The organism is Bacillota bacterium, assembly GCA_030705925.1.
Classification (GTDB): Bacteria; Bacillota; Clostridia; order Oscillospirales; family Feifaniaceae; genus JAUZPM01.
The window spans coordinates 1-45,606 of the sequence record JAUZPM010000010.1; the positions used below are offsets into that span (position 1 = coordinate 1).

Sequence of the window (45,606 nt, forward strand, 5' to 3'; positions counted from 1 at the left end):
ATTGACAGCTTGTCCATGCCTGTTGTTGCAATCAAAAGAAGAGCAGCAGTCACTGTTAACAGACATTTGAACATTATTGACAAAAATGCAAACCAGCCTTTAGAAAAGCTGATTCCATAAAAAACAACCATTTGTTTATCTAAAATTGGGCTGAAGATGCCAATAAAAAAAATGAAGGGAAAAACGAATAATACACGATTTAAAACCGGGCGGATAGGTATATCTCCGAGCGAAAACAGCAAAATAGGATAAATAATAAACGGTACAAGTCTAGAAATCTCGTACTTGCCAAAAGAAACTACGATAATAAGGTATACCACTGTTGTTAATAGTTTCGACAGTGGATGGATGTCATGTATGAAAGTTTTTTTGCGAGACAAATCATCAAAAAGCCTTAGGCTATATAGCGAATCTGATACCTTAGACATGGCGCTCCTATAATGGCAGAATTAGTGCCCTAATGTGTTTTTTTGTTTTTAGATTTGCTTAGAACTATTCCAACACCCGCCGCTAGGGCAAGAGTGAGCCCGCCTCCTATAAGACCGGAAGCACTGGCACCAGCATTTGAGGAGGCTTCAGATTTATCAGATGTCTTAAAACCGTAATCAGGCAATAAAACGGTTTTTTTCTGTGCGTCTTCAAGCTTTTTGTGTACAGAATCGGTTGCCTGAATTTCTGTGGAACCTGTTATTTTCTTTATAGACCATTCAAGTCCGTCAGGATTTTTAGAGGCGAACCAAGAGAAAACTCCGCCTGTTATAACAACTAGTAAAGCAAAAGCTATCATTACATTTTTTATGCTTGTTTTTCCCATCAATTTTCCTGAAACCGAACTTTCTATAATCTCAGGTCTTGCTTTCCAAACGAATGAAACAACGGCGCCTGTAATAATACCTTCAATCGTTCCGATAATAAGGTGGACAGGCTGCATCAAGGCAACAAAGGTTCCAAAAGGAAGCTCAGTTTTCCCGGACAGCAAAGTTTCAAGAACAACGCTGAAAGCGCCAAGCTGAAGTCCGACTATACATGAAGCGATTGTAGCAGTAAATATTCGTTTTGTCGACATGCCCTTTTTAGTTATCCATTTATATATAAACGGATAGGCTATAAAGCATGCATAAAAACCCATATTTATAACATTGCATCCGTAAGACAGAAGTCCGCCGTCGGCAAAAAACAGCGCTTGTATAATCAAAACTGCTGATAAAGTCAAAAAGCCTGCATAAGGCCCGAGAAGCGCCGCAAGAAGGATGCCTCCTCCTATATGTCCGCTTGAGCCTGTCCCGGGAATAGTGAAATTGATCATTTGGGCAGCAAAAACAAAGGCCCCCACCACTCCCATCAAAGGAGCCTTTTTCTCGTCCATTTCTTTTTCTATTTTTTTTACGGAATATGCTATTACTCCCGCAGATGCGGCCCACATAACGCCGCCGACTGCCGGAGAAATCAATGAATCGGCCATATGCATGTTTAACATCCCCTAGATATAAACAAACTAAATTATCAGTCTCTCATTCTGATAATTATTACGTTTTATTTATCTTAAACAAAAATATAGCATAATGTATCATTTAAGTCAATCAAATTGAACAAATGTTAATAAACAAACATTATTACTATTCCGAATAATGGCGTACTCTTAAAATTGCGCCGCAGTTTTTGGCAACTGCTTTGCACTTTTCAATATTATCAGGGCTTATCACGTCAACAACGCTCATTATAACCTTTGGAACAAAACGAGTTGCCTTTTTTGTGAAATCGAGCATTTCATAGAATCCGTCTTCGCCATATATACATTTACATATATCATTATAGCTTTTGGCATCAGGCGCATTTAGACTTATGGATACTATGTCGACAAGTCCTTGCATTTCAGGGGTGACATCCCGCCCAGCGATACGGTTTGCATGGCCGTTTGTATTTATCCTTATCGGTATCTTGCTAATTTTACGAACTTCGCTGCAAATTTCCATGCAGTCTTCGAAGCGCATCATCGGCTCTCCGTAACCGCAGAATACAAGTTCATCATATTTATCAAGCCCGGCATTTGTTATCGCCGCCAGCATCTCTTTCACTGTCGGTTCGTGAGTAAGCCATAGGTCGACATCGCCGACCCCTGAGGGGGTATTGCGTATACAGAAAGTGCATCTGTTGGTACAGCGGTTGGTCACATTTACATATAATGAGCTGCCTAAAGGGTAGGCAATAGTAAAAGCAGACATGTTATTAATCCTTCTAATTTTTAATTAAAGCCTCAACGGCATTTACTGCATCCGGGAGTTTATCGCTGTCAAGTTTTTCGATTAAACCTCTGTCACAAAGGCTTGCAATTGCCGGGTCAATAGGCAATTTTCCTAAAACCTTGGTGTTAAGGCTTTTTGCAGTGTCTTCTATGTGGCTTTCGCCAAATATTTTTATTTCTTTGCCGCAGTCAGGACATTTGACATAGCTCATATTCTCAACTATGCCAAGAACAGGGATATGCATCTGTTCGGCCATGTTATATGCTTTTTTGACTATCATAGATACAAGTTCCTGCGGGGAGGTAACGATAACGATACCATCAAGCGGAATAGACTGGAATACTGTTAACGGAACATCTCCGGTTCCTGGCGGCATATCGATGAACATATAATCCACATCGCCCCATAGAACATCAGTCCAAAACTGCTTTACAGTATTTGCAATAATGGGGACTCGCCAAATCACAGGAATGTCCTGTTTAGGCAAAAGAAGATTTATTGACATAACGGATATGCCTGTTTCGGTGCGAGCCGGTAACAAACCAAGTTCGTTACCCTCTGCATTTTTTGTGATGCCGAACATTTTAGGCACAGACGGGCCTGTAATATCAGCATCAAGCACGGCGACGTTATAACCTTTTTGTCTTGTTAAAACGGCAAGCATCCCGGTGACAAGAGATTTTCCGACACCGCCTTTGCCGCTGACAACGCCTATTACTTTTTTAACAGTGCTGTAAGCGTTGACTTTTTCTATAAAACTTTCTGAATTTTTTTTGCAGTTTTCGCATGAGGATTTATCACAGCTGCCGCTGCCACATTTTCTTTCCTCCGGCATAAAAATCATCTCCTAATCAAAAATGCGCTTTGGCATTCCAAAGCGCATTGTATTTTAATATAACGGATGCTTTGCGCACAATATGCCGACTTCGTCTTTTATATATTGTTTCTTTTCAAAGAACTCGTCGGTTGCAGTAATTTTCATAAGCTCTGCAATCTTGATCATATCGTCTTCCTTAAAACCTCGTGATGTGACTGCCGGTGTTCCAATTCGAATGCCGCTTGTTACAAACGGGCTTTGCGGATCTGCAGGTATGGTGTTTTTGTTAACAGTTATATAAACCTCATCGAGCCTGTTAGCCATTTCTTTGCCTGTGATATTTAAACGCCTCAAGTCAGCCAGCATCAAATGGTTATCTGTTCCGCCACTTACAAGGTCAAAACCCTGGGTGAGAAGCGCATTTGCGAGTGTTGCTGCATTTGAAACGATCTGTTTTTGATATTCCTTGAATTCAGGCTTTAAAGCTTCGCCGAAAGCAACCGCTTTTGCGGCGATTATATGCATAAGCGGACCACCCTGTGTGCCTGGAAATACGCTTTTATCAATAGCTTTTGCATATTTTTCCTTGCACATTATCATGCCGCCGCGGGGGCCACGAAGAGTCTTATGTGTTGTGGTCGTTACAATATCAGCATATGGAACAGGGTTTTCATGAAGCCCCGCCGCAACAAGCCCGGCAATATGAGCCATATCAACCATAAGATAAGCGCCGACTTCACTTGCAATTCCAGACAGGCGTTTGAAGTCGATTGCTCTTGGATAAGCGCTTGCGCCGGCAACGATAAGTTTTGGTTTGCATTCTTTAGCGGTGCTGAGCAGCTTGTCATAGTCTATTCTATGAGTTACAGGGTCTACGCCGTAAGAAACAAAGTTGAAATAAAGCCCGGAAAAGTTGACAGGGGAGCCGTGTGTTAAATGCCCACCTTCTGACAAGGACATTCCCATTACAGTGTCACCAGGCTTTAAGAGTGCAACATATACTGCGCTGTTTGCCTGAGCTCCGCTGTGTGGCTGAACATTCACATGGTCTGCGCCGTAAAGAGCTTTAGCACGTTCGATAGCGACGTTCTCAACTTCATCAACATGTTCGCAGCCGTTATAATAACGCTTTCCGGGATAACCTTCCGCATATTTATTAGTAAGCGGTGATCCAGCGGCAGCCATTACCGCTTCGCTTACGAAGTTTTCACTTGCAATCAGTTCTATATTGCGCTGCTGTCTTTTCAGTTCACGCTCTAATATACTGCCTACTACGTCGTCATACTTTTTGACTGTATCAATACACTGCATTTTTCTACATCCCTTATATTTATTTTTTACTTATGGATAGTAAAAATTTTATCAAAATTATAATATCCGTATTCATAATAATTTGTGAGTGCCTTTACGTTATCAGCAATTTTTTTCGGCTCTCCGCCTTTAGTCGTCCAGATACTCAGACTCATATCTTTTGCCTGACGGGCAAACAGAACAGAGCCGTTTACAGGAACTGGCGCATAGTCGCTGAAATCGCTGTCCTGAGTGAATTTATCGGATTTTCCGCCGGCAGCAGGGACTTTATAAAGCCTTGTTCCCTTAAATTCGTTAGCTTTGGCAGAACCTTTTTGCATTGCGGAGTAATAAAATGTTTTTCCGTCGGCAGAGGTTGCAGGATATGCACTGACTAGATTAGTGTCAGATATTGGATTAAATGCTTTTTTCTCAGTATCATATATCCCGGCTTTCTTATCCTCGCCGATATTTTTGCCGAATCCGGCGGAAACTGCAACTTTAGTTGTGCTGTTTTCAATAATGCGGACGTTGCCGTCAAATGGCAATAAGGCAAAATCAGTTCTCGGTATGATGGTGGATTTAGAAGTCTTGACATCGACCCATCCTAGAGATACTCCGTCTGCCGCCATAGCTTAAAATTCAGGATAATCAAAGAAATATATACGTCTTCTATCGGCAGTAACGCCAATAATTTTCGGAGCGACTCCGGGATCGCTTGCAGTCGCTGCCTTGAATGGCACAAGTATCTTTTCATTTTTCTGCTTAAGATTATATCCGGAAATACTTGCCTCAGTAAGTTTTCCTGTTACATTATCCTTAATATATTTTTCTGCGCAAAGAAGATTGCCGGCAAAATGCATGTTCTGAACAATAAAACCGCTTGGCTTAATCTCTGTAACCGGTTTTTTATCCTTACCGATCCTTATAGAAAAAATACCTTGACCTTGATAAGGCGCATAATATACTGTACTGCCATTTTGGGACACTGTGAAGGAGCCGACAGTATCTACAAGTTTCACAGCTTTGGCTCCGCCTTTAGTCCGGAGAGCATAAAGAGTAAATCCGCTTTTATACACGACGTATCTTTTATTAGCTGTTATTACAGGAGAATCTGCATTGGTGTCTTTTGCCTTAACAATTACTTTGCCGCTTTTTGAGTTTGCAACTACCATCCCGTCGTTTGACGCATAGGCAAGCAGTTCGCCGCCGCCGGCAAACAGTGATATTATTGCAACAATCAAGATAACTGCAAGGGCCAGCGCTGCAATTTTTATTTGCATTTGCTTATCCATTTATTAACTTCCTTTCGATTAATATGCTTTTCCCCAATATACAAGCTTATCAGCGGGCTTCCCACAACAGACACAAGTATTGCCGATAGGCTTGCTGTCAAACGGGATACACCGCGAACTTACGCCCGCTTTTTCTTTAAGTGTTTCTTCGCATTCCTTATTTCCACACCACATTGCACGGATAAATCCGTTTTTAGTGTTGGCAATCTCAATCATCTCGTCTAATGTTGAAGCATCAAATGTGCGGTTTTTCCGGTTTTCAAGGGCGCTGTTATACAGTCTGTCACGGACACCTTTAAGCAGATCAGGTATAGCTGCTTCGAGAGTATCAAGTGAAACAAAATTCTTTTCGCGGTTGTCACGGCTGACAATGACGCAGCTGTTTTTCTCTATATCTTTCGGACCTATTTCAAGGCGCAATGGAACGCCCTTCATTTCGTATTCTGCAAACTTCCAGCCCGGAGAATTATCGCTTGCATCCATTTTAACGCGTATGCCGACTTTTTTCAGACGGTCTAACACTGCTGTTGCCGCCTCTAATACGCCGTCTTTATGCTGAGCGACCGGAATTATTATTACTTGAATAGGAGCGACGGCAGGGGGAAGAACAAGCCCGTTGTTATCTCCGTGAGTCATTATTATTCCGCCGATTATACGAGTAGACAATCCCCATGAAGTTTGGAATGGGTTTGTGAGTTTATTTTCACGGTCTGTAAATTTAATATCGAATGCCTTTGCAAATCCGTCGCCAAAATAGTGAGAAGTTCCACTTTGCAAAGCTTTTCCGTCATGCATAAGAGCTTCTATGGTATATGTTGCGACAGCGCCTGCAAATTTTTCTTTTTCGGTTTTTTGACCTTTAACTACAGGGATCGCAAGGTAATTTTCTGCAAAGTCTGCATACACGTTAAGCATTTGCTCTGTTTCATGTATTGCTTCTTTCGCCGTTTCATGCATCGTATGTCCTTCCTGCCAATGAAACTCAACAGAACGGAGGAATGGACGTGTGGTTTTCTCCCATCTTACGACAGAGCACCATTGGTTATAAAGTTTGGGAAGATCACGATATGAATGTATTATATTAGCATAATGCTCGCAAAATAGTGTTTCACTGGTTGGACGGACACATAAACGTTCTGTAAGCTTTTCGTTTCCGCCCATTGTAACCCATGCAACTTCCGGGGCAAAACCGGCAACATGGTCTTTTTCCTTCTCAAGAAGGCTTTCCGGAATAAACATAGGCATAGAGACGTTTTCATGTCCCAGCTCTTTAAATTTATCATCTAAGATTTTCTGAATGTTTTCCCATATTGCATAACCATAAGGTCGGATAATCATACATCCTCGGACAGATGAATATTCAATAAGCTCTGCTTTTTTAACTACATCTGTATACCATTTGGCGAAGTCTTCCTCCATTGAGGTAATCTCACTTACCATTTTTTCCTTTGCCAATGCAATTCCTCTTTTCAGCATTTTTATTAACTCATAATTAAAAATTATAATGTATGGACAGTATAAAAGTCAATTATTAGATTGCATCAAAATCCTCATAAATGCCCTTATAAAGCTGAGCATAAAGACCATTTAATTCTACAAGCTCATTTTGTGTTCCGCGCTCCACTATTTCACCATCGTTTAGGACTAAAATCATATCACAGTCTTTTATTGTTGAAAGTCTATGAGCAATAATAAAACAGGTTTTGCCCTGCATAAGGGTTTTCATGGCGCTTTGTATCTGAACTTCAGTTCTTGTATCTACGTTGGAAGTTGCTTCATCAAGGATTAACATTGGCGGATCGATCAAAAATGCCCGTGCAATGTTTATAAGCTGCTGCTGTCCCTGGCTTAACGTTGTACCGCTGCTTTGAAGGGGCGTATCATACCCGTTTGGAAGTTGGCGTATGAACCTGTCCGCATTTGCAAGCTGAGCGGCTTTTATGACTTCATCATCTGTAGCTTCAGGTTTACCGTAACGAATATTTTCTTTTATGCTCATTGAAAAAAGGTGCGTGTCCTGAAGAACTATGCCGAAATTTTCACGGAGGCTGTGCTTTTTGATTTTTTCCAGCGGGATTTCATCAACTGTAATCATACCAGATTCAGTATCGTAAAAACGCATAAGTATATTGGCAATTGTAGTTTTTCCCGCACCGGTAGGACCTACAATAGCGATTCTCTGACCGGCTTTTACGTTAATATCAATACCCTTTAGTATAGGTTTCCCATCAATATACGAAAAGTTGACATTTTTGAACATAATGTCGCCATTTATATTATTTATCGGGATGGCGGCTTCTTCATCTTCATATTCATTTGGAAGATCCATAGTTGCAAAGACACGCTCTGCTCCCGCAATTGCGCTTTGAAGTGAATTAAACTGATTTGCGATTTCGTTTATTGGATGACCGAACTGGCGGGCATATTTCATAAATGAGCCTATCCCACCGATGTCGATTTTTCCTGAAATAGCGAGAAGACCGCCCGCAAAAATCGTCAGTGCATAAAAAAATGTGTTTATTGTTCTTACAAACGGCATTATAAGACCGGCATATATCTGTGCCTTTGAGTTGCTTTTTCGAAGCTCTTCTATATAGTTTTCAAATGAGCCGATCATGCGATCTTCCTGAGTAAACATCTGAATAGCGTACTGACCGGATATCGTTTCCTCTGTAAAGCCGTTCACCTGCCCAAGCGCTGAAAGATAACTTCCGAATATTTTTCGTGTCTTTTTCGCGATTATTGACGTCACGAAGCTGATTAGTGGTATCGAGACAAATGAAATAAGCGCCAAAGGGGGACTTATGACCAGCATTAGTATTATGGTGCCTACAGTATTGAGGATACCTGATAAAAGCGCGGATATGCTCTGGTTCAGCGCTGAATTTACACCTTCAAGATCATTTGTAAAGCGGCTCATTATATCGCCGACAGAATTGTTGTCAAAGAATTTTACGCTCATAAGCTCTATCCTTGAAAATAAATCTTTGCGCATCTCATTTGTTGTGCGTTGAGAAATTCGAATGAGCATACGGTTTGAAATAAGAGTGCTAATTGATCCTATGACATAGACCCCTGCCATGACAAGGCACATGTTTGCAAGACCCTTTAAGTCGCCGGGTATGATGTAGTCATTTATAATCGGACGGATAAGATAGGAGCCTCCGAGCGATGTCGCTGACGCTACTACTACTAAAAATAGTGCTGTGAATAACGGAAGCTTTCTTTTGCTTAAATAGGTCATTATTCTATAGATCGTCTTCCAAGCGTTTTTAGGCTTTTCGACCGTGAGCCTTGGCGAATTAAGCCCGCCGCGACCGCCGCCTCGTCCGAAACCCTGACGCACGACTTTAGAAAAATCCTGTTGTCCTGAAGCACTGTTATATTTTTCAAATTTCTTCTCTACCATGATGCACCCCCTGACTTATCGTATTATAATTCCATCTCAAGCTGAGAACTGTATATTTCTTTATAAATTGAGCTGTTTTTCAAAAGCTCGTCATGCGAGCCTTCAGCGGCTAGCTTTCCGTTATCAAGGACAAAAATCCGGTCTGCATTTTTAGCAGAAAGTATACGCTGTGTTATTATAATACATGTAATATCTTTATAGTTTTTCTTAATGCCTGCTCTTATTTTTGCATCAGTTGTGGTGTCTACAGCGCTTAGCGCATCGTCAAATATAATAATCTTGGATTTTTTAACAAGTGCGCGGGCTATACACAGACGCTGCCGCTGACCTCCGGATAAGTTGCGTCCGCCGCGTTCGAGAAGAGTGTCTAGTCCTTCAGGAAGCTGATTTATAAATTCTTCTGCACAGGCGGTTTCACACGCCTTGAAAAGGTCTTCTTCAGTTGCGTTTTCATCACCTTTTAACAGGTTTTCTCTAATAGTATCTGTAAAAAGGATTATTGACTGCATAACCATTGATATGTTTTCACGCAAGTGCTTAATAGAATATTCTTTTATATCGTGACCTCCGACTTTTACTATGCCTTTTACGGGGTCATATAACCGTGGTATAAGATTAATAAGTGTTGATTTTCCGGCTCCTGTTCCGCCGAGTATTGCGACTGTTTCTCCGCTTTTGATATTTAAATTTATATCTGTTAAAACATCCTCGTTTGTTCCGGCGTTATAAGTGAAACTGACGTTTTCAAACTTTATTTCTCCGCTTTCGACTTTAGGCAGGTTAAATGATTGAAGAGAAGGGCCTTCAATAGATGGGTCTGTATCTAGTACTTCTATTACACGATTAACGGATACTTTGACCCTTGATATGTTAATAAGAATCATAGACAGCATCGTGAGTGCTGAAAGGATCTGAGTTATATATGTAATAAATGATATTATTGAGCCGGACATTATTAAATGGCTTTTAAATAGATACCCGCCGAACCATAAAACTGCAACGATGGTAATGTTCATAACCAAATTCATTACAGGGCCGATAAGCGCCATGATCTGGTTTGCATGTATATTTATATTTGCAAGTGAGTCAGCCTCATCCGCAAACCGGGCTGTTTCCTTATCTTCCTTGACATAGTTTTTAACAACACGTATGCCAAGCAGATTCTCACGGATTATATTATTTAATCCGTCAAGCTTGTTCTGGACCTGTTTAAAAAAAGGAAAACCTCGCATTATTGTTGAACGTATCACTAACACAAGAACAGGAACTGAAAACAGCAAAACAAGCGCCAACCTGTAATTGATGGTAACTGCCATGATAATTCCGCCTATAAAAAGCAGCGGAGCTCGTACCATCATTCTTAGCGCTTGCATTAATATATCCTGAAGTGCAACCACATCGTTCGTCATTCTGACAATCAATGAAGATGTTCCAATTTTATTTATACTTTTAAAGTCGAATGACTGAATCTTTTTAAATAGATCAAGCCTTAAATTATAAGAGAAATGGGTAGAGGCTAGGGTTGCCAGAATAACACAAACAAGTCCGCTCACCATTCCGGCGAGGGCTAGAAGAATAAGCAGAAGCCCCTTATCATAGACATATGCAATATCATGGTTTGCGACCCCGACATCTATTACACCTGCAAGAATCTTTGGCTGCATAAGGTCGCACAGCACTTCAATGACCATTACTAAAGGACAGAGTATGACAATAAGCCATACCCCTTTAAGGTATCGCAGTAATCTTTTCACGATTGTTCCCTCTCTTACACTAACATACATAAAAAATTATATTACAATTATATACTTAATGCAACGTTTCTAATTTTAAAAATAAAAAGCGCTGCCTCCGGGGCGGGGCAACGCTTTGCGAATATTTCTTATTAAACTTTGATTTTAAGTTTTTGCAAAACTTGTTTATCCATTTCATAAATAAGGAACACTTGTATTGGGAACATAATAGCGATTTTTACTATTCTCAAACCTAAAAATGCTGCAGCCGCTTTACCGGTAAGCATCGTAAGCCAGACGGTATTTAAATACAAATCAATCAGCAGTGTGATTATTAAAGTCACAAGTGTAACATTTAATACTGTTACTTTTCGTTTATAAAGAAAAAGGCCATAAAGAATTCCGCTGATAAAGGCACTGAGAGTAAATCCTGGGAAAAAAGCACCCTTTGAGAACAGAAAAACACCAACAAGATCTCCAATTGCAGCGGCAAAGGCACCAGGGATAGCCCCAAACATCATAGAGTATAATGCCACCGGCAAAAAGCCGAGGCTAAAACGCACAAACTGGTTTTCAAATGATAAAAAGCGTGTAAGTATCACATTCAATGCGATAAATAATGCCCCAAACACAAGCGATCTTGTGTTGGTAAGGTTTTTAAAAGAGTTTTTAAAATTGATCCAGACAGACATAAAAATACCTCCACATAAATTGTTACAAATTGACCCTGCAATTTGCTACATGTAGAGGTTAAATCCTCTTAATGCAGCAGCGGGATGCGAAATTTGCACCGCAAGCCATTAGGCTTTTCGTTCAGAAGGCAACTCCCCGTCCATCTGACACTTGACGCGCAAAATTCTACTCTGCTATCCCAAGAGATATAGCTATTCAATTTGCATATCTATTATATACCACATTAGGTAGTTCAATCAACATAATTCTTATTATTACTTTAATTGACAGAAAATTCATGGTGTGATAGCATAAAACTTAATATAAAATGGAGGGCATAAATGAGGCTTTTTATTGCAATAAATTTTAATGAACAGACTAAGGATTCTCTTTGCGGAATAATGGAACACCTAAAAGGTGAAAAAGTTTCCGGCAATTATACAACACGTGACAATCTTCATCTAACGCTTGTGTTCATCGGAGAGGTTCCTTCTTCGAAAATTATTGATATTGAAGAAGCAATAAATACTATTGATGCTCTCACGTTTGACATTAAAATCGGGGGCATAGGAACTTTCAAACAGAAAGACGGCGGTATTTTATGGACAGGCATAACGTTAAATGATAGCCTTATATCTGTATATAATAAATTAACTGGTGAACTTGAAAAAAGAGGGTTTGAAATAGAGAAAAGAGCTTATAAGCCGCATTTGACGCTTTGCCGCAGAGCGAAAATGCCACCTGAGTTTGATATAAAAAAATATTCAAATACAGCGCCGGAGCAAAACTTTTCAGTAGAAAAAATAAGTCTTATGAAGTCAGAACGGATTGGCGGGAAATTGATATATACGGAAATTTACTCTAAAATATTAAAATAATATCTCGTCACTTAATAAGGAGGCTTGCATGGCATATAGGAATATTCGTCATTTTATTAATGCCCTTGACAAGAAAGGGCTTTTAAAAAGAATATCTTGTGAAGTAGATCCTGAGCTTGAGATAACTGAAATTACTGATAGGGTATCGAAAGCTTTTGGACCTGCGCTTTTATTCGAGAAAGTAAAGGGCTCTGATTTTCCGGTTCTGATAAACACATTCGGCACTTTTGAACGGATGAGTATGGCGCTTGGAGTTCAAAAACTTGATGATGTCTCATCGAGGATTACCGAGCTTCTCGATATAAGCAATTATATTACGCTTGCAGATAAGATCAAATCAGTGCCGCAGCTTGCCTCTCTTATTTCCGTTTTCCCGATAAAGGTTTCGCATGGTGCGTGCCAGGAAGTTTCGGAAGAGCCGGATCTGTCAAAACTTCCGATTTTAAAATGCTGGCCTGAAGATGGGGGGCGTTTTATTACACTGCCACTGGTGTTTACAAAAGATCCGGAAACCGGAGCGCAGAACGTGGGGATGTATCGACTTCAAGTATATGACAATAAAACTACTGGCATGCACTGGCATCTTCATAAAGATGGCAGAGCAATATATGAAAAATACCGCAGGATAGGGGGCAGAATGCCTGTTTCTGTTGCAATTGGTTGTGACCCGGCGACTATATACGCCGCGACTGCTCCGCTTCCCTCGATGATAGACGAAATGATGTTTGCCGGATTTTTAAGAAAAGCGCCGGTGTTAATGACAAAGTGCCTTACGAACGATATTTTTGTGCCGGCACAAAGCGAGTTTGTGCTTGAGGGTTATGTCGATGCAAACGAATTAAAGGAAGAAGGGCCTTTCGGAGATCATACCGGCTATTATTCTGAAAAAGATATGTACCCGGTTTTCCATCTAACAAAGATAACACGAAAGAAAAACCCAATTTATATGGCTACGGTGGTAGGAAAGCCGCCAATGGAAGACTGTTATTTAGGTAAGGCGACTGAACGGATATTTTTGCCACTGCTTCGGCTGACGGCACCTGAAATAGTAGATATGAGCTTTCCGCTTGAAGGCGTATTCCACGGCTGTGTAATAGTTTCAATAGACAAGCGATATCCTGCTCACGCGAAAAAAATAATGAATACTCTCTGGGGCACGGGGCAAATGATGTATACAAAAATGATCATCGTTGTGGACAAGGATATAAATCCTCATGACTATTCTACTGTCGCTTGGAAAGTGTTCAATAATATAGACGCTAAAAGGGACATGGTTATATCAGAGGGACCTCTAGATGCTCTAGATCATGCATCACCTATGCGATTTGTAGGAAACCGGCTGGGCATTGACGCAACTAAGAAATGGCCTTCAGAAGGTTATATGCGGGATTGGCCTGATGATATTGAGATGAGTGAGGGGATAAAAAGACAGGTAGACAAAAGGTGGACAAGCTATGGTATTTAATAAATTAAAGGAATACGGCGGTCTCGTCATGTTTTCTCATACGGTGTTTTCACTTCCGTTCGGACTTATGGCAATGATTTGGGCGGCAAACGGCTTGCCTGAGCTCAGGGTGTTTTTTTGGATACTTATTGCGCTCATAGGCGCGCGTAACGGTGCAAACGCGTTTAACCGAATCGCAGACCGTGATATTGACAAAAAAAATGAACGAACAAAAGAAAGACACCTTCCTGCAGGAAAAGTCAAGCTATCAGAAGCTTATGGGGTCATGATCTTTTGTTTTGCAATTTTGGCGCTAGCGGCATATGAACTCAATATCCTATGTCTTATACTTTTACCTTTCGCAATTGCACTTTTTATTTTTTACTCATATACAAAACGCATAACATGGCTATGCCATTACATACTTGGCGCAGCCTGCGGAGGAGCACCCGTCGGCGCATGGATAGCTGTGACCGGAAAGATTACTTTCCCTTCTCTTCTACTAGGAGCAGCGGTATGCATGTGGGTTGCCGGATTCGATATTCTATACGCTACTCAGGATATTGATTTCGACAGACAAGAGGGACTCCATTCAATACCTGCTAAATTTGGGCTTAATGGTGCCCGCATTATTGCGGCATTATCTCATATTGCTGCTGTATTGTTGTTACTGATATTTTGTTTTGCACTAAAGCGCGGAGTTTTTTATATATTAGGTCTTGCGGTTGTTTCTATGCTGTTATTTATTGAACATAAAGGAGTCAAACCTGAAAACAGAAGCAGGATGAATTTTATCGCATACCATATAAACCAACTAGTGAGCATTATTTTCTTTATTTTTGCACTGACAGACTTTTTTGTTATGGGAGGACGTTTATGAAACGACTAATTTTGGGAATAACCGGTGCAAGCGGTGCTGTACTTGCAAAAAGATTCATTGAGTGTGCTAAGGAATACCGCGAACTGCATATCATTATTACAGATAACGGTTTGCGGGTATTTGAGTTTGAAACAGGGATCTCCTTTAAGGATTTTATAGAGTCTCAAAATGGAATTATAGTTCATGACAACCGAGACATGTTTGCATGTGTTGCAAGCGGTTCATTTGACACCGAAGGTATGGTGATTATTCCATGTTCGATGGCGTCAGCGGCGAAACTTGCAAATGGAATTGGGGATACACTGCTTTTGCACGCAGCAGATATTTGCTTAAAGGAAAAACGCAGGCTTGTTATTGTGCCGCGTGAAACACCGCTTCACGCAATACATTTGAAGAATTTGCAGACGCTTGCTGAAACAGGTGCTTATATCGTGCCGCCAATGCCGATGTTTTATTCAAAACCTGCTTCTGCTGACGATATTATCAACAGTCTTGTGGGCAGAATATTAAAATATGCAGGGGTTGACAACACATTATACATGAAATGGGGAGGGCAGAAATGAAGAGAAAAATATCATTGTTTCTTTTCGCAGTAATTATTATTGGTATATTAAGTGGATGTGAGGCACAAAAAAGCAAACAAACTTTAACTGTCGGGATAATGCCTGATTTTGATTCTATACCGATAATTGTTGCAAAAGAACAGGGCTTTTTTAATCAGAATGTGAAAATCGATATATATAAAAGCCCGGTTGACCGTGACAGTGCTCTTATAAGCGGAAATATGGATGGCTGCATATCGGATGTATTAGCCGTTTGCCTTGAACGTAACGGGGGCTTCGAAGCTTATATTACCTCAAAAACAAACGGCAAGTATGGACTTGTTGCTTCACAAGCTTCCGGCATAAAAACCGCTCAGGACCTTAAGGGAAAAGAAATAGGACTCAGCATCAATACGATAATTGAATATGTAACAGACAGCATTTTGACAAAAGAGGGGGTAGACCCTTATTTTGTGCAGAAAACTGCCGTTCCTAAAATCCCGTCCCGGCTTGAACTTTTGATGAATAACCAGATAGCTGCGGTTACTCTTCCGGAACCTTACGTCAGCTCGGCTGTCTCTGCGGGAGCCACATTAATTGGAACTTCATCAGATCTCGGTATCAACCCTGGTGTTATTCTTTTCACTAAAAACGCAATCGATAATAAAAGTGAAGATATAAGGGAGTTTTATAGAGCATATAACAAAGCGGTGGAGTATATCGCAAAAAACCCTAAAGAGAATTATATTAATAAAGTTATAAGTGAACTTGGACTTCCGGATTCAGTCGGAAATGCAGAACTTCCAAAATATGAAAAATCAAAGCTGCCGGAAAACCAGGAAGTTGAGAGAGCAATGCAATGGCTTTTTGATAAGAAGATGATTCAAAAACAGTATTCATACAAAGAACTTGAGAAAGAAATATAATGATTCATATAAATATAGATGAGGCATATTATTATCCGGATACGCCTGTTTTAAAGGATTTTAAACTCGATATAGAAAAGGGCGAAATAATAACGGTTATCGGACCTTCCGGCTGTGGAAAATCGACGCTGTTAAAAATTATTGCGGGATTGCATAATGGCGTAAAAGGAAGGGTCGATGTGGGGATAGGTGCACGGATTGGCTTTATACCTCAGAATAAATGTCTTTTACCATGGAAAACGGTATATGAGAACATTGTATTGTTAACTAGTGCCGATCGCAGACCAGTTGATAAAAATGCAGCACTAGAACTTATTAAACAGCTGGGTTTAGAAAGATATTCGGAGGTTTATCCCTTAAACCTTTCAGGCGGACAGTATCAAAGGGTTTTGCTTGGCCAGGTTTTCTTTTTCAATCCTGATATAATTTTGATGGACGAGCCGTTTTCCGCACTCGATACAGATACAAAGAATGAAATAATAGAGCTGTTTTTAAAGATGCAAAAGGATAAAAACATAACTACAGTATTAGTAACGCATAATCATGATGAAGCACGCGCAATAAATGGCAGGGTAATAAACCTTGCGGATAGAGGCGCTGTGTGAAAAAAACAATCGGTTGGGTTTTGATTATATTAGTATGGCAGGCTTGCGCGGCTTTGGTAAATAAATCGGTTTTCCCTGCACCTACATCGGTTTTTATGGCATTATTTAACGGCAGCAATTTTTTGTTTGAACACTGTGCTTTCAGCATATTAAGGATTTTTACCGGTGTTGCGATTTCTTTACTTATCGGCGTTCCAACAGGGATACTTATGGGGTACTTTAATAAGGTGGATAAAGCGTTATCACCGATCGCATATTTTGTAAGCCCAATTCCTAAAATCGCGCTGCTTCCTTTAATAATGCTTATTTTCGGGATTGGAGAGTTTTCTAAAATTTTTATTATTGTTATTATTATGATCTTTCAAGTAATAGTGACTGTTCGCGATTCCGTCAAGACTATTCCTGAAGAATATTTTATTCCCTTTTTTACAGTTAGGGCACCTAAGAGGCGGATAATATCAGATATTATACTGCCTGCATCTTTGCCGGAGATATTTACATCTATAAGAATTGGACTTGCAACAGCAATTTCGGTTTTGTTTTTTACCGAAACATTCGGAACCAGATATGGAATGGGATTTTTTATAATGGATATGTGGATGCGTCTGGATTACCCGCATATGTATCTTGGCATAATACTTCTTGCGTTTATTGGTTTTGTACTTACAGCTTTGCTTGATTATATGGAAAAGTTACTTTGTCCATGGAAGAAAACTAAATAGTAAAAGGTCTTCTGATGTTCTACAATTCATCAGAAGACCTTTTTATATGAGAGTATGTCTAACGCCGGATGTTATTGTTATCAAAAAACGGGGCCGATAAGCCTGTTCAGAGATTAATTGTAATCAATAGTAGATCTATCGGGTTTATATGCCGGATCAACTTTATATTTGCCGTCATCACCGGGAACAGGTGAGAACCCTAGTGATGCAAGCATGATGTCGTTATAATACCATGATCCTTCTACAAGATCCGGGAATGGAGACGACTGATTGGATATATCATAAAGCGCAGTTGTTCTGCCGATAAGCCTGTTTATCATCGTTACATATTCAGCTCTTGTCATATACTCTTCCGGCGCAACAGTTGTTGCTGTTCTACCATAGAAAACGCCCGAATCATATAGAGCTTTTATATAAATGTAGTTCGGGTTTGATGTATCTATATCGGTAAAAGGCATGGATACACCCATGTTAGGCTGTAACCCAAGGGTCAAAGAAACCATTTTTGCAATTTCGCCTCTTGTTATCGGCTGATACGGATTTACTTTTTTATTACTTCCGAAAACCCCCTGCGAGCCCATATATTCCATTGCGTTATATGACCACGTTCCAAGCCCAACATCGGAAAATGTCGGAACAGACGGAGGAACAAAATCGCCAAGCTGATCGTTTTGCTTTAATATTCTATATAATATAGCGGCGGCTTCTTCACGCTTGATTTCATCATTTGCGCCTACTTCACCATATGAATATCCGTAAAGATAAGCATAGTTAAACGAAAGAACTATATCCTTTTTAGGAATGGTTGGAAACTCGGGATCAGGTTCGTCTGGAGTTGCATTTGGGTCTTTGACTGATAAATTAAAATTAACTGTGCCAGCGGGAGCGCTTGCCTTGCGAACACTGGAACTACCCTGCATAGCAAGTGATGCTGCATACACTGAACCATATATTGTTGAACTGCCGCTCAGTACAACATTGGTATTAGGAAGGTATAGACTGCCGACAACGCATATATTAGAACCGATTGACGCCGGCTTATCTGAATAAATATCTCCAAAGATATGGATGCTCTGACCGTTATAACTTCCGATTGGGTTATTTCCATCTAAAGTAATGGAAGCATTAGGGGCATACAGAGTACCCTTCATTCCGAAATTATTAAGGCTTAATGCTGTTGACTGAGCAAAATATGCAAATAATTGACTGGGGTTGCCGCTTTTGTTGAATGATATTGTGCCTTTATTCTTACCTGATGTAACTTGAGTTATATTGCCAACATATAAAACAACATTTCCGTCGCCTACAATGTTTAAGAAAGAGTTGGAATCAAGTGTCAATTGGTCAATTACCACATAAGTTGTTGAACCTGACGGGGCTGTTATATTCAATGTAGGATTGTTGCCGCTTAAAGATACCGTACCATAATAGGCATTCCCAGGAACGCTTACAGCGGTGTTTTTTACGTCGAGTGTTTTAGAAGTAAGCGGGATGCCGGTAGGAGCCTCGACGTCCTGCGAATATGACGGAACAGAAACGCTAGAATTTGGCTTGATAACCCCAGTTCTAACATATGCCTCTAACGGAGATTCGTAATAAGCATTTCCGTTATCATAATTAAAAGAAACTCCTGAGTTGATATATGTGGTTCCGCTTTTTAAAGCATCGGCTTTCCAATCAAGAAACTTGGCTGAGCCTCCACTTACAATAACGTTTCCTTCAATATAACCGTTTCCAACAGTCATATCAAGACCGTTACTTACATACACGGCATAATCGTCGATTTGAGTTGATGAAGCAAAGGCAGAAATAGGAGAAATAGAAACCACCAAGCATAAAACGAGGATAAAGCTAATTAATTTTCGCATAATATTCCCTCCAAATAACCTTTAAAATAAAAAAACCGCAATTTTGACACAAGTTCAAAATTACGGCAGCTGGCTGTCATACCCTATGGGTTTAGACCCTTTAGCTTTGCGTCGCTATTTTTCAATAGCTCTGCTATTAACATAATTATACATTAATATAATATCGTCTAATAAATATTTTGTCAAGAGATTTATTGTATTATTTAGCAAATTTATTTTCAACCTGCTTATCCTTTATTCCACTTGAGGCATCCTTCTGAAAAATGACTTTTAAGGTTAACAGCAATATTTTGATATCCAGCCAAAATGAATATTCACGTATATAGATTAAGTCAAAAATCAATTTGTCTGATACATCGGTGTTATATTTTGCATAAACCTGTGCATACCCGGTAAGCCCAGGCTTAACGACATATCTTTTATCGTAATTTTTTATTGTACGACAAAACTGCTCAACAAAAAACGGGCGTTCGGGACGCGGACCGACAAGACTCATATCTCCTTTAAGAATATTTATAAGCTGAGGAAGTTCGTCAAGGCGGGCTCGACGCAAAAATTTTCCGAACGGCGTTATTCTCGGGTCTGTTTCACATGCGAGAATGGGGCCGGAAAATTTCTCAGCATCCTTAATCATAGTCCTGAATTTATGAATCTTAAATATATGATTTCCCTTTGTAATTCTATCTTGAATATAAAAAATAGGCCCTGGTGATGAAATTTTTATTCCTAATGAAATTAAACCTATTAGGGGAGAAAGCAAAACTAACCCTGCAGAAGCCACAACGATATCAAAACCTCGCTTGATAATAGCTTGTCCGGCTGTAGGACCAAAATGTTTAATATGGAAAGATGGCGTATCATCAAACTGTACAGTTTCGTATTTAATCAGGTTGATGTCATACAATTCTGGCAGAAGATAGACTTCTTTCCCGGCAGCAATAGCCTCAGCCATCAGGTGTCTTTTATACCTTGACGGGAGTGTATTAGTTATAAATATGTTCTGATAATGTGTGAATTCGGTTTTCAAAAATTCCTCGAAAGCTTCAAAATCCTCAGTATCGATCTGAGTATACCATGAGTCAAACATATCCAAGCAGGAATACTTTATTTTCCTTGCCATCTTGTTATCGACGTTTTTTGCTTCGATTACAAGCATCGTTTCTTTTCCTACAAACTTAATGAACATTTTAGAAAAAAGAATTCGCCAAATTAAAATTATAACAAAATTTACACAGCCGGTTAGTAGTATATAAAGATTTGAAAAATACTCCGGAGATAATATCTTGCCGATGATTAAAGTAGATAAAATAGAAACCAGACTTGATAAAATCACTGATAAAAATATATCTATACGTTTCCGGTTTGTATTTCCGTAAAGCCCCATGGCGTGCATAAGGGGAAATATGATTATCCCATACACAACCGATAGCGTTAATATAGGCCCGTATAACCAGATTTTAAGGCATATTGCTGAAACTGATGCACTTAAGAAAAGAATTGCTGCATCAGATATAAAGACAAGAAATTTTAATAATAATGAATTTCTGCCCTTGAGCATATAAGTTACTCCCCAAGAATTTTATATTCACATAATACCATATTTAAATGTACACTACAATAATATTGTATTTGGGGCGTAGAAGCGTTTAAATATTTACACTATTTGCGAAGATAATTATGTAACAGAGAAGGCCAGTCGGTTTGGATGATGTCAAAGCCCTTCTTTACAAAATAGCCCCATCCTTCATCAGGATTTTTTAAAATAGACGAATCATCATCATGACCCGCTGCAAGCTGTGTAAATTCGTCAAGTGTTATTGCATTTCCCCAAATCAGAAGACCACGCTTTTTTTGCTCAAGTAGGAACGTATCGTCAACGAGTGGATTATCCTCCGTTTTAAATACTAATTCCAAAGCAACAAGGTTTACCCCGGCATTATTAACGACTTCTAAATCTTCTGTCTTTTTTAGGATCGGCATGTACATAAAAGGAACATCACAAGCTGACAAAATATTAAGATAATCAGGTTTTGGCGGGCTTTTTAAGATGATTTGTTCATTCATCCCGTGCTTTTTCAAAGTTTTAAAAACTGCGGGCCAGCAATACCAGCACCGATCAAGATTTATCAGGCACCGCCCCTTTAAATGCTCGAGTATTTCGTCAAACGTATTGAGACCTTCAGCCATAACAGTGCAATTTTGGTTTATATATCTTAACTCGCGGGCCTCTTTAGTTGTCATTTTACGAATATTCTTATTAACACGAAACAACCTATCCTCCATTGTATCATGAATTACAAACAGGTCGCCGTCCAAAGTTTGGGCGATATCAGCTTCGACAATATCTGTCCCCATTGCTATGGCAGCATCAAAGCCGCATGCCGTATTTTCTATAATATTACCGCCGGATGCTCCCCGATGGGTTGCAATCAAAATATTCTTTTTTGCTTTCTCTTCTTTAAGCATTTTTTTTATGGCTTCTTCATTCATTGTAACACTCCCTATTCTTATAACGATTAGTTTATATTTTATTATAACTGGATTCAACCCTAAAAGAAACTCTCAGCACATTCCCAACATTTTTTATAAGATTTTTTCATGGGCTACAAGTCAAGCGGATACTCCGTAATGAGATCAGTCGGATGTAATATTGGTTTTCAATAAAAAGTCTCTGATAATTCATTAAAATATGTGGTGTAACATTGAAAATATAGTCGATTGTGCTATTATTATAATATGAAATGGAAAAATAGGAAAAATCAACCGAATTTTGTTTTGCACGGGCGGTTTCAGCGTCTATTTGGGCACTGTCTGTAACGTGGATGATTCTCCGTTTAGCAATAATGTACGATTATATATAGAAATGTATTTGATTCTGTAGGATTAAGCAATCGAAGTTAAATTACTGGAGATGAACAATTATGAGTGAAAAAAGCATACAAGAAAAAATAAAGGATAATTTCCTTAATATCATTTCAAAGTCCTCTAAATTCACTGCAGAAGAAGTTGAAGATATAGAAAATACAATAGATCTACCTCAAAAAGCGGATAAGATGGCTGAGAGCTTACTAAAAAATATTGGAGGCATAGCTAATGAAGATACTTAACCTCCATATCCAAAAGTTCCGTGGAATTATTGATCTTAATTTAAATCTCAATGGAAAAAATGCCGTTATTTTTGGGCCAAACGGAGTAGGTAAAAGCGCTGTTGTTGACGCGGTTGATTTCCTTTTGCGTGGTGAGGTTTCGAGGTTAACTGGAGAAGGCACTGGTGACGTGTCGACAACAAGGCACGGCCCACATATTGGAAGCCAACCTGAAGAAGCAAAAGTTTCGGCTACAATCCAGAGCATATCTGGTACAACATTCAACGTTGAGCGTACAGTAGCTCAAAAAGATAGAGTAACAATCGATCCTGCTTTTTCCACCTTGTTTAACGACATGGTTACTTATGCTCAAAGCGGAGCTCATTGCCTTGCGAGACGCGAATTATTGCGCTATATATTAACGACTCCCGCAACTAGATCTCAGCAAATTCAGATGTTACTTGACATCACGGATATAAAAACTATCCGTGACGCATTTACAAAACTTAAAAAGACTGCGGCAAGTAACTTGAAAGATACTACGGATTCGCTTAAACGCCATTCATCAGAGTTACTAACAAAAGTTGGTGCTGATTCTAGCGATCAATTACTTGAAAAAATAAATTCTTTAAGAGATACCCTAGGCGGTAACGCTCTCACGTCTCTTGTTGAAAGTTCTTTTACGAATGGTCTATTATATAGCGATACAAAAGAAAATACAGAGATAGCTAGCTGCATACGAGGATTAGAGGAACTTGAAAAATATATTTCAACACTTCAACCCGTACTTCAGGAAAAATTACAAAGTTTACGGGATGCCGTCCGGAAAATTGAAAATGAAAACACTTCTATTGAAGATATAGGTTATATTTCGCTTATAAAATCAGGACTTGCGTTACTCGATGGCACAGGTCGTTGTCCGTTATGTTTACATGAGTGGGCGTCTGAGGCCGAATTACGTCAGATATTGCAGGATCGAAAAGATAAGAGTGAATCTCTATCTGCCATACTTGATACATATCAAAAATCTATAACCAGTTTATTAAATGAAGTTTCAACATATAAAGCTAAAATCGGCATACTTCCACAACAGCTTAAAAAATGGGACAATGGTTGTGTAGCTGAATTAGAGAATAAGCTAAAGTCAATTTCGGATATATCTTTTCAGGACAATACCGCATATAAGAATTTCAACAAAGTTCAAGATCTGGTCGTCGCTGTTATAAAGCAGAGTCCTGATGCGTTTTTAGACCTTATTCAACAGCAGTTGGCGGTTTTACGTCCCTTAATTGATCAAAACAGCAAAGCAAAAAGCGATGCTTGGCAAGCGCTTAATGCGGCAAATGAGTTGTATAATAAAATTGGAGAGCTGAATAAAAAGTTGCCAAATATTAAGTTGGCGGCTGAGAAGGCTGCGTTTTTACTTGAAACGTATGACGCTTCTCAAGCAACTGTATTGAACGATTTATTTGCTTCTATCAGCGACCGATTTACAGAGTTTTACAGGGAAATGCATAATGATGACGAAAAGCAATTCTCCGCTGTATTAAATAATGATGGCGCGTCGGTGAATATGAGTGTGGATTTTTATGGGCACGGTCAATTTCCACCAATGGCGTTTCATAGTGAAGGGCATCAAGATAGTATGGGTATTGCTTTGTTTTTTGCTTTGATGGAAAAACTTACGACATCAGAATCAGGACTGGTGGTCCTAGACGATGTTGTGATGTCTGTAGATATAGAGCACAGAAAAAACTTCTGCAGGCTAATAAAAAAGTTTTTCCCAGAACGGCAATTTATCATTACGACGCATGATACGGTATGGGCAAAAAATCTAGTCAATGAAGGCGTTGTAGAACGCAAAAACAGTATCCAATTTTTATATTGGAATGTTACAGAAGGCCCTATAATGGTAGTTGGGCAAGATGTTTGGAGTACAAGCCGTTTGAAGGCTGACGTGGATATCCATGGAGCATCAGCATTTTTCAGAAGAGAGATGGAATGCTTTTTTGAAAATGTCTGCGACAAATTGCACGCACGCATTCGTTACAATAACGTTCATAAGTGGGATTATGGTCAATATATGAATGCCGCATACAAAGAACTGCAAGACCTAATAAAGAAAGCAGAGCAGCAAGCACATGTTTTTCAGAATACAGAGGGACTTAAAAAACTAAGCTCGCTTTCCAACGCCTTAAAAGCCCAAATTACAGCGGTTACAGCTGACAATTGGGTAACGAATTCGCTTATACATTTTAATCCAGATTATGAAATATCAAAATCAGAGTTTTTGGCGGCGGTGGACGCGTTAGAACAATTAAGCCACAGTTTTGAATGTCCTAAATGTAGCGCAATATTATCAGTAACGTATAACGGAGAGACTCCCGTTGCTTTAATGTGTAAATGTGGCAACTACGCATATCCTCTCAAACAATAAGTTCAGAGGATATTGAGAAAAGTAATCTGAAGCCGGAAGGAGCCAAACATGGAGATAACTGATTCGAAACTATATGCCATCCTTGTCGAAAGAAAAAGCGATTTTCTGCCGAACATAAAAAAAGTATACAATTATGTGAAAGACTTACCAGAATGCAAGGAACAGATATAATACTAGATTTAGACCAATTCACTGAAGTGTTTCCTGATGTGGTGAAAACAAAAATGTTTTTGGAGCGTGCAGAAAAATATGGAAATGGAGAGGTGTTCTCCTTACAAAAAAACGCTGTCTGGATTAAACAGGCAGCGGTTTTGATTTTGTAATACCTTGCGCTTTTTTGACAAAAATAGTACAATAAAAATATTATGTTTAAAAGGATTGATTATTTGTTCAAATTATGTGTTTTTGATTTAGATGGAACGCTTATGGATTCTCTAGAAGATCTTGCGAACAGCGTAAATTATTCACTGAAGCAAAATGGTTTTCCAGAACATGATCTTAACAAGTATAAATATTTCGTAGGAAATGGTATTAAGATGCTTTTGCATCGCGCACTTGGTAAATACGACACTCCCGAGGCTTTTTTTAAAGTAGCCGATATTTTCTACCCGTATTATGATGAACATTATGCAGATAAGACTCGGCCTTATGAGGGAATTAAAGAACTTACCGAAAAGCTTAAGTCTCAAGGGTTAATGCTTGCCGTTTTATCAAATAAAGCTGATGAATTTGCAAAGGGCATAATAGATGAGTTTTTTGCAGCTAATTCATTTTCGGTGGTTTTAGGCACTACAGCTGAATTTAAACCGAAACCAGACCCTTCGTCTTTGCTGCATATTATGAAAACACTTTCAGTCTCCCCCCAAGAGACACTTTATGTAGGAGATTCGAATATTGATATTTTTACCGCTCATAATGCTGGGGTCAAAGCGGTAGGCGCAGAGTGGGGATTCCGCGGCAGGAGTGAACTAATTGAAGCCGGAGCAGACTTTCTTGCTGAAAAACCTGTTGATATTTTGAAGGTTATTGGACAAGAAGGGCTATAACTATTCCTAAAAGAGCCCCCGCAATGACTTCAATCGGCTTATGTCCGAGAAGCTCTCTGAAAAGTTTTGAATTGAGCGGTTCTTCTCCGTTTAATGTGCTTAGTATCATTTTGTTAAGCACTTTTGCATGATCCCCTGCGGCTTTTCTTATATTAAGAGAATCATAAATTACAACAGCTGACAGCACAAAAGAAAGGGCGAATTCAACAGAATCCGCACCCGATATTATTGCAATTTCAGTTGTCAAAGCACATACCGATGCGGTGTGACCGCTTGGCATTCCGCCTGATCCTGTTATCCATTTTGCATCAAAATGCTTTGTTTTGATAAAAGCGATTAATGTTTTTATAGATTGTGCAACGATCCAGCTTAACACAGCTGAAAGCAGCACTTTGTTTAAAAATAGCTCCTGTAGGAATTTCATAAGGGGTTCCTCTCGTAATTAAATGAACAATATTTTATAGGGGAGAGACATGTTTAAAAAATTTAAAATTTTCAATAAAATACAATACTCCCGCTATTTGATGAGGACTTTATTTTCAACTATTCTGCTTGTACTTATAGTACTTACCGTATTCTGTATTGTAGCATACAGGTATTCATATAATCAATATAAAAAAGATATAATAAGCACAAAAATGGCCAAAGCACGTGAAATGTCAGCTGAAGTAAGCAGTCATATGAATGAAATGCTGCGTATAGTAATTGGTATTGATGAAGATTACACATTTTCATATACGCCTTACAACAGCACATTTGAACAGGGAAACGACATGGTCAAACGTCTTGAAACATATCAGACGGCAAACAGCTTTATAAACGACATCGCTTATTACAGAATGTCAGAGCCGGAAAAAATTTATACTACAAACGGTCAGACCCAGCTTGATCTGTTTTTCAAGCATTTATATACATATGAAACATTGAATACTAAGAACTTCTACTCAAAAATTTCATCGGCCGGAAATCTATATATACATCCTGCTGAAGATGTATTAAGCCAATCGTCTAAAAATAATATTATCACTTTTTCTTACGCATTGCCTATGAATATGCCGAATCCCAAAAGATTTGTCATCTTTATGATAGGTAAGGAAAAGTTTGATGAAATGACGGCAAGCCTTTACGAAAATGACGGCGCTAAAACGTGGGTATACGATCACTTGGGAAAAATGGTTTACACAAACGATAGAGATAAAAACAATTTGCTGAATGACGATTATATTAAGCACAAGCTTAAAGGAAAACAAACGCAGTTTATTAATATAAAAGGTCAGAAATATCTGATTTTATCTTATCATGACGATGCTAATAACTGGTCCTATCTGCATCTACTGAACGTTGAAAGGCAAATGAAGTTTTTTTATGTGGGCAGCAGCATATATGTGATAATATTCCTTATTGGGCTTATTATACTGTCTATTTTTGCTTTTTTGGTTGCGATATTTAACTACAGGCCTTTATATCAGCTTATAAATAAGCTTTCTACATATACAGATAAGCAGACCGATGCAAATGATTATGATGAGATGAGATATATTGAAACGGTAATATCTCAGGCTATAAATAAGAAACGCGTTCTATCTGAAAGATTGTTCTTTTCAAATCTGATCTGGGGACAGTTTGATGATATATCAAGTTTAAAAGCTGCAATGTCAGAAACTGACATACATATGAACTTCGATAGATTTTTGGCGGTTTTGATTAAGTTTAATAATTTAGGAAGTTTAAATAAAGAAATAAGCGTAGATATAGGCTCGGCTATTGAAAGCAGCTATATAAAAGGGTATTGTATTGAAATGTATGACAAATCGAGCATTTGCATAATATTCAATTACCATAGTAAATATATAAATGAAGAAATGATTCCTATTTTAACATCAGAGCTAATTGATGGTTTCAGAGTACGAAGCGGGCTTCAGTGCGTCGCGGGCATAGGGCTTGAATATAACACTCCGCTCGAAATAGTCACTTCATTTAGCCAGGCAAGGCAGGCGGTTTTATACAACAGCTTTAATGATCAAAAATGTATTGCGGTTTTTGAGGATATGACAAACAGAATCGACATGGTGCTGACTGGAAACGTAAAAATGGATCTTGCAAAATCTGTAAGGCAGGGAAAATGCGATGCAGTAAACGAAAAGCTTAATAAACTTAAAGAACAAGTGATTGAAAAATCTTTTTCTCCGCTTGAATTAAAGAACCTGTGTTATATTTTGATGGAATATTTGCAGGGGTTAATAGAAGCATTGCCTGAAATTGATGAAAAGGTTCAAAATACATCGGATAGGTTATTCTCAATAGATAATTTAACGGAAGAAATTTTATTTGCGGAATTTACAAATCTGTGTATAGATATTACAAAATATTATGGCGAAAACAAGCCACAGGGCAAAAATGAAAAAATAACGAAAATATTTGAGTTTATTGAAAACAAATTATTCGATTACAGTCTGTCGCTTGAAAGCATTGCAGAGGCTTGCGGAGTTACACCGGCGTACCTTGGCAGGTATTTTAAGCAGCAAACAGGTGAAACGCCGATCCAGTATGTAGATAAAAGAAGGTTGGCGATTGCAAAAGAACTGCTTGCCAATACTGACTTGCCTCTAAAACAGATAATATCAAGGGTCGGATTTGTTGACGAGTCTAATTTCATAAGAAAGTTCAAAAAGCTTGAAGGGATTACTCCTATTTCATACAGGAGAAAAAACGCTGAATAGCATTTACATTTAAATATATCATTAAACGCTTATGACTGAAATCATGGGCGTTTTTTATATTCAATAATTGACCTTTAACGCATGTATGTTATCGGAATATTGTACATAACACTATGCAAAAGTATACTAGGAACGTAAGAAAATTAGGGGGATATGAGTTATGAGAAAAAACTGCAGGCTATTATCACTGTTTATCGCTGCTGCGATTTCAGCCTCTGCTTTATCCGGATGCGGATCAGCAGATAAAAAAACGTCTGAGCCAGCCGCGGTTGTGCCGGACTATCTTAACACTGAAGGATTTCCAATAGTGAAGCAGCCAATTAAAATTTCTGTAATGGTTGCAAATTCAGCTAACCAGCCCGATTTCAACACGATTGAAAATATGAAAGAATACGAAAAAATGACTGGTGTAGAAACTGATTGGATCAATATTCCAAACGGTTCAGCTAATGAGAAGATAAGTGTTGCATTTGCTTCTGACGCACTGCCTGACGCATTTTTGAAATGCGGAGCTGTTATCAACAACGTAAATCAGCTGCGCTTTGGTTCAGACGGAATGATAATGGATTTGAATAAGAACGGAATGCTTGAAAAATATGCTCCTAACTTTATGAAATACTACAATAAATATGATGACGTTAAAAGTGCGGTTACATTTCCAAATGGGGCAGTTTACTCATTCCCGCAGGGCATTGAGTCAAATGCGGTAAAAGTTGCCGGCAAGACTTTTTATAATCAAAAGTGGCTTGATAAGCTGGGAATGAAAGAACCTACTACCACAGATGAGTTTTATACATTATTAAAAGCTTTTAAAGATAACGATATGAACGGGAACGGCAAAAAAGACGAAATACCGTTATCAAGTTCAAATATTTCATATATCATGTACGCATTGCAGGGAGCTTTCGGACTTTCCAACAGGGGGATGCATGACGAACTTGTCGATATGGACGAAGATTCAGGTAAACCAAGACTTATGGCAACGAGCAATGCTTATAAAGAATTACTCCAATATTTAAATAAGTTGTATTCCGAGGGGCTTCTTGACAATGAGATCTTTACGATGAAGTCACCTCAATATGTAGCCAAACATAGTGAAGGTCTGATTGGTGTATTTAACTATACTAATTTAACAACTATACCTAGCGATGCCGCTAAAAATTTCACAGGCGCAACTGTGGCCCTTAAGGGCCCGCATGGCGATCAGCTGTGGACACCAGTTCGTTCGCAACTTCATTCTACCGGAGCGTTTATTATTACAAAAGAAAATAAATATCCTGAGGCAACCATCCGTTGGGTCGATTATTTCTACAGCGATGCAGGAAACTTGTTCTACAATTTCGGTATAGAGGGCAAGACTTACAATAAACAGCCGGACGGCAAATATAAGTTTGTAGACAGCGTGTACGATCAGATCAATAAGGGGATACCTTATGATGCAGCTGTTGCACCTTTAGTACCTATTGGAGGAAGAAATCCGCTGTTTTCAAAAGAACCTTATTTTTACGGTGGAGAAGTTGAACCAATTCCGGCTAAGGCAGCAAACGATATGGTCAAATACTTCCCGAAGGATATTTGGCCGATCTTAAATTTCACATCAGAGGAAAACAGCGAGCTAACTGTTGTCAAAACTGACATAAAAAACTATATCGATCTTATGACTGCTGATTTTATAACAGGTAAAAAGTCACTAAGCGAATGGGACAATTATGTTAAACAGATAAATACAATGGGCGCTGACAGGTTGCTTGCCATATATACTAAGGCTTTAAAGAGAATAGGAAAAGTAAAATAATTTGCAGTTTGAACGGAGGTACCGGGTTGGCATCCAATACTACAATAAATATAGGCCGGGAAATTGCAGAAAATTCAATTAATACCCGGACAGTAAAAAAAAGGCATCCACTCGTGAAATCGGTAAGAAAATATTGGGACTTATATCTTATTTTTATACCCGTGGTGGCATATTTCATTATTTTTAAGTACATACCCATGTATGGCGTCCAAATCGCGTTCCGTGATTTTAGTCCGTCAAGCGGGATTTGGCACAGCGATTGGGTTTGGTTTGAGAATTTCGAACGTTTTTTAAGAAGCTATCAGTTCACAAATACTTTAAAAAATACGGTATTATTGAGCTTTTATCAGCTAATTGCAAGCTTCCCAGCTCCAGTGATACTTGCTCTGCTCATTAATGAAATGGGAAACAAGCAATTTAAAAGCCTTTTGCAGACAATTACATATGCACCGCATTTCCTTTCGACGGTCGTCCTTGTCGGAATGCTTGAAGCTTTTCTTGCACCGGGGTCAGGAGTTGTAAATAATGTGATTCAGTCAATGGGCGGCACTCCGGTAAGCTTTATGGCAGAGCCATCTGCATTCAGGCACGTATACGTATGGTCTGAGGTCTGGAAAAATGCAGGGTGGGGTTCGATCATATACCTTTCAACCTTGACGAGCATAGATATCCATTTATATGAAGCAGCTACTATCGACGGCGCAAACCGCTGGGGCAAACTGCGGCATATAACTCTGCCGCTTCTTATTCCTACTGCCGTTATAATTCTTATAATGGACAGCGGCAAGGTAATGAATCTAGGGTTTGAGAAAGCATTTTTAATGCAGAATTCTTTAAACCTCAACGTTTCTGAAGTTATTTCAACATATGTGTATAAGATGGGTATACAGGGCATGCAGTACAGTTATTCTACGGCGGTTGATCTTTTCAATTCTGTTATTAATCTGATTTTACTGCTTTCTGTAAATAAAATATCTAAATCAATGACACAATCAAGCCTTTGGTAAGGAGGGGATTTTATGTCAAACAGTGAAGCAGTGTTAAAAATTAAAAGCAGAAAAATAAAGAACACAAAAGACGATGTAGTTTTTACTGCAGTAACGGTGACCCTCTCAATTATTATCCTTGCCTGTGTATTATATCCTCTTTTATATGTTTTGGGCGCATCCTTCAGTTCGCCGATTAGCGTTGTAAAGGGCAAGTTTTGGTTAATACCTATCGATCCTACGATACAGGCATATATAAATGTGTTTAAAAACAAAACGATTATAACTGGCTACACCAATACTATTCTTTATACCACCGTCGGTACTTTAATCAACATCGTCATGACAACGGCGTGCGCTTATCCTTTGTCAAAAAAGGATTTTTACGGAAGAAATTTCTTCACGATATTGTTCACGATAACGATGTTCTTCAGCGGGGGAATGATTCCAAGTTTTCTGCTTATAAAAGATCTGCATATGTACAATACTTTCGCGTCGATGGTGCTTCCGGGTGCAATCAGCGTTTGGAACATGGTCATTATGCGCAACTATTATCAGCATTCAATCCCGGAAGAGATTCTCGAAGCGGCAAATGTAGACGGATGCAGCAATCTGGGCGCTCTTCTGCGGATCGTAATGCCTTTATCAAAGTCGATCGTATCGGTAATGGTAATATTTTATGCAGTCGGACATTGGAATCAATATTTCAACGCTCTTCTGTACTTAAAAGATCCGAATAAGTTTCCGCTTCAGGTCGTTTTGCGCCAGATCCTGCTTAAGGGGACAGGCACAGACGGCACAGCCGCGGGTGTCGTTGATTCTGTCAACGAGTTACTTCAGTTTTCAACGCTTCAATATGCAATAATTGTTGTAGCAAGCCTGCCGGTTCTTATATTGTACCCTATGCTGCAAAAGTATTTCATTAAAGGCGTAATGGTCGGATCTATTAAAGGTTAATAATTTTAAAATAAAGAGGTTTGAGTAATGAGGCTTTCAACATCAACTAACATCATGGATCGTGTAAACAAAGTATCTGTCATCCCAATGGAGGATTGTATCGAACGTTGTTATAATGCGGGATACAGGGTTCTTGACATGAATTTCTGCGATATGTCGACACCAGGCATGCCAATGGCTCTTGACAACTGGCAGTCTTGGGTTGATAAAATAGGAAATCTCGCAGCAAAATTGGGCGTTGAATTCACCCAGTCACATTCGCACTTTTACAATGTCGCCAAAGCAGATGTCGAAGATAGAGAATGGCGCGAAGAATTGGTTCGCCGTGCAATAATAGGTTCAGGCATGCTCGGTACGAAGTGGATGGTTCTGCACTCCGGCACTGTTCGTGAAGAAGGGTACAGCATGAAGGAATCAAAGCGCAAGAATATAGAATATCTGAACAAACATCTTGAACTTTCGAGAAAACATAATGTCGGCATCTGCGTTGAAAATCTTTTCGATAATACACCAAACTTTAGAAAATATACCGCAACAGCAGAAGAACTGATCGATCTCGTCGACACCGTAAATGATCCATACCTCGGCATATGCTGGGATTTCGGGCATGGCAATCTTATGGGGGTCAGCCAGGCTCTAAACCTTAGAAAAGTCGGAAAGAGACTCAAAGCTATACATGCGGCCGATAATAATGGAATAAAAGATGAACATCTTTTGCCGCTTTACGGAAATATTGACTGGAACGAAATGATGCATGTACTGAAAGAAATTGGGTACGAGAACGATTTTGCATTTGAAATAACACCATTCGTTGATAAGATACCCGCACATATCAGAGATACATTTTTAAGACATACAGTAGAAGTCGGAGAATATCTGTTAAGTCTTGCTATATAAGGTGAGAATGGATGAAAAATAAAGAAATTCTGAATAAGATTAAGGGCGGACTTATCGTATCTTGCCAGGCTCTTGAAAACGAACCGCTGTACAGCTCTTACATAATGTCCCGCATGGCATATGCAGCGATGCTGGGCGGAGCGAGTGGGATTCGCGCGAACACGGCTCAGGATATCATGGAAATAAAAAAGGCTATTCCGCTTCCCGTAATAGGCATTTGCAAAGCCGTCTATGCGGATAGCGATGTGTATATCACTCCGACTATGAAAGAAGTGGATAGTATAGTCTCGTCGGGCGCTGAGATCATTGCTATTGATGCCACTATGCGGCTGCGGCCTGACGGCAAAATACTTGAAAGGTTTTTCAAAGAAGTTCGCAGTAAATATCCGGATCAAATTTTTATGGCGGATACTTCAGCATATGAGGAAGGCGTTTTTGCAGAAAAGATTGGATTTGATCTTGTTGGTACAACCCTTTCGGGGTATACCGACTATACAAAGGGCAACGAGCTTCCTGATTATGAATTAATGAAGAGATATACCGAGAATCTTAAGATACCGGTTATTGCAGAAGGCGGCATATGGACTCCCGAACAGTTGAAAAAGTGTATGGACTGCGGCGTTTGGGCTGCGGTTGCGGGGACTGCGATAACCAGACCAATGGAAATCACGAAACATTTTCTCAAGGCACTAGAATAGGAACAAATTTGGGCGGAGGATTTTGATATGTATAACAAATTGAAAAAATTGTTGGCATTAACCCTTGCGCTGTGTATTGTTATCGGGACGATGCCGGAAACACTGGCGCATTATCTTCCTGTTGCTGATTATGAAGTGTTGGATCCGACAAACGATGATAAGGTAGTCGGAACCAGTGATCAGCAGGTAATCGATGATACGACTGAAGCCGAAAATGCGGCTCTTTTGGACAGTGAAAATACAGTACTTGGAACAGGATTACCGCCTGTGGTCGTTACGGAAATCGATCCGCAGAATGTATCGCAAAGCGGTGTGCTTCCAAACATAGTCGTCACTGACAGCGTTTTCGAGGCTTTTGAACTGTACAATACGACAGACTCACCGATTAATATTACACAAAGCTATGACTTTAAATATATTTACGGCACAAAAAGCAAGACAGCAACTATAGGCAATATTAACGGGGCTATCGGAAACGGAATTTCCGGTGAGGTTATCATACCGGCGAAAACGGCAATAGAAGTCTGGTCTTATCACAATAATTACGCAACTGAGCCGGGTGTCAAGGATCTTACCGTAGCCGATTTTAAAAATTATTATGCGGCACTTGGGAGAACGGATAAAAACTATACAGTCGTCGGCTGTAATGACATCCTTGGATGGAATAAAACTGCTGACCGTGGAATCTGCATCCTTAGTAAGGGAACGACAAATGTGGTCAGCCAATCTGTATACACAGGCAGAAGCAGTATGGCAGACAAAGGTGTCGATTTTAGATATATGGGCAACAATGCCCTTTCTATGTCTGATGAAAACGGAACTGTCATAACCACGGCTGGCAATGGCACAACCCCATCTATAGCACAGGTCAGGTATTTTCAGAAACCCGCTGCAAGCAGCGATACAACAGCGCCTAATTTAACAGACAGCTCGCCGTCGACGGTTGCGAAGGACAGCGACTATACATTTAATTTTGCGCTGACGGACAACACGGATTTAAGATACACCGCTCTTTATATAAAACCGAGCAATGCAACAGCCTACGTTAAAAAAAGCGACAAAGACTTTGTAAAAGATGCAGGAGAAAAGACGTCAGATACTTTATCGGCTAATTTTACATACACACTTTCCGCTGCAGATATAGCTGGGTGTGATTATTTTGATTATTACACGGAAGTAGTAGATGCTTCCGGCAATACGACGCAAATTCCGTCATCGACCGTTCCAAAGCGAGTGACGGTGGCAAAACCCGCCGACACGACCGCTCCTACCGTTACTATCACAAGTCCAACTAACGGTCAGAAATTCGATTTAAAGTTTGACGGTGCTCTTAACGCGACACTCTCGGATGAAAGTGGAATCAATGCCGAAAGTGGAACCATTTCTATTGATGGAGCTGCACCGATTAAAATACCAGCAACTAATATAACTGATACTTCGCTTACCTATTCGTTCGCTTCATCACCGCTTTCGATAGGCAACCATACTATTACAGTATCCGTATCCGATACTGCTTCGGTTCCTAACGCTGGGTCGGCTACAGTAACTTTTATAGTTGAATCTCCAACCTCTGCTATGGCAGTGGATACAAGCGCTGGGTTTGTTTCTTTAAATAAAGCAGGTGATTTCAGCGCAGACGTATATGATACAGCAGCGTCAAGCAGTGCTAAATTATATTACAGGAGAATAGGTTCACAGGATTATGCCTCTGTTGATATGACTGTGAAATCAAACGATGCAGCAGGAAGCTTAACTAAAACCAGTTTTGCTGTTTCGGTTCCATATAATACCTTGAACACACTCGGAAAAGTTGAATATTACATTGAAATTGGCGGCGGAAAATTCAAAACACCAGTAAAGACTGCAACCGTTCAAAAAACAGCCGATATCGTCTTTACGGACGTTGTTGCAAACTCAATCAATGTCGGCTCGCAGGATGGCTATGATTATGTACAGCTTATAAACACAAGTAATAAGCCTATTGATCTTAAAAACTATAAGTTGGCATACAGAAGGAATACATCAGCATGGCTTAACGTCGGCTTAATGGGCTTTAATAATATTACGAAGTACCCCAAAGCTGAGAATCAGACGGAGCCTGACAGTATCATCGTTAAACCGGGTGAGATCTATGTTTTATGGGTTAAGATAACAACCAGCTCAACAGCTCCACTGACAAGAAGCAATTTCGCAAGTGCTTATGGCAATACGATCGATGTTGACCATATACTCGTTGCGGAGCATGCAACAACAGGCAACCCGGTAAATCCCGGCGATAATTTTTATCTCGTAAATGTTACAGCTAAAACAGAGACAAACTCAATGTGGATTGTGCCGGGCACATCCACTTCCTCTAATTACGAACAACAGGCGATTGCAAAGCTGCAGTTTTCAGGCGACCAGGTTGCAAATGAGAATACCGCGGCAAAACTCTGGTACGATTCAAATCTCGGATATTCGAACTCATTTGCCGGACTAAAAAAACTGACGCCCGGCTATCTTAATCAGTGGAAACAGATTGAAACTGATTATTCCGATTACTCAGCGCCTGTGTTTGGTGAATTTACACCGCAGGCTTCAATCGACAGGACAACAGATACCAGCACGCCATTTACTCTGACTGTGAACGTGTCAGATGATAAAGATTTGAGAGCGGGAAGACTTTATTACAGAAGTATAGGTGACTCCACCTACAAAATGCTTGAATCTGATTATGTTGAAGCACGTGATGGCAAAGGGACAACCTTAAATTCATCTATTACATTTACCATCCCGGAAACTGATATTATTACAACAGGCAGGCTTCAGTATTATTTTGAGGCGCTTGATGCAGGCGGCAATATATCGACACTGCCGGCTGATAAAAACAAACCATTCGAAACGAAAGTGCTGTTGAAACCCTCAGCTTTTGAAATGCCTGAAATTATTATTACTGAGGTTGAACCAAATCCGAGCGGCACAGATGTTTTTGAGTTCGTCGAGATCTACAATACGACGGATCATGATATCGATATGACCAATTATCAGCTTAGGATTGCAAACAGCTTTGAAAACAATACATGGTATACGAACAATTGGGCATGGGAAAGTACGGCAAGTAAAATGCTCGGCGCAAAAGAAATGATGACGATCTTCTTATATAATGCCGATGCATATAATGCGGGCTATAAATGGGCGACTGATGAAGACAAGTCAAATACATGGGAGGAATTCCAGACATTCTACACGTCTTCGATCCCAGTGGATAACCGAGTTCTTGCACCAGCATTCAGCGATACTACCGGAGCCGCTATATCGGGCGCAAATAACCTTACAAACGGCGCAGGGGTCAAAGCTGTTCAAATAGTTAAAAAAGTAAATGGAAATATCGACGTTGTATCTCAGGCAAAATACACAGCAACTGATAGCAGCAGCACTTCGCAGGTTGTCAACGGGTTTTCCATCAACTATATTACCTTCCCCGGCTGCGATCCGATAAACAATTATGACGCGTTGATGATAGACTATAAAGCAATACCGTCTCCTAACGGACTGCTTGATGTACAGAAAATGTCAGACAGTGACGACACGACTCCTGTTGTTACTATGCAGGAACCGACGCAATACAGACAACCGGATGAGACGACATTCACTGTAACTGCGCAGGATAACAATATAAGATATGCCGCGCTGTTCTATAAAATGGATACCGACACTATGTATAAAACCGTCATGATGACAAAGGTTGACGGTACAAATGATTATACATGTGACGTTCCGGCTTCTGATCTGAAAAAATCCAAGAACATCAGATATTTCTATGTTGTTTCCGACGGCATAAATTACGCAACCGCGCCTTATGTTGCATTTGATCCATATTACCAGCTGGTAGACGACACAGAAGGCCCACGCGTGACTTCGTTTAAGCCGGATGGATTGTTCGAAGGCGAATATTCAGGTTATGTTGAAGTCAACTATACGGATAACGCCGGGGTAGACAAATCGTCGATAAAATTCATATTTGACGGTAAGGATGTTACCTCGAAATGTATAATCAGCGAAAGCCAACTGAAATACAAGGTGGATATTTCGGAAATCAGAAGATATGACATGACACTAACGATCGGCGATAAGTTTGGCGGACTTGTTGGTAGCACTTATCCCAAACAGAATATTGCAACTCATAACTTAAGTTTTACGCTTACACCTGTAGGAGTAAATCTGGAACCTACTAAAGGGATCATTCATGCTCCAATGAAAAGTACGGTTAATACTCAGGATATGACTGTCGCTGCAGTGGTCACGGGAAGTGACGATGCACCTTCTCTGTTTTACGGATTAGATGACGAAGCACCTCACAACAGGGTGGCGATGTCTCTCGATAATATCAGAAAGGGAGATAACGCGAAATTCTATAAAGGTGTTATTCCTTCCGGTGCACTAAAAAATGCGACTAAGGTAAAATATTATATTACCGCCGGTGAAATGCGCGCACCAACAAGTGAAGGCACGGTATATGAAACCAAGATATTTCCGAAATCACCTACGCCGGAGCTGATGATCACAGAGGCTTTTGTCAATCCGGAGGGACTCGACGATCACGAATATGTCGAGGTTTATAATACAAGCGATAAAGTGCTGAATCTTAAGGACTACAAGCTGATGTATCAGGGATATGTCAAAACCAATCCTAATGACATACGTGAAAATATAATTACTGACGATTGTTATCTCGATCCTGGCGAGGTTGCTCTTGTATCATTTATAACAACACAGGCAAAAGCGATCAATCTAGACGTTGATATGTTCAAAAAGAAACTTGGCATACAGAATTCCAATGTAAAAGTCGTCCAAGTTTATGCGGACAGTTCTGAGGTCAAGACACAGTTTAACCTAAACAATACAGGCATTAAGCTTATTATGCTTGCGAAAGCTAACGCCCATGCGGGTGATTATCTTTGCGTAGCAACATACAACGATCAGGTAAACGAAGGCATCAATGACGCAATGAATGGGTGTACGGTCAACTGGGGACCACCTTCCGACGGTACTATCAACCTTACAAAAACCGATACGGGAGTAAAACCGACTCCTGGAACAATAAACTATAAACAAAAAGTGCTCGATTACGATGATACTTTAGCGCCTTACCTGATACATCAAAATTTGGAAACCCAAGGTGAGGACACAAAGGATATAACCTTAAAAGCAAAGATATTTGACGAGAATGTTCTTCACTATTCCTCTGTTTTTTATAGGACATGGACTACAAAGGGTTTTGTCGAAAAACCGCTTACACCTGTTGAAGGCGAGGAGAACACGTATTCTGTAACGATACCTTATAAAGATGTTAAATATTCTAATACCCTTGAGTACTATTTCACAGCGACTGACGGCTTGCATACAGTTACACTGAACAGCCAGTCGGGTCAGCCGTTCACTGTCAATTTCAGTGACAAACAGGCACCGCAGATCACAGATTACAAGCCTGAGAATTACTATTATTATGAGAAGTCCTATACCCCGAATATAGACATTAAATACAAGGACGATTCAGGCGTAGACACAAGATCAGTTCGCCTGCTTGTAAACAATGAAGATGTCACTTCGAATGCCAAAATATCTGATACAGGCGTCACATATACACCTAACGGACCAATGCCTGCCGGAACATATCCCATTCATTTCGAGGTTTGCGACAATTCTGCAAATAAGAATAAACAGGTCGTGGATTCACAGTTTACGCTGGGAGACGGAGCACAGCTTAACAGTTATCACGGTGAGATGCACAGCCATACCGGATTTTCAGACGGAAAAGCAGACCCTTCAGTCGCTTTCCAGTATGCCAGGGACGTTGGAAAACTTGACTTTTTTGCCGTGACGGATCATAACGATATGACCTCGCCTGACGAACTTGCGCAAGGAATCCAGATGTCAAAAGACATCTATAATCCTGGACCGGGAGGATTTATAGCGTTTTACGGAATAGAGATGTCCTGGACAGGATGGTATGGGCATTTTAACACGTTCAACGTTGATTGGGTCGAAAACGATCAGGAAACAACGATGCGTGACTATCTTGACCGGCTGCGTGAAAGTCCCGGCAGTTTCGCACAGTTTAATCATCCTGGCGTAGTATGGGGAGATTTCCTTGATTACAGCTATTTCACTCCTGAAAATGACGATAAAGTAATAATGTATGAAAACAAACGTGTACAGTCTGACAATGGCTATTATCGCGCTTTGACAAAAGGCTGGCACCTAGCTGTAATGACCAACGAGGATAACCACTCCGCAAACTGGGGCATTGCAGATCCTGCAGTATCTGTTGCTCTTGCTCCTGCTTTGACAAAAGACAATCTTATTGAAGCATTCAGAAAGAGCCGCACATATATAACTTCAAATCCCAGTTTGTCTGTTGATTACCGTATAAACAACAATGAGATAGGATCTCGCCTAAAAAACCCGGACGCATTGAATTTCAGCATAAAAGCCAGTGATGCTAAAGGCTTGGCTCTCGGAAGCATAAAGGTATACGCTGAAGATGTTGTACAGGTCTATAATCAGAACTTTGATACCCCGACAGCAGATGTAAACTTTACGCTGCCTGCACAGTACAAATACTATAATGTAAGTATTACAACTAAAACGGGTCAGCATTTAATAACATCCCCGATTTGGGTCGAACGTCAGAATGCAATTGAAGTCTCGAAAATGGATCTGAAGTTAAGCCCGAGCGCTGACACACCGCACCGTGTCATTACAACCCTCAGGAATAACACGGATAATAAAATGACGAATATAAAGGTAACATATTACAGGGGCGACGATAACGGACTGACCTTAACGGGCGATCTGCCGCAGTATTATCAAGATCTTAACCAAAACGGCTCATCAAGTGTAAAGCTTGCAGATCCGCTTGCAGTGATGAATGTTGACGGACTCGATTCTAAGCAGACAGTAGATGTAACAGCAGATATTCCCGAAGTTCAGGATAAACGGAGGATATATGCGGTTGTATCCGGAGAGTATAACGGAAAAACATATTATGACATCAGTTATGTTTTGACGTCGCAGCTCTATATCACTGAAATGCAGGTAACCAGCAAAGAACAGCAGTTTAGTAATTTCTCTTTAAAGGATGCGTTTGGTTTCTTTGAAGTTTACAATAACAGCCATACCGACATCAATCTGAAGGGATATAAATTCAATTATTGGGTATCGCAGGGCAATACTCCTACAGGATACGATATATATACAATAACCGGAAACTTAAGGCTGCCAGCTAAGACAGCAAAAGTAATCTGGGTCAAAGATTATAAATCCAAAGTGGCACCAAGTGTTACAATCGATGATTTTAATAAAAAATACGGTACGAATCTAAAGCCAGTCGATGCTAACGGCGATGGAGACGTTTATGTAGTATACGGTACGCCGTTATCTACCGGATCAAAACGTCTTGATGTTGCAAATTCAAGCGGGTTTGTAATTTCAGCGGTTCAGTATGGATTCGGACCGGATGTAAACGGCGATAATACGGTCGACAGAAGTATAGATTTTAAATACAGCGTTGATGGCAACAACACCTGCACGTCTACTAAATTAGACAACATGGCATTCCCGTCGCCAGGCAGTGTAAAACCGGAACAGGTTCCTAGCGATGCAAGCGATTACAGTTTGAAAGCCATAAAAGTATCCTACGGCAACGGCTCATCTAATGTTTCTATGAGCGACCTGTCAACAAGCTACAGGTTTAAAGTGCCGGAGGGGGCAAAGGCTGTTGCTGTTACGCCTGAAGCTGTGGATGCATCTCATAAACTACGGGTCAACGGGGTTGTTCAGAGCAGCGGTCAGACATCAAAAGAATATACGCTTTCAAGCACGTCCGGCTGTACTGTTTTGATCGAAGTACTCGATGAAAATAATAATCCTGCAGCAAACTATACGGTATCTATTGGTACAGGTGAACTCAATACAGGATCTGACACAGGGACTGACAATGGCGCTGGTACGCCTGGCGGAGGATCATCAGGTGATACTGGGGGTGCTGATACCGGAACAGGCAATGGCACCGGGTCGGGCGGCGACAATAATCAAAGTCCAACCGACAAACCAAATGCTGAGTTTACTGATGTTTCAGGACATTGGGCGGAAACGGCAATAGGATATATGTCTTCAAAAGGCATTATTAAAGGCTATGCTGACGGGACGTTTAAGCCAAATGATAACGTAAAGCGCGGAGATTTCATATTAATGCTCATGCGCGCGTTTCCGAGCAATACCGCATCGACAGATAGTTTTGCCGATGTTCCATCTGACAGCTATTATTACGAAGCAATAACTCAAGCTAAAGCGCTTGGAATTGCAACAGGTTATGACGGGAACAAGTTTGATCCGAATGCTGAGATCACCCGTGAAGATATGTTTGTATTATATGCAAGGGCACTTGAAAAGCTTGGCACTATCGACAAAACAAAGGTCAGCGGCAGTTTCGCGGACAAAGATAAAATAGCTTCATACGCTGTCGAGGCGATAGATTTGCTGAACGGTAACGGCATCATATCCGGCTCGGATAACAGCATAGACCCTACAGGAGCCGCTACAAGAGCTCAAGTAGCTCAAATGCTTTATAATTATTTTAATTCGCTTGTTTCTTAATCTAGATAAAATCTCTCTCTTAACCAGCACAAAAGGAACGTCTTAAATGACGTTCCTTTTGTGCGTCAACATGGTTTGCGGATCGTTTAATGATTTTCAAGTAATATAAATATGTTATGTTATATATAAATAGATATAAGAGGGAGGGATTCTTGTGAAAAAAAAAAGAGTCGGCAAAATATCTTGCTGTCCTGAATGCGGTATTTTATATTATTATGATAATAGTCAATACGCTTGCCAATACATTACCAATTAACGGCGTAAAAACAGGCGACGTATCAGAACGCTATCCTAACCTTTTTACCCCTGCCCCCTTTACGTTTGTTATCTGGGGCATAATCTATCTGCTGCTTGCATGTTTTGTGATATATCAATTTATCGCTCTTAAAAAAGATAAAAACTTTGCAGATGTTCTTTATGCCATAGGGCCATACTTCATTATTTCTTCGGCTGCAAACGCAGCATGGATACTTGCCTGGCATTATAATTTAATTCCTCTTACGGTGATATTGATGTTTGTAATTTTGTCTAGTCTTATTATTATATCATTATCGTTAAATAGACTTAAATTAAGTCCGACAGAGGCACTTTTGGTCAAAGTTCCTTTCAATCTCTACTTTGGCTGGATAACTGTTGCCACTATTGCAAACATTACAGTCCTTCTAGTATACCTTAACTGGAACGGATGGGGGATTCCGGAACAGGTCTGGACGTCAATAATTATCCTTGTGGGGCTAGTAATAGCTTCGCTTACTCTAAAACATAACGAGAGTATCGCATATGCTATTGCTGTTATTTGGGCATATCTAGGGATACTGCTAAAGCATACTTCTTCCAGCGGGTTTTCCGGAGAATATCCGATAGTTATCGTTATAACAATAATATCTTTAGCGGTTTTACTTTATGAATGCGTTTTTATTTTACCTGATCCGTCAGAAAAGAAATGGAAAAAGCCGCTGTACTAAGCGGCTTTTTTTTAAACGCAGACTCCGTCATTTAGCTGGGACATATAAAGCTGCCAGTATAGCCCTTTTTTTATGATTAATTCACTGTGACTTCCGGATTCGGCTATTTCTCCTCCATCAATATACATTATTCGAGTGCAGTTTTTTATGGTCGAAAGGCGATGCGCAACAATAAAGGATGTCCTGTTTTTAAGCAGTTCTTGTATGCCACTTTGAACCATACGTTCGGTGTGAGTATCAATACTGGATGTTGCCTCGTCGAGTATCAGTATTTTTGGATCGGACAAAAGCGTGCGGGCAAATGAAATAAGCTGTTTCTGCCCGGCGGAGATGCCTTCGCCCCGCTCTTTTACCTCCGTGTAATACCCTTTAGGAAGTTTTGATATGAACTCATGGGCATGCACTGTCTTTGCGGCCTCGATGCATTCTTCATCTGTGGCGTCAAGCCTTCCGTAACGGATATTGTCTATGATAGTTCCAGAAAAAATGAATGTATCCTGAAGCATTATCCCCATCTGCTTTCTTAGCGAATGTAAAGTAACATTACTTATGTCCTGCCCGTCTATGCTTACGGTTCCGCTTTTTAAGTTATAAAATCTGGAAAGCAGGTTTATAATCGTTGATTTTCCGGCACCGGTAGGTCCGACCAATGCGATGCTTTGACCTTCCGATACTTTAAAAGATACATCTTTCAAAACAGGCTGGTCTTTCTCATATTCAAAGACCACGTGATCAAATATAACGCTGCCTTTTATCCGCCTCATTTCGGCGGCACCGGCAATATCTGTAACTGTCACCGGTTCATCTAAAACCTGAAAGATGCGCTCAAGATAAGCGGCGGTATTAAGCAGGTTATTATAGATATTACCGAGGTTTTGAATAGGGCCCCAAAAGCGCCCGGCGTATCCTGCCATGGCGACTATTGTTCCTACTGTAATAGAGTCTCTGAAAATATAAACTCCCGCCAAATAAATCGAGATGGTAACAAGGCGTGACAGAAAAGCGGTTACAGGCCACATTCCTTGTATTATGTAAATTGCGCGCATATAGTTGGAGCGCGTTTCTTCTAACAGACCATCGAAAATCTCTTCGTTGAAATGCTCACGAGTGAATGCCTTTGTGGTTTTAGCACCGTTAATATTTTCAGCAAGATAAGCTGTCGTATTTGACTGTTTATTTGCATAACGCTGCCACGATTTGCGTTGAAGCGGTTTGGTGATCATTACATATACTGCAAAAATCGGCAGCCCCGACAGAACTACTAGTGTCAGTTTCGGGCTGACGATAAGCATATAGCAGACGATGAAAACAAGATTCAATAGCTCTAGGATAGAGTTTATAAGTCCGTTTGAGAGAAAATCGGCGACTGAATTGATATAGTTGATTACTCTTACAAGAATTTTGCCGTGAGGTCGGCTGTCATAATAATCGAAGGGAAGTTTCTGAAGATGGATGAACAGGTCAGAGCGCATGTCACTTATTATCGATTGCCCGTTTCTGACATTGAGCTTCGATCTCATTCTGTTGCATAAGACGATTACTACAATAATTGCAAGAAAGCAGATGCCAAGCAGCAATATGGCTTTGACGTTTTTCTGCGGGATATACTTATCGATAACTAATTTAGTTATAAGTGGAGTAAGAAGTCCAAGCAATGCCGAGGTTATACTGCACAAAAATGCTTTTAGAAAATTGAATTTATATTTTTTTACATAATGGAGACTTCGTCGGATATGCACCCAGTTGAAGGGTGCGTCCAACTCCTCGTCTATATTATATTTATTTCGTGCCATATCCTGTAAGCTCCTCTTCTGCCTGCCCGTACTGCAAGAGACAGGTCTGATAATAATAGCCTTTCAATGCCATAAGTTCGTCGTGAGTCCCTGACTCTGCGATCTTTCCCCGGTCGATAACGTATATGCGGTCGGCATGTCTTAGGGAAGAAACACGCTGTGCAATTATCAGCGTTGTAGAGCAGGAGTCGAGTTCTCTTAAATTTTTTTGGATAATGGCCTCGGTTTCCATATCAACTGCCGACGTTGTATCATCAAGTATAAG

37 protein-coding genes and 2 riboswitches are annotated in these 45,606 nt (G+C 40.0%); of the genes, 20 read left to right on the forward strand and 17 right to left on the reverse strand.

Annotated elements, in window-relative coordinates; translation table 11 throughout:
• The 11 genes from Q8865_02780 to Q8865_02830 all read right to left on the reverse strand — a co-directional run.
• A partial coding sequence (locus Q8865_02780) for a cobalt ECF transporter T component CbiQ (GenBank protein ID MDP4152353.1) occupies positions 1-428 on the reverse strand: 428 nt, incomplete at its 3' end.
• 29 nt (positions 429-457) lie between these two features.
• Positions 458-1,468 carry an energy-coupling factor ABC transporter permease gene (locus tag Q8865_02785; GenBank protein MDP4152354.1) on the reverse strand — a complete coding sequence of 337 codons (1,011 nt, stop codon included), beginning with the start codon at positions 1,466-1,468 and terminating at the stop codon, positions 458-460.
• A gap of 148 nt (positions 1,469-1,616) precedes the next feature.
• The gene (locus Q8865_02790) at positions 1,617-2,222 is read right to left on the reverse strand and encodes a TatD family nuclease-associated radical SAM protein (GenBank protein ID MDP4152355.1); all 606 of its coding nucleotides are present in this window, start codon (positions 2,220-2,222) and stop codon (positions 1,617-1,619) included.
• Positions 2,223-2,235: 13 nt separating this feature from the next.
• On the reverse strand, positions 2,236-3,078 hold the full coding sequence (locus Q8865_02795; protein ID MDP4152356.1) for an Mrp/NBP35 family ATP-binding protein: 843 nt from the start codon (positions 3,076-3,078) through the stop codon (positions 2,236-2,238).
• 54 nt (positions 3,079-3,132) lie between these two features.
• Positions 3,133-4,371 carry a serine hydroxymethyltransferase gene (glyA, locus tag Q8865_02800; protein MDP4152357.1) on the reverse strand — a complete coding sequence of 413 codons (1,239 nt, stop codon included), beginning with the start codon at positions 4,369-4,371 and terminating at the stop codon, positions 3,133-3,135.
• A gap of 26 nt (positions 4,372-4,397) precedes the next feature.
• A complete protein-coding gene (locus tag Q8865_02805) occupies positions 4,398-4,982 on the reverse strand; it encodes a hypothetical protein (GenBank protein ID MDP4152358.1) in 585 nt (194 codons plus the stop codon).
• A 3-nt stretch (positions 4,983-4,985) separates the two neighbouring features.
• Positions 4,986-5,645: a hypothetical protein gene (locus Q8865_02810; GenBank protein MDP4152359.1), complete on the reverse strand. Its 660-nt coding sequence runs from the start codon at positions 5,643-5,645 to the stop codon at positions 4,986-4,988.
• Between the two features lie 18 nt (positions 5,646-5,663).
• Positions 5,664-7,100: a proline--tRNA ligase gene (proS, locus tag Q8865_02815; protein MDP4152360.1), complete on the reverse strand. Its 1,437-nt coding sequence runs from the start codon at positions 7,098-7,100 to the stop codon at positions 5,664-5,666.
• 76 nt (positions 7,101-7,176) lie between these two features.
• Complete coding sequence (locus Q8865_02820) at positions 7,177-9,054, reverse strand: ABC transporter ATP-binding protein (GenBank protein MDP4152361.1); 1,878 nt, start codon at positions 9,052-9,054, stop codon at positions 7,177-7,179.
• Between the two features lie 23 nt (positions 9,055-9,077).
• The gene (locus tag Q8865_02825; GenBank protein ID MDP4152362.1) at positions 9,078-10,808 is read right to left on the reverse strand and encodes an ABC transporter ATP-binding protein; all 1,731 of its coding nucleotides are present in this window, start codon (positions 10,806-10,808) and stop codon (positions 9,078-9,080) included.
• A gap of 131 nt (positions 10,809-10,939) precedes the next feature.
• Positions 10,940-11,479: a folate family ECF transporter S component gene (locus tag Q8865_02830; GenBank protein MDP4152363.1), complete on the reverse strand. Its 540-nt coding sequence runs from the start codon at positions 11,477-11,479 to the stop codon at positions 10,940-10,942.
• A gap of 75 nt (positions 11,480-11,554) precedes the next feature.
• Positions 11,555-11,655: riboswitch (THF riboswitch) on the reverse strand.
• Between the two features lie 145 nt (positions 11,656-11,800).
• On the opposite strand from Q8865_02830, the gene thpR reads away from it, so the two are divergent.
• The 7 genes from thpR to Q8865_02865 are packed head-to-tail and all read left to right on the forward strand — an operon-like array spanning position 11,801 to position 17,456.
• Positions 11,801-12,337, forward strand: a complete 537-nt coding sequence (gene thpR, locus Q8865_02835; protein MDP4152364.1) for an RNA 2',3'-cyclic phosphodiesterase — start codon at positions 11,801-11,803, stop codon at positions 12,335-12,337.
• 28 nt (positions 12,338-12,365) lie between these two features.
• Positions 12,366-13,802 (forward strand): menaquinone biosynthesis decarboxylase, encoded by a 1,437-nt coding sequence (locus Q8865_02840; protein ID MDP4152365.1) that lies wholly within the window; start codon positions 12,366-12,368, stop codon positions 13,800-13,802.
• The gene (locus Q8865_02845; protein ID MDP4152366.1) at positions 13,792-14,661 is read left to right on the forward strand and encodes a 4-hydroxybenzoate octaprenyltransferase; all 870 of its coding nucleotides are present in this window, start codon (positions 13,792-13,794) and stop codon (positions 14,659-14,661) included. Before Q8865_02840 ends, Q8865_02845 begins: the two co-directional genes overlap by 11 nt.
• The gene (locus Q8865_02850) at positions 14,658-15,224 is read left to right on the forward strand and encodes a UbiX family flavin prenyltransferase (protein ID MDP4152367.1); all 567 of its coding nucleotides are present in this window, start codon (positions 14,658-14,660) and stop codon (positions 15,222-15,224) included. The genes Q8865_02845 and Q8865_02850 overlap by 4 nt, the downstream gene beginning before the upstream one ends.
• A complete protein-coding gene (locus Q8865_02855) occupies positions 15,221-16,129 on the forward strand; it encodes an ABC transporter substrate-binding protein (GenBank protein MDP4152368.1) in 909 nt (302 codons plus the stop codon). Before Q8865_02850 ends, Q8865_02855 begins: the two co-directional genes overlap by 4 nt.
• Positions 16,129-16,734, forward strand: coding sequence for an ATP-binding cassette domain-containing protein (locus tag Q8865_02860; protein ID MDP4152369.1), 606 nt, complete (start codon positions 16,129-16,131; stop codon positions 16,732-16,734). The genes Q8865_02855 and Q8865_02860 overlap by 1 nt, the downstream gene beginning before the upstream one ends.
• Positions 16,731-17,456, forward strand: coding sequence for an ABC transporter permease (locus Q8865_02865; protein ID MDP4152370.1), 726 nt, complete (start codon positions 16,731-16,733; stop codon positions 17,454-17,456). Before Q8865_02860 ends, Q8865_02865 begins: the two co-directional genes overlap by 4 nt.
• A 113-nt stretch (positions 17,457-17,569) precedes the next feature.
• Here Q8865_02865 and Q8865_02870 read toward each other — a convergent pair whose 3' ends face one another.
• From Q8865_02870 to Q8865_02880, 3 genes are all read right to left on the reverse strand, one after another.
• A complete protein-coding gene (locus Q8865_02870) occupies positions 17,570-19,324 on the reverse strand; it encodes an S-layer homology domain-containing protein (GenBank protein MDP4152371.1) in 1,755 nt (584 codons plus the stop codon).
• Between the two features lie 61 nt (positions 19,325-19,385).
• A riboswitch (cyclic di-GMP riboswitch) is annotated at positions 19,386-19,469 on the reverse strand.
• A 54-nt stretch (positions 19,470-19,523) separates the two neighbouring features.
• Positions 19,524-20,882 (reverse strand): sugar transferase, encoded by a 1,359-nt coding sequence (locus Q8865_02875; GenBank protein ID MDP4152372.1) that lies wholly within the window; start codon positions 20,880-20,882, stop codon positions 19,524-19,526.
• 101 nt (positions 20,883-20,983) lie between these two features.
• Entirely contained in the window at positions 20,984-21,814 is an 831-nt protein-coding gene (locus Q8865_02880) for a glycerophosphodiester phosphodiesterase family protein (GenBank protein MDP4152373.1), read from the reverse strand.
• Positions 21,815-22,245: 431 nt separating this feature from the next.
• Here Q8865_02880 and Q8865_02885 point away from each other — a divergent pair, with 431 nt between their 5' ends.
• The 5 genes from Q8865_02885 to Q8865_02905 are packed head-to-tail and all read left to right on the forward strand — an operon-like array spanning position 22,246 to position 25,893.
• Positions 22,246-22,431 carry a hypothetical protein gene (locus Q8865_02885; GenBank protein ID MDP4152374.1) on the forward strand — a complete coding sequence of 62 codons (186 nt, stop codon included), beginning with the start codon at positions 22,246-22,248 and terminating at the stop codon, positions 22,429-22,431.
• Positions 22,418-24,847, forward strand: coding sequence for an AAA family ATPase (locus tag Q8865_02890; protein ID MDP4152375.1), 2,430 nt, complete (start codon positions 22,418-22,420; stop codon positions 24,845-24,847). Before Q8865_02885 ends, Q8865_02890 begins: the two co-directional genes overlap by 14 nt.
• A gap of 48 nt (positions 24,848-24,895) precedes the next feature.
• Positions 24,896-25,018, forward strand: coding sequence for a hypothetical protein (locus Q8865_02895; protein ID MDP4152376.1), 123 nt, complete (start codon positions 24,896-24,898; stop codon positions 25,016-25,018).
• Positions 25,000-25,170 (forward strand): hypothetical protein, encoded by a 171-nt coding sequence (locus tag Q8865_02900; GenBank protein MDP4152377.1) that lies wholly within the window; start codon positions 25,000-25,002, stop codon positions 25,168-25,170. Before Q8865_02895 ends, Q8865_02900 begins: the two co-directional genes overlap by 19 nt.
• Positions 25,171-25,212: 42 nt before the next feature.
• Entirely contained in the window at positions 25,213-25,893 is a 681-nt protein-coding gene (locus Q8865_02905) for an HAD-IIIA family hydrolase (GenBank protein MDP4152378.1), read from the forward strand.
• Here Q8865_02905 and Q8865_02910 read toward each other — a convergent pair.
• Complete coding sequence (locus tag Q8865_02910; GenBank protein ID MDP4152379.1) at positions 25,871-26,317, reverse strand: divergent PAP2 family protein; 447 nt, start codon at positions 26,315-26,317, stop codon at positions 25,871-25,873. The two genes, Q8865_02905 and Q8865_02910, sit on opposite strands and share 23 nt — an antisense overlap.
• A gap of 100 nt (positions 26,318-26,417) precedes the next feature.
• Between Q8865_02910 and Q8865_02915 the strand changes: the two genes are divergently transcribed.
• From Q8865_02915 to Q8865_02950, 8 genes are all read left to right on the forward strand, one after another.
• Positions 26,418-28,613 (forward strand): helix-turn-helix domain-containing protein, encoded by a 2,196-nt coding sequence (locus Q8865_02915; protein ID MDP4152380.1) that lies wholly within the window; start codon positions 26,418-26,420, stop codon positions 28,611-28,613.
• Between the two features lie 160 nt (positions 28,614-28,773).
• The gene (locus Q8865_02920) at positions 28,774-30,408 is read left to right on the forward strand and encodes an extracellular solute-binding protein (GenBank protein MDP4152381.1); all 1,635 of its coding nucleotides are present in this window, start codon (positions 28,774-28,776) and stop codon (positions 30,406-30,408) included.
• A 26-nt stretch (positions 30,409-30,434) separates the two neighbouring features.
• Positions 30,435-31,415, forward strand: coding sequence for an ABC transporter permease subunit (locus Q8865_02925; protein MDP4152382.1), 981 nt, complete (start codon positions 30,435-30,437; stop codon positions 31,413-31,415).
• Between the two features lie 12 nt (positions 31,416-31,427).
• Positions 31,428-32,351 (forward strand): carbohydrate ABC transporter permease, encoded by a 924-nt coding sequence (locus Q8865_02930; protein ID MDP4152383.1) that lies wholly within the window; start codon positions 31,428-31,430, stop codon positions 32,349-32,351.
• A gap of 27 nt (positions 32,352-32,378) precedes the next feature.
• The gene (locus Q8865_02935) at positions 32,379-33,248 is read left to right on the forward strand and encodes a sugar phosphate isomerase/epimerase family protein (GenBank protein ID MDP4152384.1); all 870 of its coding nucleotides are present in this window, start codon (positions 32,379-32,381) and stop codon (positions 33,246-33,248) included.
• Between the two features lie 11 nt (positions 33,249-33,259).
• The gene (locus Q8865_02940; protein MDP4152385.1) at positions 33,260-33,946 is read left to right on the forward strand and encodes an N-acetylmannosamine-6-phosphate 2-epimerase; all 687 of its coding nucleotides are present in this window, start codon (positions 33,260-33,262) and stop codon (positions 33,944-33,946) included.
• A 27-nt stretch (positions 33,947-33,973) separates the two neighbouring features.
• Positions 33,974-42,583, forward strand: a complete 8,610-nt coding sequence (locus Q8865_02945) for a lamin tail domain-containing protein (GenBank protein ID MDP4152386.1) — start codon at positions 33,974-33,976, stop codon at positions 42,581-42,583.
• 215 nt (positions 42,584-42,798) lie between these two features.
• Positions 42,799-43,548: a tryptophan-rich sensory protein gene (locus Q8865_02950; GenBank protein ID MDP4152387.1), complete on the forward strand. Its 750-nt coding sequence runs from the start codon at positions 42,799-42,801 to the stop codon at positions 43,546-43,548.
• 11 nt (positions 43,549-43,559) lie between these two features.
• On the opposite strand, the gene Q8865_02955 is transcribed toward Q8865_02950, so the two are convergent.
• Positions 43,560-45,341: an ABC transporter ATP-binding protein gene (locus Q8865_02955; protein MDP4152388.1), complete on the reverse strand. Its 1,782-nt coding sequence runs from the start codon at positions 45,339-45,341 to the stop codon at positions 43,560-43,562.
• Positions 45,328-45,606 (reverse strand): ABC transporter ATP-binding protein (locus tag Q8865_02960; GenBank protein MDP4152389.1); only part of this gene is annotated, 279 nt, incomplete at its 5' end. The genes Q8865_02960 and Q8865_02955, both read right to left, overlap by 14 nt.

Excerpts from the sequence above, each read along its gene's own strand:
- Q8865_02785 (MDP4152354.1), bottom strand. The coding sequence starts at position 1,468 with ATGCATATGGCCGATTCATTGATTTCTCCGGCAGTCGGCGGCGTTATG.
- Q8865_02790 (MDP4152355.1), bottom strand. The coding sequence starts at position 2,222 with ATGTCTGCTTTTACTATTGCCTACCCTTTAGGCAGCTCATTATATGTA.
- Q8865_02795 (MDP4152356.1), bottom strand. The coding sequence starts at position 3,078 with ATGCCGGAGGAAAGAAAATGTGGCAGCGGCAGCTGTGATAAATCCTCA.
- glyA (MDP4152357.1), bottom strand. The coding sequence starts at position 4,371 with ATGCAGTGTATTGATACAGTCAAAAAGTATGACGACGTAGTAGGCAGT.
- Q8865_02805 (MDP4152358.1), bottom strand. The coding sequence starts at position 4,982 with ATGGCGGCAGACGGAGTATCTCTAGGATGGGTCGATGTCAAGACTTCT.
- Q8865_02810 (MDP4152359.1), bottom strand. The coding sequence starts at position 5,645 with ATGGATAAGCAAATGCAAATAAAAATTGCAGCGCTGGCCCTTGCAGTT.
- Q8865_02820 (MDP4152361.1), bottom strand. The coding sequence starts at position 9,054 with ATGGTAGAGAAGAAATTTGAAAAATATAACAGTGCTTCAGGACAACAG.
- Q8865_02830 (MDP4152363.1), bottom strand. The coding sequence starts at position 11,479 with ATGTCTGTCTGGATCAATTTTAAAAACTCTTTTAAAAACCTTACCAAC.
- thpR (MDP4152364.1), top strand. The coding sequence starts at position 11,801 with ATGAGGCTTTTTATTGCAATAAATTTTAATGAACAGACTAAGGATTCT.
- Q8865_02840 (MDP4152365.1), top strand. The coding sequence starts at position 12,366 with ATGGCATATAGGAATATTCGTCATTTTATTAATGCCCTTGACAAGAAA.
- Q8865_02845 (MDP4152366.1), top strand. The coding sequence starts at position 13,792 with ATGGTATTTAATAAATTAAAGGAATACGGCGGTCTCGTCATGTTTTCT.
- Q8865_02850 (MDP4152367.1), top strand. The coding sequence starts at position 14,658 with ATGAAACGACTAATTTTGGGAATAACCGGTGCAAGCGGTGCTGTACTT.
- Q8865_02855 (MDP4152368.1), top strand. The coding sequence starts at position 15,221 with ATGAAGAGAAAAATATCATTGTTTCTTTTCGCAGTAATTATTATTGGT.
- Q8865_02860 (MDP4152369.1), top strand. The coding sequence starts at position 16,129 with ATGATTCATATAAATATAGATGAGGCATATTATTATCCGGATACGCCT.
- Q8865_02870 (MDP4152371.1), bottom strand. The coding sequence starts at position 19,324 with ATGCGAAAATTAATTAGCTTTATCCTCGTTTTATGCTTGGTGGTTTCT.
- Q8865_02875 (MDP4152372.1), bottom strand. The coding sequence starts at position 20,882 with ATGCTCAAGGGCAGAAATTCATTATTATTAAAATTTCTTGTCTTTATA.
- Q8865_02880 (MDP4152373.1), bottom strand. The coding sequence starts at position 21,814 with ATGAATGAAGAAGCCATAAAAAAAATGCTTAAAGAAGAGAAAGCAAAA.
- Q8865_02885 (MDP4152374.1), top strand. The coding sequence starts at position 22,246 with ATGAGTGAAAAAAGCATACAAGAAAAAATAAAGGATAATTTCCTTAAT.
- Q8865_02890 (MDP4152375.1), top strand. The coding sequence starts at position 22,418 with ATGAAGATACTTAACCTCCATATCCAAAAGTTCCGTGGAATTATTGAT.
- Q8865_02895 (MDP4152376.1), top strand. The coding sequence starts at position 24,896 with ATGGAGATAACTGATTCGAAACTATATGCCATCCTTGTCGAAAGAAAA.
- Q8865_02900 (MDP4152377.1), top strand. The coding sequence starts at position 25,000 with ATGCAAGGAACAGATATAATACTAGATTTAGACCAATTCACTGAAGTG.
- Q8865_02905 (MDP4152378.1), top strand. The coding sequence starts at position 25,213 with ATGTTTAAAAGGATTGATTATTTGTTCAAATTATGTGTTTTTGATTTA.
- Q8865_02910 (MDP4152379.1), bottom strand. The coding sequence starts at position 26,317 with ATGAAATTCCTACAGGAGCTATTTTTAAACAAAGTGCTGCTTTCAGCT.
- Q8865_02915 (MDP4152380.1), top strand. The coding sequence starts at position 26,418 with ATGAGGACTTTATTTTCAACTATTCTGCTTGTACTTATAGTACTTACC.
- Q8865_02920 (MDP4152381.1), top strand. The coding sequence starts at position 28,774 with ATGAGAAAAAACTGCAGGCTATTATCACTGTTTATCGCTGCTGCGATT.
- Q8865_02930 (MDP4152383.1), top strand. The coding sequence starts at position 31,428 with ATGTCAAACAGTGAAGCAGTGTTAAAAATTAAAAGCAGAAAAATAAAG.
- Q8865_02935 (MDP4152384.1), top strand. The coding sequence starts at position 32,379 with ATGAGGCTTTCAACATCAACTAACATCATGGATCGTGTAAACAAAGTA.
- Q8865_02940 (MDP4152385.1), top strand. The coding sequence starts at position 33,260 with ATGAAAAATAAAGAAATTCTGAATAAGATTAAGGGCGGACTTATCGTA.
- Q8865_02945 (MDP4152386.1), top strand. The coding sequence starts at position 33,974 with ATGTATAACAAATTGAAAAAATTGTTGGCATTAACCCTTGCGCTGTGT.
- Q8865_02950 (MDP4152387.1), top strand. The coding sequence starts at position 42,799 with ATGATAATAGTCAATACGCTTGCCAATACATTACCAATTAACGGCGTA.
- Q8865_02955 (MDP4152388.1), bottom strand. The coding sequence starts at position 45,341 with ATGGCACGAAATAAATATAATATAGACGAGGAGTTGGACGCACCCTTC.